This window comes from Rhodococcus sp. B7740 (assembly GCF_000954115.1).
Lineage (GTDB): Bacteria > Actinomycetota > Actinomycetes > Mycobacteriales > Mycobacteriaceae > Rhodococcoides.
Window position 1 is genome coordinate 4537679 of sequence record NZ_CP010797.1, and the last position, 56080, is coordinate 4593758.

At 65.7% G+C, this 56080-nt stretch carries 60 protein-coding genes (2 of these 60 cut by a window edge); 35 read left to right on the forward strand and 25 right to left on the reverse strand.

Going from position 1 to position 56080, the window contains the following annotated elements; all coding sequences use genetic code 11:
• Together NY08_RS21110 and NY08_RS21115 are read left to right on the forward strand one after the other, a co-directional pair.
• Positions 1-130: the 3' portion of a hypothetical protein gene (locus NY08_RS21110; protein ID WP_032397197.1), read on the forward strand. 626 nt of this gene lie to the left of the window's left edge; 130 of the gene's 756 nt are visible here — the last part of the coding sequence; its start codon lies off the left edge, out of view; it ends in the stop codon at positions 128-130.
• Between the two features lie 15 nt (positions 131-145).
• A complete protein-coding gene (locus NY08_RS21115; RefSeq protein ID WP_032397196.1) occupies positions 146-1021 on the forward strand; it encodes an SCO6745 family protein in 876 nt (291 codons plus the stop codon).
• Here the strand turns inward: NY08_RS21115 and disA are convergent.
• The 3 genes from disA to NY08_RS21130 all read right to left on the reverse strand — a co-directional run bounded on the left by disA (position 1018) and on the right by NY08_RS21130 (position 4278).
• Positions 1018-2103, reverse strand: coding sequence for a DNA integrity scanning diadenylate cyclase DisA (gene disA, locus NY08_RS21120; protein WP_032397195.1), 1086 nt, complete (start codon positions 2101-2103; stop codon positions 1018-1020). The two genes, NY08_RS21115 and disA, sit on opposite strands and share 4 nt — an antisense overlap.
• Positions 2104-2228: 125 nt before the next feature.
• On the reverse strand, positions 2229-3626 hold the full coding sequence (gene radA, locus NY08_RS21125) for a DNA repair protein RadA (protein ID WP_032397194.1): 1398 nt from the start codon (positions 3624-3626) through the stop codon (positions 2229-2231).
• Positions 3627-3669: 43 nt separating this feature from the next.
• Positions 3670-4278, reverse strand: coding sequence for a hypothetical protein (locus NY08_RS21130; protein WP_032397193.1), 609 nt, complete (start codon positions 4276-4278; stop codon positions 3670-3672).
• Between the two features lie 288 nt (positions 4279-4566).
• Here NY08_RS21130 and NY08_RS21135 point away from each other — a divergent pair, with 288 nt between their 5' ends.
• From NY08_RS21135 to rlmB, 5 genes are read left to right on the forward strand one after another with little or no spacing between them, the layout of a single operon-like run.
• Complete coding sequence (locus NY08_RS21135; protein WP_027494344.1) at positions 4567-5055, forward strand: CarD family transcriptional regulator; 489 nt, start codon at positions 4567-4569, stop codon at positions 5053-5055.
• Position 5056: 1 nt separating this feature from the next.
• Positions 5057-5722: a 2-C-methyl-D-erythritol 4-phosphate cytidylyltransferase gene (gene ispD / locus NY08_RS21140; RefSeq protein WP_045198607.1), complete on the forward strand. Its 666-nt coding sequence runs from the start codon at positions 5057-5059 to the stop codon at positions 5720-5722.
• 10 nt (positions 5723-5732) lie between these two features.
• Positions 5733-6197 carry a 2-C-methyl-D-erythritol 2,4-cyclodiphosphate synthase gene (gene ispF, locus NY08_RS21145; RefSeq protein WP_032397191.1) on the forward strand — a complete coding sequence of 155 codons (465 nt, stop codon included), beginning with the start codon at positions 5733-5735 and terminating at the stop codon, positions 6195-6197.
• Positions 6198-6220: 23 nt separating this feature from the next.
• A complete protein-coding gene (cysS, locus tag NY08_RS21150; RefSeq protein WP_045200901.1) occupies positions 6221-7636 on the forward strand; it encodes a cysteine--tRNA ligase in 1416 nt (471 codons plus the stop codon).
• A complete protein-coding gene (rlmB, locus tag NY08_RS21155) occupies positions 7636-8619 on the forward strand; it encodes a 23S rRNA (guanosine(2251)-2'-O)-methyltransferase RlmB (protein WP_032397190.1) in 984 nt (327 codons plus the stop codon). The genes cysS and rlmB overlap by 1 nt, the downstream gene beginning before the upstream one ends.
• A 2-nt stretch (positions 8620-8621) precedes the next feature.
• Here rlmB and NY08_RS21160 read toward each other — a convergent pair whose 3' ends face one another.
• The gene (locus NY08_RS21160) at positions 8622-9395 is read right to left on the reverse strand and encodes an IclR family transcriptional regulator domain-containing protein (protein WP_045198609.1); all 774 of its coding nucleotides are present in this window, start codon (positions 9393-9395) and stop codon (positions 8622-8624) included.
• Positions 9396-9539: 144 nt separating this feature from the next.
• Between NY08_RS21160 and shiA the strand changes: the two genes are divergently transcribed.
• Together shiA and NY08_RS21170 are read left to right on the forward strand one after the other, a co-directional pair.
• Positions 9540-10904 (forward strand): shikimate transporter, encoded by a 1365-nt coding sequence (shiA, locus tag NY08_RS21165; protein WP_230596973.1) that lies wholly within the window; start codon positions 9540-9542, stop codon positions 10902-10904.
• Positions 10901-11737: a shikimate dehydrogenase family protein gene (locus NY08_RS21170; RefSeq protein WP_045198613.1), complete on the forward strand. Its 837-nt coding sequence runs from the start codon at positions 10901-10903 to the stop codon at positions 11735-11737. The genes shiA and NY08_RS21170 overlap by 4 nt, the downstream gene beginning before the upstream one ends.
• Here NY08_RS21170 and NY08_RS21175 read toward each other — a convergent pair.
• From NY08_RS21175 to NY08_RS21200, 6 genes are read right to left on the reverse strand one after another with little or no spacing between them, the layout of a single operon-like run.
• Positions 11727-12581, reverse strand: coding sequence for a biotin-dependent carboxyltransferase family protein (locus NY08_RS21175; protein WP_045198615.1), 855 nt, complete (start codon positions 12579-12581; stop codon positions 11727-11729). The two genes, NY08_RS21170 and NY08_RS21175, sit on opposite strands and share 11 nt — an antisense overlap.
• Positions 12578-13180 carry a 5-oxoprolinase subunit PxpB gene (gene pxpB / locus NY08_RS21180; protein ID WP_045198617.1) on the reverse strand — a complete coding sequence of 201 codons (603 nt, stop codon included), beginning with the start codon at positions 13178-13180 and terminating at the stop codon, positions 12578-12580. The genes NY08_RS21175 and pxpB overlap by 4 nt, the downstream gene beginning before the upstream one ends.
• Complete coding sequence (locus NY08_RS21185) at positions 13177-13944, reverse strand: LamB/YcsF family protein (RefSeq protein ID WP_045198619.1); 768 nt, start codon at positions 13942-13944, stop codon at positions 13177-13179. Before NY08_RS21185 ends, pxpB begins: the two co-directional genes overlap by 4 nt.
• 1 nt (position 13945) lies before the next feature.
• Entirely contained in the window at positions 13946-14824 is an 879-nt protein-coding gene (locus NY08_RS21190; RefSeq protein ID WP_032397186.1) for a metal ABC transporter permease, read from the reverse strand.
• The gene (locus tag NY08_RS21195; protein WP_032397185.1) at positions 14821-15654 is read right to left on the reverse strand and encodes a metal ABC transporter ATP-binding protein; all 834 of its coding nucleotides are present in this window, start codon (positions 15652-15654) and stop codon (positions 14821-14823) included. The genes NY08_RS21190 and NY08_RS21195 overlap by 4 nt, the downstream gene beginning before the upstream one ends.
• A 48-nt stretch (positions 15655-15702) precedes the next feature.
• A complete protein-coding gene (locus NY08_RS21200; RefSeq protein WP_045198621.1) occupies positions 15703-16722 on the reverse strand; it encodes a metal ABC transporter solute-binding protein, Zn/Mn family in 1020 nt (339 codons plus the stop codon).
• A 141-nt stretch (positions 16723-16863) separates the two neighbouring features.
• On the opposite strand from NY08_RS21200, the gene NY08_RS21205 reads away from it, so the two are divergent.
• Positions 16864-17970 (forward strand): LacI family DNA-binding transcriptional regulator, encoded by a 1107-nt coding sequence (locus NY08_RS21205; protein ID WP_045198623.1) that lies wholly within the window; start codon positions 16864-16866, stop codon positions 17968-17970.
• 168 nt (positions 17971-18138) lie between these two features.
• Here NY08_RS21205 and otsB read toward each other — a convergent pair whose 3' ends face one another.
• The gene (gene otsB / locus NY08_RS21210) at positions 18139-20691 is read right to left on the reverse strand and encodes a trehalose-phosphatase (RefSeq protein ID WP_045198625.1); all 2553 of its coding nucleotides are present in this window, start codon (positions 20689-20691) and stop codon (positions 18139-18141) included.
• 59 nt (positions 20692-20750) lie between these two features.
• Complete coding sequence (locus NY08_RS21215) at positions 20751-21494, reverse strand: FadR/GntR family transcriptional regulator (protein WP_045198627.1); 744 nt, start codon at positions 21492-21494, stop codon at positions 20751-20753.
• Positions 21495-21574: 80 nt separating this feature from the next.
• Here NY08_RS21215 and NY08_RS21220 point away from each other — a divergent pair, with 80 nt between their 5' ends.
• The 4 genes from NY08_RS21220 (at position 21575) to NY08_RS21235 (ending at position 24012) form a co-directional block, all read left to right on the forward strand.
• Positions 21575-22135 carry a gluconokinase gene (locus NY08_RS21220; RefSeq protein WP_032397181.1) on the forward strand — a complete coding sequence of 187 codons (561 nt, stop codon included), beginning with the start codon at positions 21575-21577 and terminating at the stop codon, positions 22133-22135.
• A gap of 119 nt (positions 22136-22254) precedes the next feature.
• On the forward strand, positions 22255-22557 hold the full coding sequence (locus NY08_RS21225; protein WP_032397411.1) for a WhiB family transcriptional regulator: 303 nt from the start codon (positions 22255-22257) through the stop codon (positions 22555-22557).
• A gap of 200 nt (positions 22558-22757) precedes the next feature.
• Positions 22758-23477, forward strand: a complete 720-nt coding sequence (locus tag NY08_RS21230; protein ID WP_045198629.1) for a DUF2637 domain-containing protein — start codon at positions 22758-22760, stop codon at positions 23475-23477.
• Positions 23478-23499: 22 nt separating this feature from the next.
• Positions 23500-24012, forward strand: coding sequence for a DUF427 domain-containing protein (locus NY08_RS21235; protein WP_144407409.1), 513 nt, complete (start codon positions 23500-23502; stop codon positions 24010-24012).
• A gap of 3 nt (positions 24013-24015) precedes the next feature.
• On the opposite strand, the gene NY08_RS21240 is transcribed toward NY08_RS21235, so the two are convergent.
• Genes NY08_RS21240 through NY08_RS21250 form a run of 3 tightly spaced genes read right to left on the reverse strand, consistent with a single transcriptional unit; the run spans position 24016 to position 27961 of the window.
• Positions 24016-25059 carry a hypothetical protein gene (locus tag NY08_RS21240; protein ID WP_235386985.1) on the reverse strand — a complete coding sequence of 348 codons (1044 nt, stop codon included), beginning with the start codon at positions 25057-25059 and terminating at the stop codon, positions 24016-24018.
• Positions 25056-25676, reverse strand: a complete 621-nt coding sequence (bluB, locus tag NY08_RS21245; protein WP_179273151.1) for a 5,6-dimethylbenzimidazole synthase — start codon at positions 25674-25676, stop codon at positions 25056-25058. The genes NY08_RS21240 and bluB overlap by 4 nt, the downstream gene beginning before the upstream one ends.
• Positions 25677-25687: 11 nt before the next feature.
• Positions 25688-27961 (reverse strand): putative bifunctional diguanylate cyclase/phosphodiesterase, encoded by a 2274-nt coding sequence (locus NY08_RS21250; RefSeq protein ID WP_045198633.1) that lies wholly within the window; start codon positions 27959-27961, stop codon positions 25688-25690.
• Between the two features lie 156 nt (positions 27962-28117).
• Here NY08_RS21250 and NY08_RS21255 point away from each other — a divergent pair, with 156 nt between their 5' ends.
• The 3 genes from NY08_RS21255 (at position 28118) to NY08_RS21265 (ending at position 31390) form a co-directional block, all read left to right on the forward strand.
• Entirely contained in the window at positions 28118-28711 is a 594-nt protein-coding gene (locus tag NY08_RS21255; RefSeq protein ID WP_045198634.1) for a TetR/AcrR family transcriptional regulator, read from the forward strand.
• A gap of 322 nt (positions 28712-29033) precedes the next feature.
• On the forward strand, positions 29034-29711 hold the full coding sequence (locus NY08_RS21260) for a DUF4956 domain-containing protein (protein WP_032397174.1): 678 nt from the start codon (positions 29034-29036) through the stop codon (positions 29709-29711).
• A gap of 2 nt (positions 29712-29713) precedes the next feature.
• Complete coding sequence (locus tag NY08_RS21265; RefSeq protein WP_327205177.1) at positions 29714-31390, forward strand: CotH kinase family protein; 1677 nt, start codon at positions 29714-29716, stop codon at positions 31388-31390.
• An 11-nt stretch (positions 31391-31401) separates the two neighbouring features.
• On the opposite strand, the gene NY08_RS26140 is transcribed toward NY08_RS21265, so the two are convergent.
• Positions 31402-31569 (reverse strand): RNA-binding S4 domain-containing protein, encoded by a 168-nt coding sequence (locus NY08_RS26140; protein WP_155290818.1) that lies wholly within the window; start codon positions 31567-31569, stop codon positions 31402-31404.
• 87 nt (positions 31570-31656) lie between these two features.
• Here NY08_RS26140 and NY08_RS21270 point away from each other — a divergent pair, with 87 nt between their 5' ends.
• From NY08_RS21270 to dinB, 6 genes are all read left to right on the forward strand, one after another.
• Entirely contained in the window at positions 31657-32505 is an 849-nt protein-coding gene (locus tag NY08_RS21270; RefSeq protein ID WP_144407410.1) for a hypothetical protein, read from the forward strand.
• A gap of 15 nt (positions 32506-32520) precedes the next feature.
• Positions 32521-33438, forward strand: coding sequence for a polyphosphate polymerase domain-containing protein (locus NY08_RS21275; protein ID WP_045198636.1), 918 nt, complete (start codon positions 32521-32523; stop codon positions 33436-33438).
• Positions 33439-33463: 25 nt separating this feature from the next.
• Complete coding sequence (locus NY08_RS21280; protein ID WP_032397172.1) at positions 33464-34081, forward strand: DUF47 domain-containing protein; 618 nt, start codon at positions 33464-33466, stop codon at positions 34079-34081.
• Positions 34082-34088: 7 nt separating this feature from the next.
• On the forward strand, positions 34089-35075 hold the full coding sequence (locus NY08_RS21285) for an inorganic phosphate transporter (RefSeq protein ID WP_032397171.1): 987 nt from the start codon (positions 34089-34091) through the stop codon (positions 35073-35075).
• Between the two features lie 23 nt (positions 35076-35098).
• The gene (locus NY08_RS21290; protein ID WP_045198638.1) at positions 35099-35464 is read left to right on the forward strand and encodes a hypothetical protein; all 366 of its coding nucleotides are present in this window, start codon (positions 35099-35101) and stop codon (positions 35462-35464) included.
• 72 nt (positions 35465-35536) lie between these two features.
• Complete coding sequence (gene dinB / locus NY08_RS21295) at positions 35537-36724, forward strand: DNA polymerase IV (RefSeq protein ID WP_045200908.1); 1188 nt, start codon at positions 35537-35539, stop codon at positions 36722-36724.
• On the opposite strand, the gene NY08_RS21300 is transcribed toward dinB, so the two are convergent.
• Entirely contained in the window at positions 36725-38122 is a 1398-nt protein-coding gene (locus NY08_RS21300) for a cytochrome P450 (protein ID WP_045198640.1), read from the reverse strand. It abuts the gene before it with no gap.
• Between the two features lie 94 nt (positions 38123-38216).
• Here NY08_RS21300 and NY08_RS21305 point away from each other — a divergent pair, with 94 nt between their 5' ends.
• Complete coding sequence (locus NY08_RS21305; RefSeq protein WP_045198642.1) at positions 38217-38792, forward strand: TetR/AcrR family transcriptional regulator; 576 nt, start codon at positions 38217-38219, stop codon at positions 38790-38792.
• Positions 38793-38814: 22 nt separating this feature from the next.
• The gene (locus tag NY08_RS21310) at positions 38815-39129 is read left to right on the forward strand and encodes a DUF2277 domain-containing protein (protein ID WP_045198644.1); all 315 of its coding nucleotides are present in this window, start codon (positions 38815-38817) and stop codon (positions 39127-39129) included.
• On the opposite strand, the gene NY08_RS21315 is transcribed toward NY08_RS21310, so the two are convergent.
• Positions 39126-39545 (reverse strand): helix-turn-helix domain-containing protein, encoded by a 420-nt coding sequence (locus tag NY08_RS21315; protein WP_032397406.1) that lies wholly within the window; start codon positions 39543-39545, stop codon positions 39126-39128. The two genes, NY08_RS21310 and NY08_RS21315, sit on opposite strands and share 4 nt — an antisense overlap.
• A gap of 293 nt (positions 39546-39838) precedes the next feature.
• On the opposite strand from NY08_RS21315, the gene NY08_RS21320 reads away from it, so the two are divergent.
• Positions 39839-40510 (forward strand): hypothetical protein, encoded by a 672-nt coding sequence (locus NY08_RS21320; RefSeq protein WP_144407411.1) that lies wholly within the window; start codon positions 39839-39841, stop codon positions 40508-40510.
• Between the two features lie 22 nt (positions 40511-40532).
• Here NY08_RS21320 and NY08_RS21325 read toward each other — a convergent pair whose 3' ends face one another.
• Positions 40533-41696 carry a globin domain-containing protein gene (locus NY08_RS21325; RefSeq protein WP_045198647.1) on the reverse strand — a complete coding sequence of 388 codons (1164 nt, stop codon included), beginning with the start codon at positions 41694-41696 and terminating at the stop codon, positions 40533-40535.
• 203 nt (positions 41697-41899) lie between these two features.
• Between NY08_RS21325 and clpB the strand changes: the two genes are divergently transcribed.
• The 5 genes from clpB (at position 41900) to pyrE (ending at position 48028) form a co-directional block, all read left to right on the forward strand.
• On the forward strand, positions 41900-44446 hold the full coding sequence (gene clpB, locus NY08_RS21330; protein WP_032397165.1) for an ATP-dependent chaperone ClpB: 2547 nt from the start codon (positions 41900-41902) through the stop codon (positions 44444-44446).
• Positions 44447-44542: 96 nt separating this feature from the next.
• Positions 44543-45598, forward strand: a complete 1056-nt coding sequence (locus tag NY08_RS25315; protein ID WP_052683900.1) for a DUF5666 domain-containing protein — start codon at positions 44543-44545, stop codon at positions 45596-45598.
• 85 nt (positions 45599-45683) lie between these two features.
• Positions 45684-46739, forward strand: a complete 1056-nt coding sequence (locus tag NY08_RS21340) for a hypothetical protein (RefSeq protein WP_052683901.1) — start codon at positions 45684-45686, stop codon at positions 46737-46739.
• Between the two features lie 58 nt (positions 46740-46797).
• On the forward strand, positions 46798-47376 hold the full coding sequence (locus NY08_RS21345; protein WP_032397164.1) for a LemA family protein: 579 nt from the start codon (positions 46798-46800) through the stop codon (positions 47374-47376).
• Positions 47377-47479: 103 nt separating this feature from the next.
• Positions 47480-48028, forward strand: a complete 549-nt coding sequence (gene pyrE, locus NY08_RS21350; protein WP_045198649.1) for an orotate phosphoribosyltransferase — start codon at positions 47480-47482, stop codon at positions 48026-48028.
• A 22-nt stretch (positions 48029-48050) separates the two neighbouring features.
• On the opposite strand, the gene NY08_RS21355 is transcribed toward pyrE, so the two are convergent.
• The 5 genes from NY08_RS21355 to NY08_RS21375 form a co-directional block, all read right to left on the reverse strand.
• The gene (locus NY08_RS21355; RefSeq protein WP_235386986.1) at positions 48051-48548 is read right to left on the reverse strand and encodes a class F sortase; all 498 of its coding nucleotides are present in this window, start codon (positions 48546-48548) and stop codon (positions 48051-48053) included.
• Between the two features lie 97 nt (positions 48549-48645).
• Positions 48646-50478 carry a hypothetical protein gene (locus NY08_RS21360; protein WP_045198653.1) on the reverse strand — a complete coding sequence of 611 codons (1833 nt, stop codon included), beginning with the start codon at positions 50476-50478 and terminating at the stop codon, positions 48646-48648.
• Positions 50479-50753: 275 nt separating this feature from the next.
• Positions 50754-51980, reverse strand: coding sequence for an MFS transporter (locus tag NY08_RS21365; RefSeq protein WP_032397160.1), 1227 nt, complete (start codon positions 51978-51980; stop codon positions 50754-50756).
• On the reverse strand, positions 51977-52438 hold the full coding sequence (locus NY08_RS21370; protein WP_032397159.1) for a MarR family winged helix-turn-helix transcriptional regulator: 462 nt from the start codon (positions 52436-52438) through the stop codon (positions 51977-51979). Before NY08_RS21370 ends, NY08_RS21365 begins: the two co-directional genes overlap by 4 nt.
• Before the next feature lie 74 nt (positions 52439-52512).
• Positions 52513-53109, reverse strand: a complete 597-nt coding sequence (locus NY08_RS21375; RefSeq protein WP_045198656.1) for an Rv1733c family protein — start codon at positions 53107-53109, stop codon at positions 52513-52515.
• 133 nt (positions 53110-53242) lie between these two features.
• On the opposite strand from NY08_RS21375, the gene NY08_RS21380 reads away from it, so the two are divergent.
• Positions 53243-53878: a lysoplasmalogenase family protein gene (locus NY08_RS21380; protein ID WP_045198660.1), complete on the forward strand. Its 636-nt coding sequence runs from the start codon at positions 53243-53245 to the stop codon at positions 53876-53878.
• Here the strand turns inward: NY08_RS21380 and NY08_RS21385 are convergent.
• Positions 53849-54301 (reverse strand): hypothetical protein, encoded by a 453-nt coding sequence (locus NY08_RS21385; protein ID WP_032397157.1) that lies wholly within the window; start codon positions 54299-54301, stop codon positions 53849-53851. The genes NY08_RS21380 and NY08_RS21385 overlap by 30 nt on opposite strands.
• A gap of 89 nt (positions 54302-54390) precedes the next feature.
• Here NY08_RS21385 and NY08_RS21390 point away from each other — a divergent pair, with 89 nt between their 5' ends.
• The 3 genes from NY08_RS21390 to NY08_RS21400 all read left to right on the forward strand — a co-directional run.
• The gene (locus NY08_RS21390) at positions 54391-55179 is read left to right on the forward strand and encodes an SDR family oxidoreductase (protein WP_045200914.1); all 789 of its coding nucleotides are present in this window, start codon (positions 54391-54393) and stop codon (positions 55177-55179) included.
• A gap of 137 nt (positions 55180-55316) precedes the next feature.
• Positions 55317-55925: a DUF6636 domain-containing protein gene (locus NY08_RS21395; protein ID WP_045198661.1), complete on the forward strand. Its 609-nt coding sequence runs from the start codon at positions 55317-55319 to the stop codon at positions 55923-55925.
• A protein-coding gene (locus tag NY08_RS21400) for a TrmH family RNA methyltransferase (protein ID WP_176459340.1) crosses the window boundary here: on the forward strand, positions 55922-56080 show its beginning. It continues 531 nt past the right edge of the window; only the first 159 of its 690 coding nucleotides appear in the window; its start codon is at positions 55922-55924; its stop codon lies beyond the right edge, outside the window. Before NY08_RS21395 ends, NY08_RS21400 begins: the two co-directional genes overlap by 4 nt.

Below are 56080 nucleotides of genomic sequence, written 5' to 3' on the forward strand. Positions count from 1 at the left end.
GTGGTCGGGTACCAACTCGGTTCCCGGCTGCGGCGAAGAGCGCATCCCGGTCGGCGTGGGTGCCTACCAGGCAATCGCTCAGCTCGGCGAGCTCAAGAGCGCGCCGGAGCCGTTCAACATCACGGGCTGAGTACGGTCGACTCTCATGACCACCTCGACAGCACTCGCCCGAGCGGCCTACAAGACGCTCGAACCCTTCCACGTCACCGCGTACTTCAATCCCGAACTGGGATCGGCGTACGAGGACACCGGCCTCGACGGGCACGCCTGGTACGTCGGAGCTCGGGCTGCTCCGATGGGTCCGTGCGCGCCGAGTGTCGTCGCTGCTGCGTTCTACAACTTCAATCCGGTACTGATCGAGCGTGCGTGGCCTGCCGCCGTGGCCGTCGGGCTGGAGACGGTGTCCGATCGTCGGTGGGCCCTGCTCGACTCCGTTCTCGGCACGGCTCTCGGCTCCCTGGCGGACGACCCTGCGCTCACCGAGTTGGCGGGGCGTCTGGGCGATATCGGCGACACCGCCTCGTTCGCGGGCCGACCTCTCGCCGCCGCGTGGCACTCCGCCGCTCGACCCGAGGTACCGCATTTGGCCCTCTGGCACTCGATCACCGTCCTCCGTGAGTGGCGCGGTGACGGCCACCTCGCCGCGCTGATCGACGCAGAACTCGATCCAACGGAAGCGGCCGTGTTCCACGAGGCCGACCGGCCGAACCCGCAGCCCGGCCGTCGGGCGCTCGGCAAGCGCATCACGCAGCTCACCCGGGAATGGTCCGAGAGCGAATGGGGTTCTGCCGCAGAACGACTCGCTGCCCGTGGACTGCTCACCGTCTCCGCCGAGGGCGAGACGTTGACCGATGACGGCGTCGCGCTCGATCAGCACATCGAGGATCGCACCGACATCATGGCGTCGGCCGTGTGGAGAGACGTCCCCGATGCCGAGGAGTTGATCACGAGCGCACGACCGTACGTGAAGGCCGTGATCGATGCAGGCTTCCTGCCGGGGACGAAGAAGAAGGCGTCCTAGTCGTACGGTCCCGAGATCGAGGCCTCGGCCAGTCTGGAGAGGCCTTCGCGGATGTGACGGGCCCACAGTCCACCGATGCCGTCGACGGACTGCAGGTCGGCCGAGGTGGCCGCGAGTAGCCCCTGCAGGGTGCCGAACGCGCCGACGAGTCGGTGAATCTGGCTGAACTGCAACCGCGGAACTCGGGTGAGCACCCGGTACCCGCGGGGGCTCATCGGGGTGTCGAGGGCCTCGATGGTCGCGGGATATCCGAAGGCTCGGGCCAGCGTCGTCAGATCCAGCAGATCGACGTCGGTCAGCTTGTCCAGTGCGGCGAGTGCCTTCTCGACTCCGGTGGTGCTCGACGGTTCGTTCCCGGCGAGGTAGTCACGGACGATCAGTTGGCGATCGACGTCGTTGTCGCCCAACAACTCTTCGAGCTGGAGCGCGAGTTGCCTGCCGTCGGTGCCGAGTTCCAGGACGTTCTGTTCGATCTCCACCGACACTCGCCGCACCATCTCGAGACGCTGCGCGACGGTCAGGGCATCCCGCAGGGTCACGAAGTCCTCGATCTCGACGACCGAGAGTTGACGAGTGTTGTCGTCGAGCCTGGCTTTGTAGCGCTCGAGGGTCGCGACGGCCTGATTGGCGCGCGAGAGGATGGTGGCCGAGCCCTCCACGACGTGCCTGACGCCGCCGATGTAGACGCTGACGATGCTCATCGACTGGCTCACCGAGACGACGGGATAGCCGGTTTGCATGGCGGTTCGCTCGGCGGCGCGGTGCCGGGTGCCGGATTCGACGGTGGGGATCTTGTGGTCCGGTACGAGCTGCACATTGGCCCGGACGATTCGTTTGCCGTCGGTCGAAAGTACTACTGCGCCATCCATTTTCGACAGCTCGCGAAGTCTGGTCGGCGCGAACTCGACATCGAGCTCGAATCCGCCGTCACAGATGGCCTCGACCTCGTCGTCGTATCCGAGGACGATCAGGCCGCCGGTGCGGCCGCGCAGAATTCGCTCGAGACCGTCGCGCAGGGCGGTTCCCGGTGCGAGCCGGGCGATGGTCTCGCGCAACGCTGGGGACGGCGTGGTGCCCTCCATGGCCAACCCCCTCGTGTCGTCTCGGCGTGCGGCGTGGTTGCTGCCCGTGCGGGCGATGCATGTCTGCGGATAAAGAGTACTGCGCAACTACGTGCAGGCAGCCCGACAAAGAATACTGCCCGGTGTCATACGGGCCGCATACGCGTGTAGGTCAACGCCTCGCCGACGTTGGTGACGGTCTTGACCTTGATGCCGTCCGGTATGGGGCCTGCATCCTCGGGGACGATGGCGTAGTTGAAGCCCAACCGCGCGGCCTCGGCGAGGCGGCGACCCAGTCCGGCGACGCGGCGCACCTCGCCTGCCAGCCCCACCTCGCCCAGAATCACCATGCCCGGGGGCAGCGGCTGATCGCGGACCGCCGACGCCACGGCCGCAGCCAGCGCGAGATCGGCGGACGGTTCGCTGGTGCGCATGCCGCCGACCGTCGCCGCATAGACCTCCGCCTTGGACACCTTGACCCCGCAGCGGCGTTCCAACACGGCCAGGATCATCGCCACGCGGGCGTGATCGAGCCCGCTGACCGCGCGCCGGGGCGACGGCATCGCGGTGTCCACGATCAGTGCTTGCAGCTCGGCCAACAGCGGCCGTTTGCCGTCCATCGTGACGGTGACGGCAGTGCCGGGCACGGCGTCGCCCCGATGATGCAGGAACAGCCCGGACGGATCACTGATGCCGACGATCCCGGTTTCGCGCAGCTCGAAGCAGCCGACCTCGTCGGATGCGCCGAACCGATTCTTGACGCCGCGGATCATCCGCAGAGTCGAGTGCTTGTCGCCCTCGAAGTTGAGGACCACGTCGACAAGGTGCTCGAGCGAGCGCGGACCTGCCACCGCGCCCTCCTTCGTGACATGCCCGACGAGCAGCACCGCAACCCCGGTCGTCTTGGCCAGCGTGGTCAGCGCGCTCGTGATGGCGCGAACCTGCGTGACACCGCCGATGACGCCGTCGACGTCCGCGGCGAGCATCGTCTGCACGGAATCGACGATCAGCAGGCTCGGCTCGACCTGCTCGACGTGGCCGAAGACGGTGGCGAGGTCGGACTCGGCGGCGAGGAAGACGCGCTCGTGTACCGCGCCGGTCCGATCGGCACGCAACCTCACCTGACCCGCCGACTCCTCGCCCGTGACGTAGAGCGCTCGGCGATCGGGCGCCGATCGGGCCCACCGATGCACCACCTCCAGCAGCAGCGTCGACTTGCCGACTCCGGGCTCGCCGGCGAGGAGCACGACCGAACCGGGGACGAGGCCGCCACCCAGAACACGATCGAACTCGTCGATTCCGGTGGTGTTGGCCTGCGAGGTGGCACTGCTGATGGTCGTCAGAGCTGCAGCGGGCGTGGTGGGAATCATGGCCCCACCGCCCGAACGAAGGGCCGATGCGCCTGCGCGTGTGGCGAGCGGAGCAGCGGTGGCCTGGACTTCGTCCATCGAGCCCCAGTCACCGCACTCGGGGCAGCGACCGACCCATTTGGAGACCGAGTGACGGCACGCGGAGCAGCGGTAGCTCGACTTCAGTTTGACCACGCCGCGAGCCTAACGATGGGCACCGACAGTGTCGGGGCGGCGGCTACTCGCCTTCGCTGTGCTCGGTCACCGCGGACTCGTCGCGCTCGAGCTCGTGGCCGGCATCGACGGGAACGTTGACGACGACCTCGCCCGCGTTGGCGAACTCGAACGTGACCGGCAGGGTCAGGCCCGGCCGAACGTTCTCGGAGATGTCTGCCATCTCGACCTTGATCAGCTGGATCGGCAGCAGCGGATCGTCGAGCTGAACGTCCGCGGGCGTACCTGCGCCGAGCGCGGTCAGCGGAGCGATCTCGGTGCTGCCCGATTCCGCCTCGTCGACGATGGTGACCTCGGCCTCGGGGGAGGAGATGCCGGTCAGCTCGTCGGCCACACCCGGGTTGGAGTTGATGGCCGTGAAACCGAGCTCGACGGTGCCGCCGGGCTCGATGCTGTACTCCTGCGAATCGGGGTACACCACGTGCACGTTGCGCAGCTGGATGTCGCCGACGTCGACGGAGTTGCCGTTGACCGCGGCGACCTGAGTGGCCGTCTGGGAGATCTGACCTGCGCCGCACGCGGTGAGGGCGAGCGCGCCACCGGCGAGAAGAGCGAGGGCAGCGGCCGTCCTGCGATGGCGGCCAAGCGGTGTCGCAGCGTCGATTGCAGTCACTTCGGTCGTCCTCCATGTGGTGCCGGGCCGGCTCGGTCCATCTCGTCCACTAGGGAGAGTAGTAGTTCTCGTCCACCGGCCGCTCGTGGGGTCTGCCGGTGGCCCGATGACGCCAGGTGAGGGTGCCTGCCGAGTGTGAGGACGGCGCAGTGACGCACGTGAAAATGTGGCCCCGGATACACGTCGATCGGTCTGTGTCAACCCCTGATTCGGCACCACTATGCCCCTGACCTGCACCGTTGATATGAGCCGTGGTATTCTGGGTAAATCGAAAGGGGCACTTGTCACATGATTTTCAAGGTCGGAGACACCGTCGTTTACCCCCATCACGGAGCGGCGCTGATCGAAGCGATAGAGACACGCACCATCAAGGGTGAACCGAGAGAGTATCTGGTTCTCAAGGTCGCGCAAGGCGACCTCACCGTTCGAGTTCCCGCGGACAACGCAGAATACGTAGGCGTTCGCGACGTCGTCGGGCAAGAAGGTCTCGACAAAGTCTTCCAGGTGCTTCGCGCGCCGCACACCGAAGAGCCCACCAACTGGTCGCGCCGCTACAAGGCCAACTTGGAGAAGCTCGCGTCCGGTGACGTGAACAAGGTTGCCGAGGTCGTCCGTGATCTCTGGCGACGTGAGCAGGACCGCGGCCTGTCGGCAGGCGAGAAGCGGATGCTCGCCAAGGCGCGTCAGATCCTGGTCGGCGAGCTCGCACTCGCCGAGGGAACGGATCAGGCCAAGGCCGACACCATGCTCGACGAAGTTCTCGCTACAGCTTCCTAGAGTGAACGGTACTTCCGGCGACGTGGTCGCCCTGGTACCCGCAGCAGGCAAAGGCCTTCGGCTCGGACACGACGAGCCGAAGGCATTCGTCTGTCTGGGCACCGATTCTCTCCTGACACGGTCCGTGGACGGTCTTCGGGCCTCGGGGGCCGTCGATCGCATCGTCGTCATCGTGCCGGCCGAGCTGCTCGACGCGGCCCGTCGTCATGTCGGCGACGACGTCGACGTCGTGGCCGGAGGGCTCGAGCGCACCGATTCGGTGCGCGCCGGTCTGGCCGCTGTCGGCGATGCGGCCGTCGTACTCGTCCACGACGCAGCCCGTGCCCTCACCCCACCGACGCTGATCGCCCGCGTCGTGGCCGAGGTGCGGGCCGGACGCTCCGCCGTCATCCCCGTCCTCCCGGTCGTCGACACCATCAAGGAAGTCGACATCATGGGCGCGGTGGTCGGTACCCCGGACCGCGCGAGTCTGCGCTCGGTGCAGACTCCGCAGGGATTCGACGCCGACGTCCTGCGCCGGGCGTACGACGCCGCATCCGACATCTCCACCGACGACGCGGGCCTCGTCGAGCGCATCGGCGAGACGGTGCACTCCATCGTCGGCGACGCACTCGCGTTCAAGATCACCACTCCACACGACCTACTACTGGCACAGGCCCTGCTGTGAGAGGCGCGCTATGAGAGTCGGCATCGGAACCGACGTCCATCCCATCGCTCCCGGTCGGCCCTGTTGGCTGGCGGGTTTGCTGTTCACCGACGCGGACGGACTCGACGGGCATTCCGACGGCGACGTGGCCTCGCATGCCCTGTGCGACGCATTGCTGTCCGCGGCGGGACTGGGTGATCTCGGATCGGTGTTCGGGACCGGGCGTCCGGAATGGGACGGGGTCAGTGGAGCCGCCATGTTGACCGAGGTCAAGCGGCTGCTCGACGAGGACGGTTTCGCGATCGGCAACGCTGCGGTGCAGATCATCGGCAATCGGCCCAAGATCGGACCGCGCCGTGTCGAGGCTCAGGAAGTTCTTTCGCGGGTGCTCGGTGCGCCGGTATCGGTGTCTGCGACCACCACCGACGGGCTGGGGTTGACCGGTCGTGGTGAAGGAATCGCGGCCATCGCGACCGCACTTGTCATGACGAGGTAAAACCACCGGTAGCATTGCTGGTCGTGACCCTTCGCCTGCATGACACCGAGACGAGGGCCCTGCGGGAATTCACCCCCTTGGTCCCTGGCCATGTATCGGTGTACCTGTGTGGGGCGACGGTGCAGGGCGAACCGCATATCGGCCACGTGCGCAGCGGCGTCGCCTTCGACGTACTGCGCCGCTGGTTGCTGGCGCACGATTACGACGTGGCGTTCGTACGCAACGTCACCGACATCGACGACAAGATCCTCAACAAGGCACGCGATGCCGGCCGTCCGTGGTGGGAGTGGGCTGCTACCTACGAGCGATCCTTCACGTGGGCGTACGACCGGCTCGGGGTGCTGCCGCCGTCGGCGGAGCCGCGCGCGACCGGGCACATCACCCAGATGGTGCAGATGATCGAGCGCCTGATCGAACGCGGCCACGCCTACGCCGATTCGTGCGGTGACGTGTACTTCGACGTGCAGAGCTTCCCGAGCTACGGCGCACTGTCCGGGCACAAGCTCGACGACGTGCACCAGGGCGAGAGCGTCGCCGAGGGCAAGCGTGATCCCCGCGACTTCACGCTGTGGAAGGGCGCGAAGCCCGGCGAGCCGTCGTGGCCGACGCCGTGGGGTCCCGGCCGCCCGGGCTGGCATCTCGAATGCTCGGCGATGGCAGAGAACTACCTCGGCTCGGAGTTCGACATCCATTGCGGCGGCCTCGATCTGGTGTTCCCGCACCACGAGAACGAGCGGGCGCAGTCCATGGCGGCCGGTGACGGCTTCTCGCAGTACTGGCTGCACAACGGGTGGGTGACGATGGGTGGGGAGAAGATGTCGAAGTCACTCGGCAACGTTCTCTCGGTACCGAACGTACTCGAGAGGGTTCGGCCGCAAGAGCTTCGGTTCTACCTCGGTGGTGCGCACTATCGGTCGATGCTCGAGTACTCCGACACCGCTCTCGAGACCGCCGCCGTGACGTACCGGGGAATCGAAGGGTTCGTCCGTCGAGCCGTCGAACGTGCCGGTGAGGTACCGATGGGCAAGTGGACCGCCGGGTTCGCCGAGGCCCTCGACGACGACCTCGGAGTTCCCAAGGCGTTGGCCGAGATTCACGCCACCGTCACACTCGGCAACACCGCACTCGAGTCCGGCGATCTAACGGCTGCGGCGGAGTACGCGGGCAGCGTGCGAGCGATGCTCGACATCCTGGGTGTCGATCCGCTCGATCCGCATTGGAGCCGCGACAGCGGTTCCGACTCGGCCGCCCTCGGCGCTCTCGGCGTGTTGGTCGAGGCCGAGCTGGAGCGTCGAGCATCGGCGAAGGCGGCCAAGGACTGGGCCACTGCCGACGACATACGGACACGACTGGCGAAGGCCGGAGTCGACGTGACAGATACACCCAACGGGCCCGAATGGTCGCTGGGTACGAGCAAGACCGACGAAGCAGGTTTGTGATGGCAGGCAATTCGAGTAGGCGCGGCGCGATCCGCAAGGACGGCACCAAGAAGGGGCAGGTCGCCGGTTCCGGCGGCAAGCGTCGTAAGGGCCTCGAGGGTCGTGGGGCGACGCCTCCCGCCTCCGAGCGCACCAAGCATCCCGCCGCGCGTCGGGCCAAGCTCGCCGAGAAGTCCGCGCAGAATCGTGGCGGCAGCACCGGTGGCCGCGCGGGTGGCAGGCCGGCCGGACGCAAGGCCGAAGACGGTCCCGAGGTGGTACTGGGCCGCAACCCGGTCGTCGAGTGCCTGCGGGCAGGCGTGCCCGCCACCGCACTGTGGGTTGCCGTCGGCACCGACAGCGACGATCGCCTCAAGGAAGCCGTGCAGCGCGCAGGCGATGCGCGGATCTCCATCCTCGAAGTTCCTCGCTCGGATCTGGACAAGCTCAGCGCCAACGGATTGCACCAGGGCCTGGCCCTGCAGGTGCCGCCGTACCGCTACGCGCACCCCGACGATCTGATCTCGAACGCGCGCACGCACCAGGAGCCGGCTCTGCTCGTGGCTCTCGACAACATCACCGACCCGCGCAACCTCGGTGCCGTCGTGCGTTCGGTGGCTGCCTTCGGCGGTCACGGCGTGGTGATTCCGCAGCGGCGCAGCGCGAGCGTGTCGGCAGTGGCATGGCGAACCAGTGCCGGTGCCGCAGCTCGCCTGCCCATCGCGCGAGCAGTGAATCTGACTCGCACACTGAAGGATTGGCAGTCCAAGGGTGTCACCGTCGTCGGTCTCGACGCGGGCGGCGACACCGAACTCGACACCTTCGACGGTAAGGGGCCGGTAGTCATCGTCGTCGGTTCCGAGGGCAAGGGCCTGTCGCGTCTGGTCAGCGAGACCTGCGATCACATTCTGTCGATCCCGATGGCGGGGCCGGTGGAATCGCTCAACGCGTCCGTCGCCGCAGGCGTCGTGCTGGCCGACATCGCTCGGCAACGCCGCGGGTAGACCTAGGTTCTGATGCGGGCGGCGGTGTCGTGCATCGCCGGGATCACGGTCTGGACCATGTCGGTGTCGGTGTAATTCTTCGCGTGCAGTGACGTGTTCAGTGCGGCCACGACGGTGCCGTTGCTGTTCCGCAAAGGCACTGCAGCAGCACGCATTCCGACGTCCAGTTCGTCGACCACCTCGGACCACCCGGCTGCGCGCACTCGGTCGATCTCGGCACGTAGTGCGTCTCGATCGACGAGCGTGCGCGGGGTGAGGGCTTCGATGGGCGCGTCGGCGAAGTAACGCTCCAGCTCGCTCTCGGGCAGCGCTGCGAGCAGCACTCGACCCGAAGACGTTGCGTGCGCGGGGAATCGAGTGCCCAATGTTATGACGACCCGCAGCATGCGCGACGACGGAACGCGCGCGACGTAGACGATGTCGAATCCGTCGAGGATCGCCACCGAAGTCGTTTCGCCCAATTGTCGTGCGAGCGTTTCGATGTGGGGTTCGGCCAGACGCGGCAGGTCCATTCCGGACAGGAACGTGAAGCCCAGGTTCATCACTCGTGGGGTGAGGGTGAACCGACGGCCGTCCTGGCGGACGAATCCCAGTTCGGCCAGCGTCAGCAGCAGTCGGCGGGCCGTAGCTCGTGTGACTCCGACGGCCCCGGCGACCTCGGTCAGAGTGCGGGCGGGATGTGCGTCGTCGAAGCACTGCAGCACGCTCAGGCCTCGTTCGAGTGACTGCACGAACCAGGCGGGGCGTTGGTCGTCGGGGGCGATCTCGGCCGTCATGGTTCGAGTCTGCCTCATCGCCCTGATCGCGATGCATCACACCGCTCCGTGCTTGTGGTCTTGACCACAAGAGCTGCCTCTGGTTACAGTTGTGCGAATAACAAACAACTGTGCGCGATGCGCACAAAATCGAAGGGCCGACAAGTGAACGTTGACGTCGCAGTCGCGGACGGATCCAGAGCACGGAAAGCTGCCATCGGCAGCTTCGTCGGTGCCGTGGTCGAGTGGTACGACTTCCTGCTGTACGGCATCATCGCCGCGCTGGTGTTCAACTCCCAGTTCTTTCCGAGCGTCTCGCCCGCAGTGGGCGTGATGGCCGCGTTCGCGACCTTCGGTGTCGGCTTCCTCTTCCGGCCCCTCGGCGGAATCTTCTTCGGCCACTTCGGTGACCGCCTCGGACGCAAGCGGATGCTGATCTGGACCATGTTGCTGATGGGCGTCGCAACGGCCCTGATCGGTCTGGTTCCCAACTTCGAGTCCATCGGCTGGTTCGCACCGCTGCTGCTGGTGCTGCTGCGCGCGATCCAGGGCTTCGCCGTCGGCGGCGAATGGGGCGGAGCATCGCTGATGGCCGTCGAGAGTGCGCCGGCGAAGAAGAAGGCGTTCTACAGCAGTGGCGTCCAGGTCGGCTACTCCGTCGGCCTCATCCTCGCCACCGGCGCGGTCACCATCATGAGCAACCTGCTCAGCGACGACGCATTCACCAGCTGGGGCTGGCGCGTACCGTTCCTGGCCAGCGCGGTGCTCGTACTGTTCGGCCTGTGGATCCGATCCGGTGTCGAGGAATCGCCCGTGTTCGAGCAGGCAGTCGAGGAGAGCGGTGAGAAGAAGAAGCTACCGGTCATCCAGGCGATCACCGAGCACCCCGGTTCGTTCCTCAAGATCATCGCGCTGCGCATGGCCGAGCTGTTCACCATGTACATCGTCACCACCTTCGCGCTCAGCTACACCGTCAACGAACTGGGCTACGAGCGCCAGTTCATGCTCAACGTCGCGCTGCTGGTCGGTGCCATCGGCATCCTGAGCATCCCGGCCTACGCGGCGGTCGCCGACCGCTTCGGCCGCAAGCCGATCTTCGTCACCGGTGCCGTCGTGGGCGCACTGGCTGCCGTGCCGTTCTTCCTCTCCCTGCAAGCGGCCTCGGTGGTCGCCATCGTGATCCTCGCCGTCATCCTGGTCAACGTCTCGCACGACATGGTGGTCTCGGTGCAACAGCCGCTGTTCACCGAGATGTTCGGCCCGGAACTGCGCTACAGCGGTGCCGGTGTGGGCTATCAGGTCGCCAGCGCGATCGCCGGTGGCTTCACCCCGTTCATCGCGGCCGCTCTGGTGAGCTGGAACGACGGCTCCTGGCACTACGTCGCGGCGTACCTGGCCCTGGGATGCATCATCTCGGCCGTGGTCGCAGCGCTGATGAAGAACATGGGTTCCTCCGACGTCACGTCCGTCTCCGTACAGGCTCCTGCAGCAGAAGGTGTTGTTGCAGAGCGTGTCTCGAAGTCGGTATGAGCTCGCTGACCCTGGTCGGTTCGCACGCGTCCACCGCGATGTCACCCGCGCTGTGGACGCGTGCGTTCGAGATCGCCGAGGTCTCGTCCAGTTACGACGCCTGGGAGGTCGTCGACGCCGCCGGCCTACCCGACGTCGAGAAGGCTCTCCGGGGCGGCCGCACCGATGCTGCGAACGTGACGATGCCTTGGAAGCACTGGGCCGCAACGGTTGCCGACGAGGCCGATCCGGATGTGACGGTCTCGGGGGTGGCGAATCTGCTGTTCCTGCGTTCGGGTGCGCTGTTCGCCATGAACACCGACATCGCGGCGGTCCGAGCCGCGACCGCAGGACGTACCTTCGGATCGGTACTTCTGCTCGGAGCCGGTGGTGCCGCGCATGCTGCGGCATTCGCCTTGCACGCCCGCATCGGCAGGCTGGTGGTCTCGGATGTCGACCGTCGTGCAGCGGCGGCTCTCGTTGCCGAACTCGACGGGTACGACGGTTCCGTCGCGGTCGTCGACTGGTCGGATCGAGCAGTGGATCTGGGCTCCTACGACCTGGTGATCAATGCGACGCCCATCGGACGAGACGGCTCGGAGGATCAGCTCGCCTGGGGCGCAGGTGAACTGGCACCGACGGCAACGGTGTACGACTTCGTCTACGCCGACATGCGCAACGCCGCCGAGTCCTATGCCGCCGATCGTGGAATCGAACTGATCGACGGCTGGACCCACCTGTTCCACCAGGCCGATGCCATGGTTCGGCCGCTCGGACTGCCCGACCGGATGTCCGATGCGTTGCGACGAAGCATTCGTGAAATCTGTCCCGCCGCTGCCGGGATCAACCGATAGCGCGGAAGCGCACCCGAGTGCCGGGGGTCAACTGCGCGGCCACGGACACGTCTGCTGCGGTGACGACGGCGATCACCGGATACCCGCCTGTGACGGGATGGTCGGCGAGAAACAGTACGGGCTTCCCTGACGGGGGAACCTGCAGAGACCCGAGAACCATTCCCTCACTGGACAACTCACCGTCGATTGCGCGGGCCAGGGGCTCGGATCCGTCGAGCCTGATCCCGACGCGATCGGTGTCCGGTGTGACCGTCCACAGCTGCTGCACCAGCGTCTTCGAGGCGTTCTCGGTGAACCAGCCGTCACGCGGCCCGAACTTCACGTGCAAGGTCTCGTGGAGCGATGGCGGCGGCACGAAATCTGCAGCAGGCCATTCGGCACTGTCGTTGCCGACGTTCAGAACATCGCCGGGAGAGAGTGGGGCCGGGCCGATGCCCGACATCGTGTCCGTCGACCGACTGCCCAGGACTGCCGGAACGTCGATCCCACCCCGTACGGCAACGTAGCTGCGCAGACCCCATGTGGGCGCGGACAATTCCAGCGTCTGTCCGGCTCTGAGGGTGATGGTCGAGAACAGTCCCTGCTCTGTGCCGTCCACGCGGCAGTTCACCTGCGCCCCGGTGACGGCCACGAGAGCGTCGAACTCGGCGCGTAGTTTCAGGCCACCGAAAGTCACTTCCAGTGTGGCGGCGTCGGAGTCGTTGCCCACCAAACGGTTCGCGGCATCGTGCGAGAGTCGGTCTGCGGCACCCGAGCGGCCGACGCCGATCGACGCGAATCCGGGGCGTCCGCGATCCTGGACGGTGCACAGTGGTCCCGTCTGCAGAACGGTCAGGGCTCTCATGCCTGCTCGAATCGGACGATGGTGCCGGGCCGCAGCAGCGCGGGTGGATCGCGGTCGAGATCCCACAACCGAGCGTCGGTGCGTCCGATCAGTTGCCACCCGCCGGGGGAGGAGCGCGGATAGATGCCCGAGAACTCACCCGCCAGGCCCACCGAACCGGCCGGAACGCTGGTGCGCGGCGACGTGCGCCGCGGAACATGCAGTCGTGCATCGGTGCCTACGAGGTAGCCGAAGCCGGGTGCGAAACCGCCGAACGCGACGGTCCACGTCTGATCGACATGGGCGGCAACGACGTCGGCGGTGGACAGGCCGGTCAGTCGGGCAACCTCGTCCAGGTCCTCGCCGTCGTAGACCACCGAGATCGTCACGGTGTCGGACCGGTCGTCGGTGGTCGTGACTGCGGGTTCGGTGGCCGCGATCCAGTCCAGAACCGGCTGCTTCGGCCCGTCGAACATCACCAGGACCGTGCGTGCGGCTGGTACCAGATCCACGACCGCCGCGGGTGGGTCGGCCGTCAGAGAGCGGTAGTACGCCATCGTCTCGTCCAGCCCGTCCAATTCGACCAGCAGTGCGTCCTCACCGGCCGGGTGAATCCTCATCGGACGAATGCAGAGATGTCGATACCGTTGGCGCGCAACAGGTTCGATACGGCCGCGGCCATCGCGACCGCGCCGGGGGAGTCGCCGTGCAGACAGATCGACTCCGCCCGGACGTCGATGGTCGAGCCGTCGACAGCCAGGGTCGTGCCGTCGGTGATCATGGTCAACACGCGCTGGGCGACGGCGTCGGGATCGGACAGCACGGCACCGGGTTCCGAGCGGGACACCAGCGTTCCCTGCGGGGTGTACGCGCGGTCGGCGAAAGCCTCTGCGACAGTGCGCAGTCCGGCTCGTTCGGCTTCCTCGAGGAACACCGAGCCGGGCAGGCCGAGCACCGGCAGCGTGGGGTCGTAGGCGAGAACGGCGTCGACCACGGCCTTGGCCTGGCCGCGGTGGTGCACGATCGCGTTGTACAGCGCACCGTGCGGTTTGACGTAGGCGACGGCCGAACCGGCAACCTGGGCAAGCGCGTCGAGGGCACCGATCTGATAAACCACGTCGGCGGTGAGATCGGCGGGGGAGACGTCGAGAAAGCGCCTGCCGAACCCGGCGAGGTCGTGGTAGCCCACCTGCGCTCCGATTCGTACCGCCGCTGTCGCGGCCGAGCGGCACGTCCGCAGCAGAGTGGTGGGATCACCGGCATGAAAGCCGCACGCAACGTTGGCACTCGAGACCAGGGCGAGCATCGCGTCGTCGTCGCCGAGAGTCCACGCACCGTAGCTCTCGCCGAGATCGGCGTTGAGGTCGATGGACACCCTCGACATCCTAGGCGGCGACCAGTCGTCCGGAATTGGCCTTGCGGGTTCCGCCGATCGCGCGGCACACGAGGTAGATCACGAAGGAGATGGTGGTGACGAACGTCGAGACCGGCAGGCCGGGAGCAAGGGAGAGCAGGATGCCGCCGACGGCGGCGATCTCGGCGAAGACGATGGACAGCAGCGTCGCCTTCAGCGGGCTTGCCGTCACCCGTGCGGCGGCCGCGGCCGGGGTGATGAGCAGCGAGAGCACCAGCAGCGCGCCGACGATCTGCACGCCCAGCGCACAGGCGACACCGACGAGCACGGCGAACACCACCGAGAGTGCGCGGACGGGGACGCCGCGGGCCAGCGCCACCTCGGGGTCGGTGCTGGCGAACAGCAGCGGACGGTAGACCACGGTGAGGACGATCAACACCAGGACCGCGCACACCAGCAGAAGCTGAATACCGCTCTGTCCGACGCCGACGATCTGGCCGATGAGCAGCGAGAAGCTGGTGCCGGTTCGGCCCGGGTAGAGCCAGATGAACAGCACCGACAGGCCGAGACCGAAGGACATGATCACGCCGATGACCGAGTCGCGGTCGCGGGCCTTGCTGCCGAGCAGGGCGAACATGACCGCCGCGACCACGGACCCGACGATGGCTCCGAGGCCGACGGTGATGCCCACGAGCAGTGCCGCGGAGGCACCGGTGAGCGAGAGCTCACTCGATCCGTGCACCGCGAACGCCCACTGGCGGCTGACGATCAGCGGACCGAGTGCGCCTGCGAGCAATCCGAGGATCGCGGCGGCGAGCAGTGCCTGCTGGACGAAGTCGTAGGTCAGCAGATTTGCGGTGGTATCGAAGTCGAGCATCTTCGAGAATGCGTCGAGAACCTTCTCGTTCATGCCTTGTCTTCTCTGTCGTGCGGCACGGGTGGATGGTGGGCTCCTGCCGAGCCGAGCGCGTCGATCGAGTCGCCGGTGCCGACGACGATGAGCCGGCCGCGAACTTTCAGTACCTCGACTTCGGTGCCGTACAGCTCGGAGAGCACCTCGGTGGTCATGACTTCCTCCGGCGTTCCGATACGGAACCGGCCGTCGACGATGTAGACGATGCGATCGACGAGCGGCAGGATCGGGTTGATCTCGTGGGTCACGAACAGCACTGCGGTGTCGTGCTCCCGTCGTCGACGATCGATGAGGCTCGAGACCAGAGATTGGTTGGCGAGGTCGAGGCTGAGCAGGGGTTCGTCGCACAGCAGGACCGACGGATCGCCGACGAGTGCCTGGGCGATACGCAGCCGCTGCTGTTCACCGCCGGACATCGAGCCGACCGGCGCTCCGGCGAAGGAGTTGGCGTCGACCTGATCGATCGCGCGCTGCACCGTCTCCTTGCGCTGCCGCATGCCGCGCAGGCCCATTCCCCACCGATGACCGTCCCAGCCGAGCCCGACGAGATCGCGTCCGCGCAGGGGGAGATCGTCGTCGATGTTTCGTTGCTGGGGCACGTAGCCGACGCCCGACTGGCCGCGACGGACGGGATTGCCGTCGATCGCGGCCGTGCCGGATGTGAGGTGATTCTGACCGAGCAGCACCTTCAGCAGAGACGTCTTGCCCGATCCGTTGGGGCCGAGAACGGCGACGAACTCGCCCTTCTCGACCGTCAGGTCCAGGTTCTGCCACAGCGTGCGCTCGCCGAACGCCAGTCCGGCATCGCGCAGTTCTACAGCAGGCATGTACTACAGCTTTCCATCAGCCGGTCCGAGATCAGGAGTCGGATCGGCTCAAGGGGCCGTTGCGAGGGCGGCCTGCAGATCCGTCGCTGCCTTGGTCTGCCACTCGATGTACGTCATCCCGGCGGGCAGAGTCTCGGTGACCTCGACGACGGGGATGCCCGCGGCCTCGCTCGTGGAGCGAATATCCTGCGTCACAGCATCTTCGGTCTGGATGTTGTAGATCAGAGCGCGGACGGACTTCGAGGTGAACAGATCACGCGTCGCGGCGATCGAAGCGGGCGACGGGTCGTTGCCCTCCTCGATGGAGTCCTTGAAGTCCTCGGGAGTGCGATCGTCGAGTTCGGATTCCTCGATGAGGTAGTGCGCGATCGGCTCGGTCTGCGCCACCGGTGCACCCGGGTGATCGGCAGCGATCTTCGCCGTCACGTCGGTGATGCCGTGTACCTGCTCGTGGAACGTTTCGGCGTTGGCGGTGTACTGGGCAGCGTTGTCGGGGTCGAGCTGACCGAGCTTGTCGGCGATCTCCTCGGCGGTGTGCGCTGCGACCTCGGCGTTGTACCAGACGTGTTCGTTGACCTCGCCGTGCGAATGGCCGTGATCGTCCGCTGCCTCTGCCTCGGCCGTCGCGTCGCCGGAGGTGGGCTCGGACTCGTGATCGTGGCTCTCGTCGAGCAGGGTGTACGCATCGACCGACGGCACGTCCTTGCCCTCGGATCCGAGGATGTCCTCGATGAACTGGTCGTAGCCGCCGCCGTTGTAGACCACGAGCGACGCCTCGGCGACGGCAGCGGCGTCGGCCGGGCTGGCCTCGTAGGAGTGCGGATCGGCAGAGGGATCGGAGATGAGCGAGGTCACTGTGGCCAGGTTGCCGGCCACTGCCTCGGCAACGCTTCCCCAGACGTTCGTCGACGCGACGATCGTGATCGGTCCGTCGACGGGGGTGGCCGGGGCAGACTCGGTGCTCGCGGAGTCGGTTGAGCTGCATGCGCTGAGCGTGAGGGCTGCGGCGCAGGTCAGGCCGAGTGCGGCCGTGAGTTTGGTCCGGGACGCGCGACGGATGGACGACATCGATGTACTCCTGAAGGGCAAGGCTTGACGCTAATGGAAACCGTTACCGTTGTACTCTAGCGTTCGATTGGCCTTTGTTCGAATCGGACGAAGGCGACCTCGAGTTTCTCTGCGGTGCGTTGTGGGACTAACGTCCCGGTTATGGCCAGGTCGAGCGAACCGCGACGTCAAGCGACGTTGGCGTCGATCGCAGCCGAGCTGAAGGTGTCGCGCACCACCGTCTCGAACGCCTACAACCGACCCGATCAGCTCTCCCCCGAACTTCGCGAACGCGTCCTCCAGGCCGCCAAGCGTCGCGGCTACGCGGGCCCCGACCCGGTCGCGCGATCACTGCGCACCCGCAAGGCCGGCGCCATCGGACTGCTCCTCACCGAGGCGCTGAGCTACTCCTTCCGCGACCCCGCCGCGATGAGCTTCCTCGCCGGACTCGCCGAATCCTGCGAGGCCGCCGGACAGGGACTACTGCTCATCCCCGCCGGTGCCGAACGCGACGACGTGCAGGCCGCCGCCGTCGTGCAACAGGCCGGAGTCGACGGGTTCGTCGTCTACTCCGTCGCCGACGACGACCCGTACCTCGCTGCGGTTCGCGAACGTCATCTGCCGATCGTCGTCTGCGACCAACCCCGCAACATCCCCGAAGCCGCCCTCGTCGCCATCGACGACCGGGGCGCAATGAAAATGCTTGCCGCACATCTCATCTCGCTCGGACACGAGCACCTCGCGGTCCTGTGCATGCGGCTCGGACGCGACCGTCGCGACGGCGTCGTACCCCCGGGGCGGCTGGCGGACAGTCACTTCCACGTCCAACGAGAACGGATCGCCGGAGTCCAAGCCGCGATGATCGACGCCGGACTCGATCCCGACATCCTCACCGTCGTCGAACGCTTCGACCACACCGTGCGCTCCGGCCACTCCGCCGCCGCCCAAGCCCTCCAGGCAAACCGCGAGACCACCGCGCTGCTCTGCACCACCGACGTCATCGCCCTCGGCGCACTCAACTTCGCCAGAGTCTCCGGAATCGATGTGCCGAGCCAACTCTCGGTCACCGGATTCGACGGCATCTCCGACGCCATCCGCGAGAACCTCACCACCGTGCGCCAGGACGCCGAGGAAAAAGGCCGTCGAGCGGGCAAACTGGTGCTCTCGTCCTCGCACTCGGGCATCGTCGCCGCCGAAACCCTGCCGACCGAACTCTTCCGCGGCCGAACCGCTGGACCGCCGCCGGAACAACCGCCCGCAATCGCCTGACCTTCGCCGCCGCCGCTCGCTCCGCTCGCCTTCGCGTCAATGGACCATTGCACGGCTCAGACGTATGCAATGTGCCATTCACGCAGCGGACCCCCGTGGGTGAATGGACCATTGCACGGCTCAGACGTATGCAATGGTCCATTGACGCGGAGCGGAGCGGTGCGGGGGTCAAGCAGGCTGGGCGCTGAGCAATCTCGCGCAGCGCAGCAGACCGAGGTGACTGTAGGCCTGCGGATGGTTGCCGAGGGAGCGTTCGGCGATGGGGTCGTATTCCTCACTGAGCAGTCCGGTGGGGCCTGCGGCACTGACGAGTTGGGCGAACAGGGCTTCGGCTTCGGCGCGCTGTCCCACCAGAAGGTATGCCTCCACCAGCCAGGCCGCGCACAGGTGGAAGCCGCCTTCGCCGCCGGGGAGTCCGTCGTCGTGGCGGTAGCGGTAGACGGTCGAGCCGCTGCGCAGTTCGGCTTCGGTGGCGGTGACGGTGGCTGCGAAGCGCGGGTCGGCCGGGTCGATCAGTCCGGACAGCCCGATGAACAGGGTCGCGGCGTCGAGGTCGGTGCCGTCGTACGCGGCGGTGAAGGACTGCACCTCCTCGTTCCAGCCGTTGGCGAGTACTTCCTCTCGGATGGTCTCGCGCAGGGGTGCCCAGCCGGGTTCCGTCGTACGGCCGAATGTTTCGGCGAGTCGGATGGCGCGATCGACGGTGATCCAGCCCATCACCTTGGAGTAGACGTGGTGGCGGGGGTTGTCGCGGATCTCCCAGATACCGTGGTCGGGTTCGAACCAGCGACGTTCGACGGCTTCGACCATGGCGCGGACGAGTTCCCAGTCATCTTCGGAGAGAACGTGTTCCGATCCTGCGGCCTTGCGTGCGTGGGCGAGGGCAGACACCAGTTCGACGATGGGGCCGAACACGTCGAGCTGAACCTGTTGGTTGGCAGCATTTCCCACCCGTACCGGACGCGAACCGGCGTAACCGGGCAGCTCGTCGATGACGGCCTCGGGTGGCAGGCCGAGGCCCCAGATGGTGTACAGCGGGTGCAGGCGTTCGGGACCCGACACCGACTCGAGTACTCCGTGGATCCAAGATAGGTAGTTCTCGGCCTCGGCCGTCGAGCCGACGTCGACCAGTGCTGCCGCCGTCAGCGCCGCGTCGCGCAGCCAGCAGTAGCGGTAGTCCCAGTTGCGCACTCCGCCGATGTCTTCGGGTAGCGAAGTGGTGGCGGCCGCCATGATCGAACCGGACTCGGCGTGCACCAGACCGCGCAGAGTCAGTGCCGATCGCTTCATCAGATCGCGCTTGAGCGGCGGCAGATCCAGGCCGTCGGCCCAGTCCTTCCAGTACGCCTCCGATGCCCGACGACGCTCCACCTCGGCCCACGGGTGCTCGCTCAGATCATCCGTTCCGAGCCGCAATTCGAGAACGATGGGTCCGTTGGAGGGATCGACCTCGGCGTGCGCGGTTTGCTGGGATCCATCGGAGACGATGTTCCAGACGACGCCGGGGCTACGCAGCACCATCGGATCCGCGGTACCGAGGACGCGTAGGCCGTCGGCGTCGGGTTCCAGTGACGCCCATGCCTTTCCGAACTCCGGACGTGGCGCGAAGGTGACCACGGCGGTGGCCTTGCCGGTGATGACTCGCGTCAGCGCGGTCTGGCCCTGGCCGATGTCGTGCGGCAGGTAGTCGGTGACCTGCAGGCTGGCCCACTTGGTCTGCACTGTCATCGTGCCGTCCACGTACTGCTGACTCAGCGGGAGCGACGCGCGGGTGGGTCCGACGCTGAAGTGGCCGGCCTGATCGCCGCCGAGCAGGTGCGCGAACACCGCTGCCGAATCGGGTTCGGGGTGACACAGCCAGGTGACGTCGGCGTCGGGGGTCAGCAGTGCAACGGCATTGGGGCTGGCCAACATCGTCAGTCGCTCGATACGCGGGGCGTCGGCTCCCGAGAGCCACTGGCGTCGCTCTTCGAGCAGAAATGCCAGGGCGAGCGCGACCTGCTCGGTGCTGTCGATGCGGAACTCCGCCAGGGTGTCTCCCGGTCCGATCTTGACGCCGATGTCCGGCCCGTGCAGGTGTCCGAACGCCTTCTCGTCGGTGACGTCGTCGCCGAAAAAGACTGCGGCAGTAGCGGCTTCCTGGTGGCGAAGAATGTCGAGCGCGACGCCCTTGTCGGTGACGATGACCGCCAACTCGATGACGGACTTGCCCTCGGTGACCTGCACCCCGTCCCGCGCAGCCGCGCCGGATCGCACGGCCGCGAGGGCTTCGTCGCCTGCGGCGGTCTCGGCGTTGCGGACGTGCAACGCGACGCTGGCCGGCTTGGTCTCGATACTCACGCCTGGATGGGCGTCGGCGATGGCCTGCAGTTCGCCGGTGATGACGGTGAGGAGCTTCTTGGCGTTGTCGTCGATGGCGTTGACGAACCCGGCGTCGAACTCGCTGCCGTGGCTGCCCACCAGCTGCACCTCGGACGGCAGCCGCGAGAGGATCGCGAGATCACGCAGGGCGCGTCCGGAGATGACGGCGGCGTTGGTTCCGGCCAGGGAAGCGAGCCCGCGCATGGCGCTGACCGACTCGGGGTGTGGGAACGCCTTCTGCGGGTCGGAGACGATCGGCGCCATGGTGCCGTCGTAATCGGACGCGACGAGCAGACGCGGAGTCCGAGCTACTCCAACGAGTGCGCGGCGAAGTTCGAGCGGCAATTCGAGAGCAGTCACCCGTCGAATCTAGGCGATGAACCCCGCCTCGGCGTACCTGGCTTTGTGCGCTCGGTGTATCACTGCTGGTCGGGCACCAGACCGGGCGACGGCGTCACACCCGAGGCCGCCGACATCGATGCAGCTGACTTGGTGACGATGGCCAACATGGCTCGCTGTGCGGCGTCGGCGTCACCGGACTGGATCGACGAGGCGACCACCCCGTGCAGTCGAATTGCCTCCGGGTCGGCCTGCCTCGACATCAGGGCATGGCGGGTACGTCCGGCGAGTACCTCGACCACGATGTCGGACATCGATCGCAACATCGGATTGCCCGACGCCGCGAGCAACGTGCGATGAAAATTGCAGTCGTGTTCGAGGTAGGCCTCGGAGTCGGCTGCTCTCGACGTCGACGACATTCCGATGACGGCGGCGGTCAACGCCCCGCATTGCTCGGGTGTCGCTCGGTGGGCGGCCAGCTTGGCTGCCAAAGGTTCGATCCCCGAACGTAATTCGCTGAGCAGTAGCAACTGTTCGGCGCGAGCCGGCCCGGCCAGTTGCCAGCGGATCACCTCCGGGTCGAGTGAATTCCAGTTCTCCGAGCCCTGCACGGTGATTCCGACGCGACGACGCACCGTGAGCAACCCCAGCGACTCGAGAACGCGCACGACTTCCCGTACGACGGTCCGCGACACGGTGAACCGCACGGCGACGTCGTCTGCCGAGATTCGGGTCCCGCTCGGGATCGCACCGCTGACGATGTCGCGCCCGAGCTCGTCGAGCACCGAATCGTGCAGTTGGCGGAAGTCGTTGGTCTCGCTCATGTCCGGTCGATCGTCCCACGGGTTGCCCGGTTTCTCGCGTCTGTCCGATCCAGGCGGGCGCGATGGAGCAGTATCGAGGGATGGCATCGCAGACGACAGGTAGAGCACATCATCCGGTACTCGTGGTGATGGGAGTGTCCGGATCGGGCAAGTCCACGGTGGCGGGCATCCTCGCAGGTGCACTGAAATGGGACCTGCAGGAGGGCGACGACCTGCACCCGGACGCCAACGTGGCCAAGATGGCGTCGGGTCAGCCGCTGACCGACGAGGACAGATGGCCGTGGCTGGACGTGATCGCGGAATGGATCACCGACCACACCACCACGGGGCGATCGGGGATCGTGACGTGCTCGGCGCTCAAGCGGACGTATCGGGACGTGCTGGCTGCCGGGTCGAGGGAGGGGGCGGAAGTGATCTTCGTGCACCTGGCCGGAACGAAGGATCGGATCAGCGGTCGCCTCAACGCACGGATGGACCACTTCATGCCGTCGTCGCTGCTCGACACCCAGATCTCGACCCTCGAGCCGCTGGGCGACGACGAGAACGCCATCGTCGTCGACATCGGTCCGCCCCCGACCAAGATCGCCGAGCGCATCCTCGTCGAACTCGAGACGCGGGCCGGGATGTCGGAGAGTCACTGACCGCCGGTTTTCAAGCAAGCGCGCTTGCTTTTAAGTACTACGAATGGACAAAAGAACTTGTAAAAGTACGACGAATGCGAGATAGTGAGCTTGTTCACTTTTCAGTGAGGAGACAGCTCATGGTGCGAGGCGCACCCGCCAGGCCGGTCCAACTTCCCGTTCCCAACGCCGATGTCTGGGACTGGCAACTCGACGGTCTGTGTCGTGGACTGGACTCGTCCGTGTTCTTCCACCCCGAAGGCGAGCGAGGTCGCGCCCGCACCTCGCGCGAGAAGTCCGCGAAGCAGGTCTGCGGCCGCTGCCCGGTACTCGAACAATGTCGCCAGCACGCACTGGAGGCCAACGAGCCCTACGGCGTGTGGGGCGGAATGTCCGCGCACGATCGCGCCGACTTCTACCGCGGAGCCATCCGGACCGCTTGATCCCGCCGGGGCATACGGGTGCGCTGCAGACGCGCGCGCATGTGCCGAACGCGGTCGTAATTGTCAACGCGCACATGGCAATTACGCGTGCTGCTGGCAAACGCGCTCGCGTTTGCGGGGACTGGTTCGCAGTGCCTTCGAGCCCTGACCGTCGCGGGCTCGACCGAACTTGTCGGTGGTCTCGTGTTCCATGACGACCCATGAACAAGGTCCTGCGTGCGACGCTCGTCAGTGCGGTCGTCATCACCACCGTCATCGGAATCGCGTCGTTCGTGCTCAGTTTCGCCGCACTGTGGGATCTCGCCACGATGGCAGGCGTTCCGCGCTCACTGTCCTGGCTGTGGCCGGTGATCGTCGACGGCACCATCCTGCAGGCCACCATCTCCGTCATCGCCTTGGCTCAATTCGAGGAGCAACGCAGTGGTCGACGCTTCTTCTGGGGCGTGCTGATCACGGCCGCTCTGGTCAGTATCGGCGCAAATGCCATGCACGCCTTCATCTCCGACGCCGGCACGCTGCATCCGGCCCTGTCGGCGGCCATTGCGACCGTCGCCCCAGTGAGCCTGTTGGCCGCGACCCACGGACTCGGCATCCTCGTTCGGGTACCGGCGGAACTGCCGAAGACCGCAGGCATCGCCGACGAACAACCCGTCGTGGACGAGGTGGCCTTCGCACCGAGCGCCGAACCGGCGACGCGTGCGCCCGAACTCACCACCCTCGAGACGCCGGCACCCGCGCCGACGAAGCGCGTCGAGCCGGTCCACACCGAGCCGGAGTACATCCAGCCGGTCCGCGTCGAGCAATCCGTGCCCGAATCTCCCGTCACCTCGGTGCGCACGGTCGAGCCGCTCGACGAGGTGGATCGATGGATTCTCGACGAAGAACGAGTGGACGATCTCTATCCCGTCGACGCTCCGTGACATCCGGTGGCACCATCGAAGGATGAGTCAGAACTTGCCGAGATCCGTCGTTCCCGAGAAGCCGAAGCCGGGCCAGGAGTCGGTGTGGGATTACCCCCGCCCACCGCGGCTCGAGTCCTCCAACCGATCGCTGGTCGTCCGTCTAGGCGGTCAGGTGATCGCCCGCACCACCGCCGCGTACCGAGCGCTCGAGACAAGCCACCCACCGACCTGGTACATCTCATGTTCGGACGTGGTCCCGGGTGCGCTGACGCCCTCGGACGCCCGCTCGACGCACTGCGAGTGGAAGGGTGCGGCGACGTACTGGGATGTGCACGGAGGCGACGCAGTGGCACCGGCGGCGGCGTGGAGTTACGAGAACCCGACGCCACGGTTCGTCGACATCGCCGGCTACCTGGCCTTCTCGCCGAGCCGCGTCGAATGCGAGATCGACGGTGAGGCCGTGCGACCACAGGAAGGCGGGTTCTACGAGGGCTGGATCACCGACGATGTCGTCGGGCCGTTCAAGGGAATCCCCGGCTCCTACGGGTGGTGAGGGCTAACCGCCGGGCAACTCTGCGCGGGTGATGATCTGAATCGAACTCGCCGCACCGGGGTCGCTACCGGTCACCAGCACGTCCCCGGTGCGCGGATCGACGGCGACGGAATTGGCCTGCGTCACCGTCGGAACGTCGCCCAGAGTCCGAGGAGCGGCTGGATCGGACACGTCGACCACCCGCAGGAGATTCGACGCTGTCAGCGTCACGAACAGCAGCCGGCGTTCGGGATCGACGGCGAGCCCGTAGGGGTTGCCGGGCGCATCGATCGACGCGATCTGGCGAATGCCTCCGGCGGTGTCGACCAAGGCGAGAAGGACCGTGCCGCCGTCGGTGTCGGCGAACCCGGCCACCGTCTGATTCACCGTCACCGCGTGCGTGAGCTTGACCCCGATCGGAGCCTGCGCCACCTCCTGGCGCGTCGCACCGTCGTAGACCCACACACCGTTGCCCTGCACGTCCGCGACGGCAGCGTAGGGACCGAGAGCGGCGACTCCACCGGGTTGGACGGGCCCGGGCGGAAGCTCCGACACCACCGACCCGTCGCGGAGGAAGATCACTCCGCCACCCATTTCGTTGGTGGCCACGATGGTGCCGTCGGAGGTCTGCACGGCGTCGTGTGGTTGACGGCCCACCCCCGTGGCGGTCGACAGGATCGCGCCGTCGTCGAGTGAGATCTCGAGCAGTTCGTCACTGCCTTCGAGCGGAACCAACACCGGGCCGTCGGGACCTGCGAGCGAGAGATGGCGCGGTGCACCCGTCGTCGCGACCATCTGGCGCACGACACCGGTGGCCGCATCGAACAGCACCACCCCGTCGGGCTCACGTACCCCGGCAGCTGCGATGCCGGACGAGCCGACCACGACACCCTCGGGAGCACCAGGAAGGGCGACGACGGTTCCGATCGGGTCGGCCGAGTCCGGGGCCTGTGCCGGCTCGGCCGCCGGAGTCGTTGCGGGAGGCGCGGTTTCGTCGACAGTGTCGGCAGAGCAGCCGGTCACCAACAGGAGCGCGGCCGCAACCGTCACCAGGCGTGCCCGCATCATCGGCGGTACTGCTCGAAGTGCAGGGCGTCGTCGAGAGGACGGCGGGTGCGCCACCCGAAGCGCTCCAGATCGGGAACCTCCTGGAACGATTCGACCGGACCCACACACAGCCACGCGATGGGGCGAACCGGTGCGGGGATGTCGAGCAGTTCGGTGAGATAAGCCTCGTCGTAGAAAGAGACCCAGCCGACGCCGACATTCTCGGCTATCGCTGCGAGCCAGAGATTTTCGATGGCCAGTACGGCGGAGAACAATCCGGTGTCGTCGACGGTGTCGCGGCCGAGGACGTGCCGCCCTCCACGGCCCGGATCGTAGGTGACCACCACCCCGGTTCCGCTCGTCTCGATTCCCTCGATACGGATGGGGTCGAACGTCTTTCGGCGTTCGGCATCGAGCTTGTCCGCGAAGTCCTGTCGGCAGCCGGCCACGTGGGCGGCGAAGGCGCTCAGGGTATCGGGCTTGCGGACGATCACGAAGTCCCAGGGTTGGGTGTTGCCGACGCTCGGGGCCTGATGCGCGGCACCGAGGATGCGGCGCAGCGTCTCGTCGTCGACGACGGTTCCGTCGAACTCGGCGCGAACGTCGCGGCGAGATCGAATGGCTGCATACACCGACAGGGCTGCCTCGGTCATGATATCCGTTCTCCTGTAACACTTCTCAGACGTTCGTCGAGCTCGGCGACGAGGGCGGGCAGTCGATCTGCCGAGGTGGGCCGGCCGAGGTGGAAACCTTGTGCCCGACCGCACCGGAGCTCACGCAACGCCGTCATCGTCATCTCGTCCTCCACGCCCTCGGCCGTCACCGACAATCCCAGAGTACGGGCCAGTTCGACGGTCGAGCGCACGATGGCGGCGTGCGCGGGATTGTGGGCCATGCCGGCGATGAAGGCGCGATCGATCTTCAACTCCTGGACCGGCAACCGCTCGATGTAGGCAAGTGAGCTGTAGCCCGTGCCGTAGTCGTCGATGGCGACCTGCACACCCATCGCGTGCAGAATCGACAGCTTCTCGGTCGCGCCCACCGGGTCGGTCATCGCCGAGGTCTCGGTGACTTCCACCGTCAATCGCCACGGAGGACAGTCGAATTCGGTCAGCGCCGTGCACACCTGCTCGATCAAGGTGTCGTCGAACAGATTTCGAGTCGAGATGTTGACAGCGATGCTCAGGTCGAGACCGTCGGCCAGCCATTGCCTGCGTTGGGCGAGGGCGTGCGTGAGAACGTAGTTCGTCAGCGGCCGGATCAGTCCGGTACGTTCGGCGGTGGGCAGAAATGCGCTGGGGGACAGGACGTTGCCGTTCGGGTGATGCCACCGCAGCAGTGCTTCCACGCCGACGACGCTCATCGTCCTGAGGTCGACCTGAGGCTGGTAGTGCAGCCGCAGCTGGTCCGATTCGAGTGCTGTGGTGAGCTCGCCGAGCATGATGAGTTGCTCGCTCTTGTCCCGGTCCATCGATCGGTCGTAGTACGCAATGCGCGACTGAGCGGCTTTCGCCGTCTGGACGGCGAGGTCGGCGCGCTGCACGAGGCGATCCGGTGTGGTCTCCTCGTCGCCCTCGGTAGCCGGCGAATTGGACGCGACACCGACGCTCGCCTCGATGAGCAGAGTCATGTTCTCCACCTCGAAAGGCGTGGCGAATTGCTGTTGAATCTCCTCGGCCAACGCGGCCGGGTCCATCGATTCCGCCGGCCCGCACAGCGCGAACTCGTCACCGGCCAAGCGCGCCAGCAGAATCGAGTCGTCGACGATACTTCGTAGGCGCTCGGCGACCACCACGAGAACCCGGTCGCCCAGGCCGCGCCCGAACGTGTCGTTGATCTCTTTGAAACGATCGATATCGACGGTCAGCAATGTCGATCCGCCGGCATTGCTCCAGACCTGATGTTCCAGCGCGCGCAAATTGGCCAACCCGGTGAGGTGATCGGTGTCGGCGACTGCACGCAACTGCACCGTTTGAGTGTGCAGCAACCGCAACAGATCGGTGATGCGAAACACCACCAGGATCACCAACGCCCCGGCACAGAGCAGAACTGCCCAACCCCACTGCTCGATCGGTTCGTCGCGAACGACTTCGATGAACATGACGATCGGTGCGGTCAATGTGGCCGCAGTGAGCACGACGACAGTGGGGGTGGTGAACGACGCCATCAGATGTGCGTCGGATTCGATGTTCGGGTTGGTGATGCGGCGCATCGACGGGTGCAGGGCGGCGACGCCGATCAGGACGTAGGACAGGGTCCATCCGACGTCGAACAGCGACCGCTGGGACGAGGACGCGGGCATGATCGCGAAGTTGTTGACGGTGTCGGTGACGACGAGCAACAACACGGCGCAGGTGAGCAGTCGGTAGGACAGGGCTCGCCATTGTCGTGATCCGACGAAGTGGGCCAACAGTCCGAGCAGGAAGATGTCCATCGCGGGGTACGCGACGTCGACGAGTCCGCCCAATCCGGAGATTCCTTCCGCGCCGAGCGTCGGCTGGACGGCGAAGACCCAGGTGAGCAGTCCGAAGGCCACCATGATGATGGCACTGTTGGCGACATGCCCACGCTCACTGGCCCGCCACTCGTGGCGGGCCAGCAGAAACAGGCCGAAACCGTAGATCGGATAGCCGACGAGGTACAGCGCATCGGCGATCGAGGGATACGGCACGCTGCCGCGAGTGACGTGGATCCACTCGAACACGATGTCGCCGAGCACCCACAGTGCGGTTCCGGTGGCGATGGCCAGCCAGGCTCTGCGGTTGGCGGGCCGGTGCATCCTGGTACCGATCACGGTGGCAGCGACGGCGGACGCTCCGACGAGTACGAAGACCGACTGAGCCCAGACGATCGTGGGGACGAGGAAGTAGACGACGCAGCCGACTGCGCCGAGCGCTGCGTACCACCGCCACCAGGCCGTCACGATTTTCTCCAGCCGTTCACGCCGATCCGACGGCTTCAACAATGTCACACTGACGTGATGTAGGTCACCTGCACTCGCGTCCCGTGACAGAAGTATGCCTCAGCGCTACGATCGATTATCGGTACGAAACTGTTTCGATTCGATAAGGGGGCACGGATGAACGGCGACGCCCCACGTCGGTCGAGGGTGAGTATGGAGCGCGAGGGCGAGTTTCTCGACGCTGCGCTGCTCTGCCTCGGGGAGGTCGGTTACGACTCGCTGTCGATGGACCTGGTTGCCGAACGAGCGCAGTGCAGCAAAGCCACCCTCTATCGGAGGTGGTCGAGCAAGGCCGAGCTGGTGGTCGCTGCCATCGAATCGGTGGGCCCCCCGCCGTTCGTGGGCATCGATACCGGCGACCTTCGTGGAGATCTGCTCGAGCTGATGCACCGGGTGTCCGAGGGGGCGGAGCACGATCAACGTTTCGCCGCGGCGATCCACCATGCGGTGATGGTCGACGAACAGTTGGCGGCAGCGGTGCGGAGAACGTTCCTCGAACCCGAGGCTCGATTCCTCGAGTCGGTCGTCATGCGTGCGGTGGAGCGGGGGGAATTGTCGACCAGACCGCCCGCTGCCGATTTTCTGCAATACATGGTTTTCAGCGCGATCATGACGGGGCCATTGACCGATGCCAAGCCTTTGGATTCGGAATACCGAACCCGAATCATCGACGAGGTCATTCTGCCGGCCCTGCGCTCGGAGACTCGCTGATCGCGAGCCTGTTCGGTCGGAGTTACGTTGCCTGCAGTGAACAATCGAAACTCTTGCACTGCAACATGATAAGAAAATATGACCCTCCCCGACGTCCGAAGTGGCTGTCGGGTATTCGTCGTGGATCGACTGTGTGCTGCCAGGCTTCTCACGGCTGAATTGGCAGGAAACTGCCAGCTTCCTGTATGGAATTTCCGGACCGAATGTCTCTATGGTTAACGGCATCCGAACAAACGGTAAACAGCGAGGATTTACGCCGGTGCGCGGGCCGAACCACCCCCGGTAACCAGTGCGAAATTCGATACAACTCGATCGGAATGCGATGAATTTCAACATTCAAGACCTGAGCGGAACGTTCTCGACGTTCGATATCGTGGTGTCTCTGACACTGTCGTTCGTCCTGTCGGCCATCATCGGCTGGGTCTATCGACTCACCCACAAGAACGTCTCGTACAGCCAGTCCTACGTCCAAACTCTCGTCACGGTGGGCATGGTCATCAGCCTGATCATGCTGGTCGTCGGATCGAACGTGGCACGGGCGTTCGCCCTCGTCGGTGCTTTGTCCGTCGTCCGATTCCGCAACGCCATCAAGGAAACTCGCGACGTCGGCTTCATCTTCCTCGTGATGGCAATCGGCATGGCCACGGGAACTCGCTTCTACGTGTTGGCGATCGCGGCAACGTTCGCGATCTGCCTGGTGATGGTGGTGATGAGCAAGTTCGACTGGTTCAAGCTCGATGTGCAGCGTCAGGTCGTCAAGGTTCAGGTGCCACCCGACGCCGATTACACCGATCTGGTCGAGGACGTACTGATCAAGTACTGCAAGGAGTTCGAGCTTGTCAGTACCGAATCGGTGAGATCGGGTGCACTGACCGAGCTGTATTTCACCGCACAACTGCGGTCCGGCAAGAAGCCCGGTGAGTTGATCGCTGCCCTCAGTGAGGTCAACACCGGACAACGGGTTTCGGTACTCACCGGATACGACCAGACGGATATCTGATCGTGGCCGACCCGAACACGAACTTTCCCTCCGCTCCGACGACCCTGCGAAGGAGGTTGATCCATCGAATTCCTCGGAGGGTCCGGCAGCACTGGAAGATCGCTGCCACGCTCCTGGTGTTCGTCGTGGTGATGGCGACCGTGTTCGGGTCGACCCGGATCCGCCCGTACATCACCGGCGATGCAACCGTCATCGCGTCGGAGATCACCGAGAACGTCCAGGGCACGGTCGGCCTCTTCGATCCCACTGTGTCGCATTCGATTTCGCTCGACATCGATGCCGGTGACTACCAGACCCTGAAGGACTCGTTCCAGAACGAGGGTGTCAAGGAATCGGTACCCGCCGACATCACCATCGACGGGACTCTGATCTCGGACGTCGGTATTCGACTGAAGGGCAACTCGACGCTGAGTTCGCTGAGCAACGATGACGGCACGATGCCGGGACGCGGTGCCGGCAATGCCGGCGCGGAGCGCGCAGCACCCCCTGTGAACGGCGCAACCATGCCCGAGGGCGCGGCGATGCCCGATGGCGCGGCCATGCCTGACGGCGCAGCCATGCCCGAGGGTGCGGCGATGCCCGAGGGTGCGGCGACGCCGGAGGGCGGGGGAATGCCCGGGGGAGCCGGGTTGGCTGTGTTCGGTGAACCGCTCAGTTTCGATGCGCCCGAGGATCTTCCGTTTCTGATCGACTTCGCCGAGTACTCCGAGGGGCGGGCGTATCAGGGTCACACCACGCTCTCGCTGCGGCCGTACACTCCGGCGTTGAACGAGTCGGTCTCTCTTGCGATCACCGACGCTTCGGACCAGCCGACCCAGGACTTCACCTACACCACGTACTCGGTGAACGACTCGGCCGAGACGACGCGACTGGTGGTCGTCGCTCCCGATGACGACTACGCCAATTCTCTGGAGGACGGCGACGGGGTGTTGTACAAGACCGGAGCGAATGCGACCTTCACGTATCAGGGTGACGATCAGACCACCTATGCAGAGCAGTTCACCCAGATCAATGCCCGCGGGACAGCGGACCTGCAACCGATCATCACGCTGTTGAAGTGGCTCGACGGTGCAGACCAGGCCGAGTTCGATGCGCATCTGGCCGACTACGTCGACGTCGACTCGCTGGCGAATTATCTTGCACTGCAGAACTTGCTGGGCAACGGCGACGACATGGGCGGACCGGGAAAGAACTTCTACCTCTACTACGACCTGGACACGAAAAAGTTCTCCGTCGTGTCGTGGGATCTCAATCTGGCTCTGAATTCCGATTCCACCGCCGGGGCCCACGACGAAGTCTCGATGATTCCCGGTGGCGGAGGGGCAGGCGGTGGCATGCCGCAGCTGCCCGAGGGCTTCACCCCACCGGAGGGAGTGGAGCTCCCGGAAGGCGGGGGCATGCCCGAAGGTGGCCCGATGCTGGGTAATTCGCTCAAGGACATGTTCTTGGATTCGACGGAGTTCACCGACGAGTACGACACTGCGTTCCGCACGATCTACGACGAGTTGTGGGCCAGTGGCCGGGTGCTCGACATCGTCGACGAGGTCGCCGCGTCCGTTCCCACGTCGGCCGGTCTCTCCCAGGAGGACATCGATGCGGATGCTGCGGAATTGAAGTCACGGCTGCAGATCCGAATCGACGCACTCGCCGACGATCCTGTTGTCACGGGATCGTCGTGATGTCCCGGCGGTCAGCGCAGGGTCAGGGTGTCCGCCGGGGAAACCTCGCGGCGGGGGTCGCGCAGCGGCAGTCCGTTGAGCAGGACCATGCCCTCCATCACGAAGGAGGCGGCCTGCGCGAGCGTGCGCGCCGTACCCGTGGCCACCAGCAACTCCGGAACAGAGGTTCGACCGTTCATGAGCCGATGTTGCTCCCGGGTGGTGACGATCGCCGCTCGTTCGCGTGGCGGTCAGCCGACGCGTGGGTGAACAACAGGAATCGACGCGTGGGTCGGACTGTCGCCGCATGTGGGATCGGTGTGTCGGTTCTCGCGTCGTGCGGGGTGACCCAACCGGAATCGGCGGCGGCATTCGAGACCTGGTGTACTCCGACCGATCCGGGACTGTCCGAGCTCTCGGGCCTGGCGTGGACGGGCGATACCGGATACGCGATAGGAGATCGCGGCAGCGACGACCGGCTGGCGGTGCTCGACCGTGCCTGCGAGGTCACGAGGTGGGTCGAGGTCGGGGTCGAGACGGTCGACGTCGAGGACATGGCCGTCGATCGTGCGGGGATCGTGTGGCTCGCCGACACCGGTGACAACGACAGCGACCGCGACAGCGTCACGCTGATCGGTGTCGATGTTCGGTCCGATCGGCGGACCTCCGTCTCTCTGCGCTACCCGGACGGCGCACACGACGTCGAGGCGTTCGCTCTGACGCCCAGCGGGCAACCGGTGTTGATCACCAAGGTCTCGGGCGGTGCGTCCGCCACGATATACAGCAGCGCCGAATCCGTCACCACCTCTCCGCAATTGATCGATCTTGCTCGCAATGGAACGGTGTCGGCGACGGCACCGGACGGATCGAGCAGGCCGATCACCGGGGCGGCCGTCGATGCCGATGCCACTGTGGGGGCACTGCGAACGAAGAAGGATCTGCTCGTCTTCGATATCGCCGACGGCGATGTGGCCGCGGCATTCTCGGGCGCTCCCACCGGTGTTGTCGAGGGCCCCGATCAACCACAGGGCGAGGCCGTCGCCTTCACCGACGCGGGTGAACTGCTGCTCGCGTCCGAGGCCGACGGAGCTGCCGAACTGCCCGCCGTAGTGCTCGCTCCGTTCCACCGTTCGTAGGAAGAAGGAACTCTCATGAGTCTGTTCGACAAATTTCGACCCAAGGCCGCACTGGAGAAGCAGGGTGCGTCGCCGGAGGACCTGACCACCGAGCCCACCGGTTACCAGCAGACCGCCAGCAAGCTGCACTCGTTCAACCGGTACGAGATCAAGTACTTCGTCGCCGAGGCAGACGTCGCGCAGGTCCGTGAAGAGCTGACGGCGCGGATGGACACCGATCCGTTCTCGCCGAAGGGCGGTTACCCGGTCACCTCGCTGTACTACGACACCACCGACCTGCGGTTCTACTGGGAGAAGATCGAGGGCCTGAAGTTCCGACGCAAGGTGCGGGTGCGCCTGTACGGGGCACCGTCGGAGTGCACGGACGACACACCGGTGCAGATCGAGATCAAGCAGCGCGTCAACAGGGTCACGCAGAAGCGTCGAATCTCGTTGCCCTACGACGTTTCTCAGCGGTGGTTGAACGGACGTGAGGAGATCGACTGCGACCCGAGTCAACGCCCGTTCGTCAACGAGGTCAGTACGTTGATCGCCAATCTCGACCTGCGTCCGATGGTGACGACCGGCTATCTACGCGAGGCGTACGTCGGACGCGAGGCCGATCTGGGGCTTCGGGTCACCATCGATCACAAGGTGCACGGACGCGACCGCGACTTCCGCTTCGACTCCGGCGCCGAGAATCGGTTCATCATTCCGCCCAAGCTCGCCATCCTGGAGATCAAGGCCAACGAGCGGGTTCCGTACTGGGTGACCGATATGACGGCTCGCATGAACATGTCCGTCATTCGCGTCTCGAAGTACTGCCAGTCCATCGAGGCATTCGGAATGGCACCCCGATCACGCGCCGGTGCACCCGAACTCGTGCTTCCCGCCGATTCCGACCATCGCGTGCCGTCGGATCTACTCGAGCCATACGCCGGCGCTCGCCGGTAGCCGACTCACCTCTAGGAGCCGCACGATGTTCGCACGCTTCAAGCCCAAGTCCGTTCTGTTCTACGACCTGTTCAACTCCTCGGCTCAACTGCTGGCCACCGGAGCCAAGACGTTGACCGAACTGCTCGAATCCGCACCGGAGATCGATGCTGTTGCACGGCGCATGGTCGATCTCGAGCACGAAGCAGACAGCATCACTCACGACCTGTTCCGCACCCTGAATTCGAGTTTCATCACCCCGTTCGATCGCACCGACATCTACGTCCTGGGTTCGAGTCTCGACGACGTGATGGACCACATGGAAGCGGCGACTCATCTGCTCTCGCTCTACCGGATCGACCGACTCACCCCGCACATGCACGACATGATCGACATCCTCGACCGGTCGGCGAAAGTCACTGCGGAAGCCATGCCGAGGCTGGCGTCGATGAAGGATCTCGAGCGCTACTGGATCGAGATCAACGAGCTCGAGAACCGGGCCGACCATGCCTATCGGACATTCCTTGCGGATCTGTTCGATGGCCGTTTCGACGCGTTGACCGTGATGAAACTCAAGGGAGTGGGCGACGAACTCGAAGATGCCGCAGACGCTTTCGAAAAAGTCGCGCACGTCATCGAATCCATCGTGTTGAAAGAGACGTGAGTGCGCGGTGGTAGCACTCGTTCTTGTCATCACTCTGGCGATGGCGTTCACCTTCACCAACGGCTTTCACGATTCGGCCAATGCCATCGCGACGTCCGTGTCCACGCGTGCACTCACACTGCGTTCGGCTCTGCTCATGGCCGCGGTGGGAAACCTGCTCGGCTCCTTCTTCGGTGCGAAGGTAGCCTCGACGGTCGGCGAGGGAATCATCGCCCTCGATGTCGGATCCGACGCATTGCTCGTGGTCGGGTGCGCCCTGGTCGGTGCCATCGCCTGGAATCTGATCACGTGGTGGTTCGGGTTGCCGTCCTCGTCCTCGCACGCATTGGTCGGCGGCATGGTGGGAGCTGCACTCGCAGGCGGAATGACAGTGCTGTGGGGAGGCGTCGCGACCAAGGTGATCCTGCCGATGATCGTTTCTCCTGCAGTCGGTTTCGCGCTCGGAAGTGCCGCGATGGTGGCCATTCTGTGGATGTTCCGCCGCTCGTCTCCCAGTGCCACCAGCCGCGGATTCCGGCGAGCTCAGACATGCTCGGCCGCAGCCATGGCCTTCGGGCACGGTATGCAGGATGCGGCCAAGACGATGGGCATCGTGGTTCTGGCACTGGTGGTGTCGGGTCATCAGGCCGATTACACGATTCCTCTGTGGTGCTATTTCCTCACCGCGACGGTGCTGGCGGTCGGAACAGCGACCGGAGGAATGCGGATCATGCGCACCCTCGGCCGCAAGATCATCGAACTCGACCCACCCCAGGGCTTCGCGGCCGAGGCGACCGCATCCGCGGTTCTCTACGTGGCCTCGATCGGACTGGGAGCGCCGGTATCGACGACGCATGTCATTTCGTCGGCGATCATGGGCGTCGGGGCGACCAAGCGCACGACGGCCGTGCGTTGGGGAACGGCGGGAAACATGCTCGCGGCGTGGGTCACCACGCTGCCCGCGGCGGCAGCTGTCGCCGCGCTGACCTACGTGGTTGCCGGGGTGGTCCTGTGAAGTCGCGAGCAGGTCGGACAGCGGTGAGTGCTGCACTGTGTGTGGTGGCGTTGACCGCCGGCTGCAGCTACGAGCTGACGTCCTCCGGCGCAGGGAGCGATGTGTCGCGTGATGTTCAGGAGGCGCGGGACGGATTTCTCGAGACCCCGGGAATGGCCGCACTGTTCGACGACCTCTACGGGCAGGGCATCGGAACGACCGTCAACGAGGTGTTCGCGCTCGGTATCTACATCCCCGGCTTCTGCGAGACCCGCGCCCAACAGGGACTCACGGAGGAGGAAGCCGTCGCAGAGGTGACCGATTCTCTGGGAGCAACCTACGAGAAGGGGACCGGCGAACCCTGGGCCGAGCCGATAGTGCAGGCCGCGGAGGAGCACGTCTGCCGCTGAGTCGGGTGCGGTGTCGGTGGGCCGTGCGAGCATGGACTCGTGGAGTCCAGCGGCCGACCCGTGGCGAGCATCATGCACGCCGATCTGGACTCCTTCTATGCCTCGGTGGAGCAGCGTGACGACCCGCGGTTGCGCGGCAGGCCGGTGATCGTCGGCGGGGGAGTGGTGCTCGCCGCCAGCTACGAGGCCAAGGCCTTCGGGGTACGCACGGCGATGAGCGGTGGGCAGGCCCGCGCCGTGTGCCCGCAGGCGATCGTCGTCCCGCCACGCATGGACGCCTATTCGCAGGCGAGCAAGGACGTGTTCGACGTCTTCCACGACACCACCCCGCTGGTGGAGGGCATCTCCATCGACGAGGCATTTCTCGACGTCGGCGGCTTGCAGAAGATTGCGGGCAGTGCGACCGAGATCGGTCGGCAACTGCGCCGGGACGTCGCCGAGCAGGTCGGGCTGCCCATCACCGTCGGGATCGCCACCACCAAGTTTCTGGCCAAGGTGGCCAGTGCCTTCGCCAAGCCCGACGGCCTTCTTCTCGTGCCGCCCGGCGGCGAACTCGAGTTCCTGCATCCGCTGAACATCGAAAGGCTCTGGGGCGTAGGCAAAGTGACCGCCGAGAAGCTGCACGTCCTCGACATCAGGACCGTCGGGGATATCGCAGCCTACGGCGAGCGGTCGTTGGCATCGGTGCTCGGCAAGGGAGCGGGCGCCCATCTGTACGCGCTCGCCATGGGCCGGGATCCGCGACGCGTCCAACCCGGGAAGTCACGCAGTTCCATCGGCGCGCAGCGGGCACTCGGACGCGGCAGGCACGACGCGGCCGAGGTGGAGGCCTCGTTGATCGGGCTCGTCGATCGCGTCACGCACCGTATGCGCGCAGCACAGCGTACCGGTCGAACGGTCATGTTGCGCTTGCGGTTTGCCGACTTCACTCGCGCTACCAGATCGCACACGCTCGATCGCGCCACCGCCGACACCCGAGACATCCTGGACGCCGCGCTCGAACTGCTCCGTGATGCCGCACCGCTGATCGCCGAGAAGGGCATCACCCTCGTCGGTGTCACCGTCTCGAGTATCGACAAGGGTGGAGCCGAACAGCTCGAGTTGCAGTTCGACGCACCGCAGGTGCGGACGCCGCCGGAGGCATCGGCTCTCGACCGTGCGCTCGACGGGGTGCACAAGAAGTTCGGATCGACATCGCTCACTCGTGGGGTGCTTCTCGGCCGCGATCCGGGAATCTCGGTTCCGCTGTTGCCCGACTGACTAGAGCCGAGTCGACGGTTGCACCCGAAAGCCCGTGGGCATCATGGTCAGTCGCTCCACGACCTCAAGCCGGTACGACGGGTCGGCGTGCAGATCGAAACGCTGGAGAATGGTTCCGAGTACCAGGACCGCCTCGTGAATGGCGAATTGCCTTCCGATGCAGGCACGTTCACCGGTACCGAAGGGCTTGTAGACATGAGCCGGTCTGGCCCTGATGCGGTCGGGTAGAAAGTTGTCCGGGTCGAACTCGCCGGGACGCTCGCCCCACACCGGATCGCGATGCAGGGCCGTCACCAGCACGATCGCCCAGTCCCCGGCCGCCATTCGGTAGCCGTCACCGACGGTGGTCTCGGCCCGTGCTCCTCGGCCGAACGCGGGAACCGTCGGCCACAGGCGCAACGATTCGTCGAGGACTCGGCGGACGTACCGTAGCTTGGGGACCTGCCCGAACTCGGGCTTGCCCGCACCCCAGACCTCGTCGACCTCGGCGCGAGCCCGTTCGAAGACCTCCGGATGTGTCGCCAGGTAGTACAGCGCGAACGACAGCGCACCGGAGGTGGTCTCGTGCCCGGCGATCAAGAACGTCAAAATCTGGTACCCGATGTTGGCTTCGCTCAACGCATTCGGATTGTCGACGTCGCGTGCCGCGTTCATCATGATCTGCAGCAGATCGTCGAAGTTCTCGGTGGACCGGCGTCGAGTTCGGACGACGTCTGCGAGGACATCGGCCAAATACTGTTTGTTCTGCGCGTACGCGCGATCCGATCGGGCGAACAAGGGTTTGGCGAACGCGGGAACCCTGAGCATCGCCCGCCGCTGGTTGTAGGTCAGTGCGCCGACCATCGCGGAGACGAACGGATGCGGCTCGGTTCGCGCGAACGAGCCGAAGCTGTAACTGAACCCGGTACGACCGATCGTCTCGAGCGTCAGCTTCGTCATGTCCGAGGACACGTCGGTCGTCGCCCCGGTGCGTGCGCAACCTTCCCAGTGCCGAACCAGATCGTCGGCGACGTCGACCATGATCTCGTGATAGCCGCGCATGGCACCGGCGGTGAACGCCGGACGCAACAGATCGTGGGCGCGTTGCCAATTCGGTTCGTGGTTGTAGGCGGTGAACAGACCGTCGGCTCCGATGTCGCGCAGATTCTCGACGCCGGGAGGGAGAAACTTCTCGAACCGCTTCTCGTCGCACAGTTCGCCCACCACATCGGCACCCGAGGCGAACACGAACCGTCGACCGAGGATGCTCCGCTCGAACATGGTGCCCAGGCGGCCGGCCATGGCGGTCGAGTCCTGAACCGGTGTGCGCGGGTTGATTCCGAGAATGTCGCCGAGCACGGGGACTCGGTACGGGGGATGCGGCAGAGGGCCGTTTCGTACCGCGAACTCAGTCGACATCGCCACTCCATCGTTTCGAGACAAGCCTGTTGAACCGGTGTCCAATAGTGACCGTACTCACTGTTGAACTCGTGTCAAGTAAAGTTCGAGGCCCATGACCACACCCCGTAAGCGGATGACGCCGACGCAACGGCGTGCGCAGCTACTCGAGATCGGCTCGGCGCTGTTCGCCGAGCGGCCCTACGAGGACGTGTGGATCGAGGAGGTCGCCGATCTCGCAGGCGTCTCCCGCGGGTTGATGTACCACTACTTCCCGTCCAAGCGTGAATTCTTCGTCGAGGTCGTGCGCACCGAATCCGAGCGAAACCTCGACCTCACCGCACCGGACACCTCCCTTCCGGTCCTCGAGCAGATCGCCGCCGGTCTCGACGCGTACATCTCCTACACCGACGAGCACGCGCACGGCGTCCGCGCCGTCAACCGCGGGTCTCTGCTGGGAGACCGACGGATCGACGACATCCTCAGGCGCGAGTTCGAGATCCAGCAGGAGCGGATCCTGGCTGCTCTGCCCGAAGGATTTCGCGACGACGAGATTGTCCGCACCGCACTGCGCGGGTGGGTGGCCTTCGTGCGAGCGGTGTGCCTGGACTGGGTGGAGCGCAGAACTCTGAGCCGAGAACAGGTTCGTGCGGTGTGTCTACGTGCCGTGGCAGGTCTTCTCGAGGTGTGAGCTGCGGGGTTATCGTCGATGCATGTGCCGAAACATCACCACCCTGCGAGGGCTGGAACCACACGCAACCGACGAGGAGATCGAAGCGGCCGCGCGTCAGTACGTCCGCAAGATCAGTGGTGTGCAGAAGACCTCGGACGCCACCCGTGACGCCTTCGAGGTTGCCGTCGCCGAGGTGACGGCGACGACGCACCGGCTCCTCGACGCGCTCCCGGAGCGGCGTCAGCCACCGCCGACGGTGCCGCCACTGAGGCGTCCCGAAGTGCAGGCGCGAATTGCGGCCGCGGGAGTGCAGCCTGCGGAACGACCCGTATCGGCCTCGAAAGCCGGATCCTAGACGGTGCTGTCCGGCGGCACCGCTGGAAGTCCTTCGCTCACGCGCAGCTTCTCGGCCATCGAGCTGAGCAGGTTCTGAGATTCCTCGGACAGGTCGAATGCCCTGGCGGACAGGCGACGTAGGCCGTATCCCTGCAGCTGGGTGAGCAGTTCGAGGTCGTGATCGACCTTGGCCGCATAGATGTTGTCGAAGAAGTAGTCGGCCTTGACCTTGAAGAACGCGGCGAGTGCCGCCACGGTGTCGGCGGACGGATTGACGCGCTGCCCCGACCGCAGTTGCGAGATGTACGGCTTGGAGATCTGGTGCCCGCGCAGGGCGAGTGCGTCGGCGACCTCGGCATTGGTGTGAGGCTTGCGTCCGGGCGGGTGGATCGTGGCGAACAGATGGTTCAGACGTGCGGCGAAATCAGCGGACATCGGGGATGTGTGTGCCTTCCTGATACAGCCGCTGCCCACCCGGGCAGATCGGTCCGCCACGGACCGAACCGGCTCATAGTAGCCGCTGTCGTGATCCCGTCGAATCATGGCTGACCTGCAGAAATCCCTCCCAGAATCGGACTGATCGGTTTCATGAGGTGGCTGACGTGCGGGGCCGAGTCCGCGCGGCCGGGTACCCGGGGAAACGGGATCGAACGAATGCTTTTCCGCAGAATCGGGCGCGTGATCGGAGCCTCGGTGGCAGACTGTCTTGCCAGGCGGAGGGGGTGGAGATGACCGGTCGTCAACGACGAACGTTCGATTCACGAGACGGTGACGCGGAGGTGGTCGAGCCTCTGCTTCGAGCAGTGCTGTCCTACGCACCGCGGGACGAATCGCCCATGCCGCACCCGTCCGAGGGAATCATGCTCCGCGCCGAGGACGGATCCGGATTCGTTCGGCTCGAACTCGCCATCGCAGACGATCTCGGCGCAGGCATCCCGGGTCCGTTCGGATCCAGGTTCTACGAATGTGGATCATTCGAAGTGATTGTCCCGCAACGAGATCCCTGGGACGGTGCACTGCTGATGATCCACCTGCTCGACACCCGAGCGCCCCACCGCTTCGAGTTCGTCACGTCCATGCCGCCTCGGTGGAGCCTGCGGCTCGAGCACGACGGCTCGGTGTCGGTACTCGACGATTCCGGTGATGCGGTGATCTTCATCGGCCGCCCATGGGCTTTCGACTCGGATCTGCATCCGGTTCGCGTGCACTACACCATCGAGAACGACCTTCTGGTGCAGAACGTCCTGGCCGACGCGGACGCGGGCTATCCCATTCTGATCGACCCCGATCCCGACGCGATCATCACCGGAGACGGCAGGCTCATCACCGAGACCTGGACTCCTCGCCTGGTGGCGGGCGGAATCGTCGAGGATCTGCCGCCGAAGTCTTTGTCGAGCTGAAACCCGAGCAGCGCAACGTGATTCAGAACGGATCGTGCTGAATGTGCTTCATCGGTGTGCCGACCTTGCGGAGGGCGTAGATCGTCGTCCGAACCATCGACGGCGACCCACAGATCTGAATCTGCCGATCGGCCCACGAGCCGAACTGGGTCACCACCTTGCCCACCGCGCCGTGCAGACGGTGGTGCATTCCCCACGGCAGTTCGCGAGGTGTGCCCGAGTACCACCACGGATTCTCGAGCTCCTCGGTCACCGGAACGACCGTCAGCCACGGATTGGACAGCGACAGCTGCCACAGCGTGTCCAGATCGTAGAGATCGCACGGATACGTCCCGCTGACGAACAGATGCACCCGCGGATTGTTGCTGCGCTGCGCCATCTCCATGACCTGCGCGCGCAGCGGAGCCAGGCCGGTACCTCCCGCGATCATCAGCACGTCCTCGCGGATCGCGCGATCGACGTGCATCCCGCCCAGTGGCGGGCTGATGGACCAGCGATCACCGACCGCGGTCTCGGTGACCATCGCCGGCGACACCCAGCCGCCGGATACGCGTCGGACGTGGAACTCGATCTCGCCGTACGGATTGCTGGGGATGGCCGGGGACAGATACCGCCACAGCTTGGGCCGCTGCGGAATCTGCACACTGACGTACTGCCCGGGGAAGTACGGAATTTCGCCCTCGGTCTTGAGCCGCACGACCGCGAGGTCGTCGAGAAGCCGATGATGTTCGACGACGGTGGCACTCCAGAACGGCGGCAGTTCGTCGTTGTCGGCGGCTTCGGCCATCGCATCGCTCACGACGGTGAGTGCGTCGTTCCAGGCCGTCTCGACCTCGTCGGTCCACACCTCGTTGCCGGCGAACGTGCGGAACGCGCTGATCAGGGCCGAGCTGCCCGCACGGAAGTGCGCGCCCGAGATTCCGTGCTTGCGGTGGTCCCGGCCGAGTTGCTCGAGGAACGGTTCGACGCGGTCGGGGTCGTCGAGATGCTCGAAGACGTACCCGAGGGCCATGACGAAGTGTTCACGCAACGCATCCATCGACGCGGGGAACAGGGCGCGGAAGTGGGGGTGCTCGGCGAACAGGTGGCCGTAGAAGGACCGAGACAGCCGCGCCGGTCCGTCCTGGGCGGCCACGACGGACTTGAATCCGGTGCGAACCAGGGAGATCGTGCGTGCGTCGAGCATCGATCTACCTCCACCCCACCGATTGCCCCACCGGTCACTGCCGTCGACCGTCTCCAAAGTAGACCGATCGAGGGTATCGCGCACGGTACGGAATGTGCAGAGTCGCGCACGAAGAAAATCAGGGTTGAGCGGAACAGACTCAACTTGTCTATGGTTGTACCCAGCGACAGTCACGAAACCCGATCCGAGAAAGAAGGTGACCGGTGGACAGTTTCACTCCCACCACGAAGTCGCAGGCAGCGCTTTCTGCTGCCCTGCAGGCCGCATCCGCGGCCGGTAACCCGGACATTCGTCCGGCACATTTGTTGGTGGCGTTGCTCGATCAGACCGACGGCATCGCCACACCCTTGTTGAAGGCCGTCGGCGTCGACCCTGCAACGGTGCGTCGAGAAGCGCAGAACCTCGTCGATCGCATGCCCTCGGCATCCGGCTCGACCACAACTCCGCAACTCGGCCGTGAAACCCTCGCCGCGATCACCGCAGCGCAGCACCTGGCCACCGAACTCGACGACGAGTTCGTCTCCACCGAGCACCTCATGGTGGGCCTGGCGACCGGCAACGACGACGTAGCCAAGCTTCTGAGCGGCCACGGAGCCGGACCCAACGAATTGCGCGACGCCTTCCAGGCCGTTCGTGGCAGCGCTCGGGTCACCAGTGCAGATCCCGAGAACACCTATCAGGCGTTGGAGAAGTACAGCACCGACCTGACCGCGCTGGCCCGCGAAGGCAAGCTCGATCCCGTCATCGGGCGCGATACCGAGATCAGGCGCGTCGTGCAGGTCCTGTCGCGACGCACCAAGAACAACCCGGTGCTCATCGGCGAGCCCGGCGTCGGCAAGACGGCCATCGTCGAGGGACTCGCCCAACGGGTCGTGGCAGGCGATGTTCCGGAGAGCCTGCGCGGCAAGACCGTCGTCTCCCTCGACCTCGGTTCCATGGTCGCGGGGGCGAAGTTCCGCGGTGAGTTCGAGGAGCGGCTCAAGGCCGTGCTCGACGACATCAAGAACTCCGCGGGCCAGGTCATCACATTCATCGACGAGCTGCACACCATCGTCGGTGCCGGCGCGACCGGCGAGTCCGCGATGGACGCGGGCAACATGATCAAGCCGATGCTGGCCCGCGGCGAACTGCGTCTGGTCGGTGCGACGACCCTTGAGGAGTACCGCAAGTACATCGAGAAGGACGCTGCCCTCGAACGACGCTTCCAACAGGTCTACGTCGGAGAGCCCTCGGTCGAGGACACCGTCGGAATCCTGCGCGGACTCAAGGAACGCTACGAGGTGCACCACGGCGTCCGGATCACGGACTCCGCCCTGGTCGCTGCGGCAACGCTCAGTGATCGGTACATCACCGCCCGCTTCCTGCCGGACAAGGCCATCGACCTCGTCGACGAGGCCGCGTCGCGGCTGCGCATGGAGATCGACTCGCGCCCCGTCGAGATCGACGAGGTGGAGCGGGCCGTCCGTCGCCTCGAAATCGAGGAGATGGCCCTGGCGAAGGAGACCGACGACGCGTCGAAGGCTCGCCTCGACAAGCTCCGCCAGGAACTGGCCGATCTGCAGGAGAAGCTCGCCGGGCTCAGCACCCGCTGGCAGAACGAGAAGAACGCCATCGACTCGGTGCGAGTCCTGAAGGAGGAGCTCGAGAACCTGCGCGGGGAGTCCGACCGCGCCGAACGCGACGGCGATCTGGGCAAGGCCGCCGAGCTGCGTTACGGACGCATCCCGACGCTCGAGAAGGAGCTCGCCGCCAAGACCGAGGACTCTCCTGCTCAGGGCGAGGTGATGCTCAAGGAGGAAGTGGGACCGGACGACGTCGCCGACGTCGTCGCGGCCTGGACCGGAATCCCGGCCGGCCGGATGCTCGAAGGCGAGACCGCCAAGCTGCTCCGCATGGAGGACGAACTCGGCAAGCGAGTCGTCGGACAGAAGGACGCCGTACAAGCGGTGTCCGACGCGGTCCGGCGCTCCCGTGCCGGGGTGGCCGATCCCAACCGTCCGACGGGATCGTTCCTGTTCCTCGGCCCCACCGGCGTCGGCAAGACCGAGCTGGCGAAGGCGTTGGCGGAGTTCCTGTTCGACGACGAACGGGCGATGGTGCGCATCGACATGAGTGAGTACAGCGAGAAGCATGCCGTCGCTCGGCTCGTCGGTGCACCTCCGGGTTACGTGGGCTACGAGGCCGGCGGACAGTTGACCGAAGCCGTGCGCAGGCGGCCGTACACGGTGGTGCTCTTCGACGAGGTCGAGAAGGCACACCCCGACGTGTTCGACATCCTGCTCGCAGTGCTCGACGAGGGTCGTCTCACCGACGGCCAGGGCCGGACCGTCGACTTCCGCAACACGATCCTGATCCTCACCTCCAACCTCGGTGCCGGCGGTACCAAGGAGCAGGTGATGGACGCGGTGCGGCGTTCGTTCAAGCCCGAGTTCGTCAACCGACTCGACGACGTGGTGGTGTTCGACGCGTTGTCCGAGGATCAGCTCGAGTCGATCGTCGACATCCAGCTCGGCTTCCTGGCCAAGCGTCTGTCGGCTCGTCGCCTGACGCTCGAGGTGTCGTCGCCGGCGAAGATGTGGCTCGCGGTGCGCGGTTACGACCCGCTGTACGGTGCGCGTCCGCTGCGTCGACTGATCCAGCAGGCCATCGGGGATCAACTGGCGAAGTTGCTCCTCGCCGGTGAGGTCCACGACGGCGATGTGGTGTCGGTCAACGTCAGCCCGGATGGCGAGCACCTGATCCTGGGCTAGCCGGGGTCGCCTGTCCGAACAGGCCCGCACGAGCGCTGCTCGTGCGGGCCTGTTTCGTGCTTCGACCGGGGTGCAGCGGGTGGGTACGCTCGTGGAATGACGAATCCGGACGACCCGCGGTCACCTCGAGAACGCGATCAGGACGCGGCGCGCCAGGCGGAGTCGTCCGAGCCGACCCAGGACGACGGTCGGCCGTACTCCGGAACCCAGCAAAACCCCGACGGCGCTCACCCGACCGAGGCATATCCGACGCAGGCGTATCAAAACCCGGGCTACGAGAACCCGGGCTACGAGAACCCGGGCTACGAGAACCCGGGCTACGAGAACGCGGCCTACCAGAATCCGGCCCAGCCGAATCCGGACCCGCAGGCGTTTCCGTCGGGGTATCAGCCGACGCAGGCGTTTCCGCCGTACGACCCCGAGCAGCAGGCTGCGGCGAATCAGGCCTACGGCCAGACCCAGCAGTACGGTCAGGCCCCGGGTTACGGCCAGGCCCCGGGGTACAACACTGCTCAGTACGGGCAACCCCAGCAGTACGGGCAGGCTCCGGGCTACGACACTGCGCAGTACGGCCACACTGCGCAGTACGGCCACACTCAGCAGTTCGGACAGCCGCCGGAGTACGGTGCCCCGCCTCCCACCGAAGGACCGAACGACGCCGATTCCGGCAGCAAGGGGCCCCGACCGTGGGTTCTGGCGCTCATCGGACTCGTCGTTCTCGCCATCGTCGTGGTGTTCGGCATTTCCTTCCTGAGCGGGGGATCGGACGAGCCCGAGACCACGGCGACTGCGCCGTCGACCTCGATCCGGCCGCCCACCTCGACTGCGCCCACGACCACGCCGCAGCCCACCGAATCGGGCACGGCCACCACACCCGAGCTGATCCCGGGGGGAATTCCCGAGATTCTCGGCCAGCTCGGCTCGTCGGTGGGAACGATCACCGCCAACGACGGCTCGACTCTCACGCTCGACGGTCTCGACGGCGCCCCGGTCACGGTGCAGACCACACCCCAGACCCAGATAATCTCGTTGTCCGGTAGCGATCTGGCGTCGCTGACCGTCGGTGCATTCGTCGTGGTGCAGGGCGAGGCCGTCGAGGACGGAACGATTCGCGCGAACGTCATCATCGAAACGCCGAGTCTGGGTGGTTAGGCAACCCGCGTCGCAGTAGGGACGGTTCACAGGCCCCGGCGGTGGTGGGCGGCGAAGGTGTCGATGTCGATTAAGGTGGTTCGCGATGACGGCAATGTGGTTCGGCCTTGCGGCAATTGCACTGATGGGTGCAGTGGCCCTGCTCTACATCGACAGGTCCAAGCGAGATCGGTCCGGACGTGTACGGCAGATGTGGGCCAAGGCTCAGGGGTACGAGTATCGACCGCACGATCGAGAACTGGTCACGCGGTTCTCGCGCGCTGCCCTGTCCAAGCCGGAGTTCGACGTGGCTCTCGGAGTGGTGACCGGCGTTCGACGCGGTGAGGAGTTCGTTCTCTTCGACGTCGAGGAGACAGGCACGATCGTGGCCGTGCAACGCTCGGTCGGTTCGGATGTCGACATCGATCTTCGGCCGCGCTCGACGCCACCGCCGCGCGACGAGGACATGGAACTGCTCGGTTCCATCGGTCCACGCGTGGTGTTCGCAACCGACGTCGACATCGCTCGGCGTGTCTGCGACCAGCGGATGGCAGCGTTCACCGAGTCCATCCCGGAGAATCTGCAGCTGCTGTGGAGCGAGAAGGACTGGACGCTCGGGTCACTGCCGCTCGGCAGTGTCGGTCGCGATTGGGATGCCGCGATCGACGCGGTCGCGAGACTGTCGGGCATGTTGCACGTGCTGCCGCCGGTTCGCGGAAGCGCGGTCTACGGCGCTCGCCCCAATGATGATCGGAGTGATCCCGGTAGGCCGTCGGTGCACGAGGCACCCACGCAGCAAGCACCCGTGGCACACAATCCTCGGCCTCGCGTGGCCGAACCCCGTATTCAGGCGGTTCGACGCCCGGAGCCGCCCGTCGCCGAGCCCAGAACCCCTGCACCCAACACGCCTGAGCCGAGGGTTCGGCCTCCTCGCGCCGCCGAGCCCCGTGTCCAGGAACCGCGTGTCCAGGAACCCCGTGTTCAGGAACCTCGTGTTCAGGAACCGCGTCCGCAGGAGCCGGGGCGCAGGCCGCGTCCGCCGAGGCCCGATGCTGCCGGTCCGCAGGCCGCAAGTAGGGCCAATCCGTCGCGTCCGGTGCCGCGTCCGCCCGTCTCGCGGCCGATTCCGTTCGACTCGGACCGCCGACGCAATCAGCCGTGATCGAAGTTCGGGCGTGTTTACGGGCGCAGACGCGCTTACGCGGCTAAATTCGTACCTCGTGACGGTTTCTTCGGGTGTTGTCGTGGCAGTCCTGGTCCTCATTGTTGTGGTCGGTTACGTGGTGGTCGCGGTGCGTCGACTCGGTCGATACAGCGATCAGACGGAGCAGAGTCTGCGGCTGGTCGATGTCGAGCTCGATCGGCGTCACGAGCAGTTGGGCCCGTTCCTCGCCGCCGCGGAGGCCACCGGGCTGTCCGCCGATCTGCTGCGTCAGCTCGGCGGTGCACGTTCGTGGTCCAAGGCCGTGCGCGATCGCAGCCTGGGTCTGCAGGCGCAGGCCGCCGCCGAGAACGCCCTGTCCGCCGCGTTTCACGCCGTGCTCGCCGATGCCGATGCGCGTCGGAACGCGTTGGGCAATTGGTCGTTTCAAGGCCCGGCCGGTGAACTGAACGTCACCGAGCGCCGTATCGCAGGCGCGGTGCGGGTGTACAACGACAACGCGTATCGGTTGTCGCAGGCGATCGGCACGTTCCCGTCCTCGCTCGTCGCCAGGGCTCGTTCGTTGACCGCACCGGAACCGTTCGTGGAGACCAAGGAACTGCTCGACGAGCAGCAGTCGGCCGAGATCGCTGCCTAGTGGCAGAACGATCAGCGGAGCCGGCGGGAGCGCCTGCGCGGGTCGGTAGGTAAGTTCGTACCGACCTATCGAAGATCCGTGGTGCGACGAGAGGAATCCGAACATGGCCGACAGTGCCGCGAATTCGGACCGGCAGGAACTGGCCGATTTGGTGAAAGAGCTTGCCGTCGTGCACGGGAAGGTCACGTTGTCGTCGGGCAAGGAAGCCGACTACTACGTCGATCTTCGTCGCGCGACTCTGCATCATCGGGCAGGCGCGCTGATCGGTTCGTTGATGCGTGATCTGGTTGCCGACTGGGATTTCGTGTCGGTCGGCGGTCTGACGATGGGTGCAGATCCGGTGGCGATGTCGATCATGCATGCGCAGGGGCGTCCGATCGATGCGTTCGTGGTGCGCAAGGCCGCGAAGGCGCACGGCATGCAGCGTCAAATCGAGGGTCCGGACATCGTCGGCAAACGTGTTCTGGTGGTGGAGGATACGACGACCACCGGAAATTCTCCGCTCACTGCCGTGCAGGCTCTGCGGGACGCGGGAGCGACGGTCGTCGGCGTGGCCACGGTGGTCGATCGGGCGACCGGGGCGGACGAGGTCATCGCCGCAGAGGGGCTCGAATATCGATCCCTCCTCGGCCTGGCGGACCTCGGCCTGTAGCCCCTGGCTCCGAAAGAGCTTGTCAGCGAACGAGTTGCGCGACGACGACGAAGTTGTCGTCGGTGGGTTCGCCGCCCTGGACGTCGCAGTTGGCGAGGATCAATCGTCCCGGTACCGAGCGTCGGAGTTCGTTGTCCGCGAGCAGAGATCCCTTAGGTAGAGGGCCGACCGATTCGACCGCGTATTGCAAGGTGCCGCTCGGGGTGCGCAACACGACGGTGTCGCCCGGCGTGACTACCCGCAACGCCTTGAACGGGGCGTCACGCTTCGAATAGTTATGTCCGGCAACCACTACCGTTTGTTCGGTCGAGGTTCCCGGCATTCCGCTCTCGGCCCACCATGCGGGCAGTTCGTCGACCGGGTTCAGCACCTGGCCACTGTCGCCGCCGCGGTAGAGCGGGTCGGGATGGATCGGGCTGCTCAGGTAGGTCGTGCCGTCCGAGGATCGGAGTTCGATGTGGTCCGGCTGAGCGGGAGCGACGTCGCTCGCCGGTGCGGCCACCGAGATCTGTGACTGCACCGGCGAGCGATCGGGTGCGGCGATCCCGACTTCGTCACTCGCACAACCTGATACGAGTAGAACGAGGGTCAGGATCGCCGTCCACAGCCAGCGGGTTCTACGAGGTGGCATCGGTGGAGCTGCGGCGACGCAGGTAGAACGCTCCGCCTGCTGCCGCGACCACGACCACGCCGACTCCGGCCAGGATCACCGGGGTGTTGGACGAGCTGTCCGACCCGCCCGATGCCTCGTCGGAGGAATCGCCGAGAGCGAGATCGACCGGCGGCAGATCGCCGGCAACGCTGACGACACCGTTCTCGTCGGTGGTGAAGTAGTCCGCGACGGTGAACGATCCGTCCTCGTTCCTGACACCGACCAGGGACACTCCGGTCTCGTCGACGACGACGGTGTTCTCGTCGATCTCGGTGACCGGAACGTCCTCGCGGACAACATTTCCGAGGTTGATCGTCCACTCGAATTTCGGTCCGCTGGCGGCCAGTTCGGCTGCTGCGGCCTTCAGATCGGCCTCGGCCTTGGCCTTCGCGTCGGCATCGGCCTTGGCGGCATCGACGTCGGCCTGTACGGCTGCCAGTGCGTCCGCGGCCTCCGTCGCCTTGGCCTTGGCTGCCGCGGCTGCCTCGGTCTTGGCTGCCAGATCTGCATCGGCGGCGACAACCGCGGCGTCGGCGTCCAGAACTGCCTGCGCGGCGTCGTCGGCCGTCTTCTGCAGTGCCGCGATGTCGGCATCCGACGGGGCGGCGTCGAGGGCGGCCTGGGCTGCGGTTGCCGCCTCAGCCTTGGCGTCGGCGTCGGCCTTGGCCGCATCGGCTGCTGTTCGGGCGTCGGCTGCAGCCTTCTGCGATTCGGTCTCCTCGCCTGCGGCAGCCTCGGCTGCGGCTTCGAGGTTCTTGGCGTTCTGCTCGGCCATCGCGGCCACGGCAGCTGCGGTCTGAGCCTCGATGTGCAAGGCCAGCGACTTGGCCGCGGTGGCAGCTGCGGCCCTGGTGGCGGCAGCGACCTTGGCGAGGTTGAAGTTCTTGAACGAGTCCTGCAGTGCCTGGAGGGAGTCCTCGACGGCCTTGGTCGACGCATCGGCCTCGACCTTGGCGCTGGCGGCGAGCTCGGCCTTCGTGTTCGCGTCGGCGCGGGCGGCCGCAGCTGCGGCGGTGGCTTCGGGGTCGCCCGATACCGCTGCGGCTTCGAGCTCGACAGCCAGATCCTCCGCCGTCTTCGCGTCGGCTGCGGCCTGGTCCGCTGCTGCCTTGGCCTCGTCGGCCGCGGTCTCGAGCTCGGCAGCGTCCTTCTTGGCTGCGGTGACCGCAGCACTCGCGGCCTCGCTTTGGATCTTGGCCGATGCGGCGGCCGTGACGGCAGCCTTGGCCTTGACGTCGGCCTCGGCTGCAGCGACCTCGGCCTTGGTGGCGTCGTTACTCGCGGCGGTGTCGGCGGCCTTGGCGGTCTCGAGGCGCACCTGAGCGGCGGCTGATGCTTCGGCGGCAAGCTTGCTGGCCGCTTCGGCGTCGGCGATCGCCTGCCTTTCCGCGTCGGACAGCTGCGGGATGACGTCGAGGTTGACCGTCGCGGTGCCGTCGTCGTTGAAGACGACGCCGCCGGTGACCTGGGGCAGCGGGCGGATGGTCGACGGTAGCTCGGGGGCCGGGACGGCTGCGGCCGCTGCGGCTGCGGCGTCTTCCGGGGTGACGGCCGGAGCAGGTGCTTCGATCTGCGCGTCGACGGTGGCGGATCCTTCGACTGCTGCGCCCTCCTCGGTGGTGGGAGCTCCGGATTCGGTGCCGCCCTCGGTGGCCGGCTGCTCGACTGCGGAGCTTTCGGGTGTCTGATCCTGCGCACTGGCAATTCCCGGTGCAGCGATGGAGAGGGACAGTGCCATGGCGGCCCCGGCAGCGGCGAGGCGCGCCTTCTTGGACCTGGCGATCGACTTCTGCGACATGGAGATTGTGGCCCTTCGGTCAGTGGCAGCAGAGTGCTGCGCGCACCCGCCCTCCCACGCGGAACGGGTGTAGTTGGTGAGTCACACGAACAACCGTGTTGACGTGACCGTAAACCAACCGGCCGGTCTCGGGAACCGTTCAAGCCTTTACCTGAGAATTGGTTATGAAAGTGTTACTGATGGGACTCATGTGACGAGTGAGAATCGCGAAAGCGAACGGCGGTCGAGATCCGAAGATCTCGACCGCCGCGAAAACCTGTTCAGGTGAAGGTATTTCAGTCGCCGACCGTCACGGCCCGGGCCTCGTCGATGCTGTGAGGTGCGGGTTCGTGGTCGTCGACATGAGCGAGCACCTTCCGGCCGGTCGCCAGGACCACGATGGCGAGGGCGGTGCAGGCGGCACCCACCCAGAACGGGACGTGCATGTTCGACTCGCCCAATTTGCCGGCCAGGTAAGGAGCCGCGGCCCCGCCGGTGAAGCGAACAAAGCTGTAGGCCGCCGACGCCGTCGAGCGCTCGACCGGTGCCGAGATCATCACGGTCTCGGTGATCAGCGTGTTGTTGACGCCGAGGAACAGCCCGGCCACGACGGTTCCCACGATGAGGACGATCTTGTTCTCGGTGAACATCGCCATGACCGCCAGGTCGAGGGCGAACAGCAGCAGCGCGAGCATCATCATGTTCAGCGTTCCGAAGGCCCGCTGCAGTTTCGGTGCCACGAACACCGATGCGATCGCCAGGCACAGGCCCCAGCCGAAGAAGATGAAGCCGATGGAGTACGTGCCCATGTCCAACGGGAACGGGGTGTAGGCGAGGAGGGTGAAGAATCCATAGTTGTAGAGCAGCGCGGTGATGCCGACGGTGAGCAGGCCGCGGTGACGAAGCGCGCGGAACGGGTCGAGGATCGAGGTGGTGTGCGCGGGCTTCGGGGTGTCCGGCAGCATGACGATGAGCAGGATGAACGCGACGGCCATCAGTGCGGCAACGCCGAAGAACGGTCCGCGCCAGCTGAACCCGCCGAGAACGCCACCGACGAGGGGTCCGGTGGCGATACCGATACCCAGAGCGGCCTCGTAGAGGATGATCGCGCGAGCGACACCTCCCGATGCGGCACCGACGATGGTCGAGAGCGCCGTCGCGATGAACAGAGCATTGCCCAGTCCCCAGCCTGCGCGGAAACCGATGATCTCACCGACCGATCCGGACGTACCCGCCAGTGCCGCGAAGACGACGATGATCGCCAGTCCGGCCAGCAGGGTGCGCTTGGGTCCGAAGCGGCTCGACACGACCCCGGTGATCAGCATCGCGAATCCGGTCACGAGCATGTAGCTGGTGAACAGCAACGACACCTGAGACGGCGAGGCATCGAGTTGTTCACCGATGGGCTTGAGGATGGGATCGACGAGGCCGATGCCCATGAAGGCGATGACGCTGGCGAACGCGACGGCCCACACCGCTCGCGGTTGCTTCAGCAGGCTGTCGGGGGAGGTGCTGGTGGTCACGAAGAGGTTCCTCTCATTCCGCGATCGACGGGCTCGAGGATGCTGCGAAGCTCGCTCAGTCCGTCGGTCAGTTTCTGGATCTGTTCCGGGTCGCGGTCGGACAGGTACGGCACCAGTCCGTCGACGATGTGGCGTCGACTCGCGGCGAGCCATCGGTGGCCGTCGTCGGTCATCTCGATGAGGACGGCACGGGAATCGTCGGGATCGGCGGTTCGGGTGACGAGGCCGCTCTTGCTCAGCTTGGCGAGCAAGGCCGTCGCCGACGGTTGGGAGCAGCGGTCCAACTCGGCGAACGTGCTGATGCGCAGGGGCTGGTATTCCTCGAGCAACGACAGCGCCCGCATCCACGCTCTCGGCCATTCGTCGCTGCCGAACCGTGCGGCCAATCGGACGAAACGTGACGAGCTGGTGACCAATTGCGACAGGAGGTCCCGGATGTCTGCGTCGGAGTGACTCACCGATTTATTGTTACATACACTAACTATCTAATGCAACGGCGCAGGTGACCTGCGGAAGGGCGTCGGGGGTCGCGTCAGTACTGGCGGAGGAGAGCGGCGATGTCGCGGTCCCACTCGGCGTCCCGATGACCGTCGTAGCGAAAGCGCATCAGGTGATGGAAGCCGATGAGAATCGATGCCACGAGCACCCAGCTACCGATGGTGTTGAAGATCGACGCGGCCACGACGTCCGACGAGGTCAGTGGTCGCATGCTCGGGTTGCCGCTGTCGTCGACCCAGATCTGCGTGGTGGTACCGACGGGTGATCCGGTGTCCACGCTGACGCGTCCGGTGTGCTCGACGCCTCGGTAGACCCACCGTGAGTCGACGGCGGTCGCCGCTGCGCCGGACGCGCCGAATTCGGTCGATGCGACGGGTGCGGATTCGGCGGCGGCGGTGGTGGTCGCGGTGACCTGGTGAATCGAGGTCTTCTGGTCCTCGAGTCGCTGTTGTTGATCGGTGTGGGCGGCGGCACCGATCCACAGCGACACCGGAACCATGAGGATCAGCAGTGCGGTCACCCAGTGCTTGATGCGAGCCTGGCGAACGTCACAGTCGCGGAGCAACGGGTTGGGGTGGCCTGCGAACGCGGAGCGGCCCGAACTGTCCTGCCCGGTGAGTTTGCGGCGCATGCTGGTCCCCACTGCCTCGAAATGATCCGACCGACCTTTCCACGATGGCGACGCAACCTGCGAGTATCAAGCGATAGGGGTCAGCGTCACATGTGATGCTCACTGTGACGAGATGTTCGGGTGGAGGTCTGCGATGGTTGTCGGTCGGGTTCGGCGGGCTCGGGCGGCCGCGCTGATAGCAGGTGCGGTGACCGTGGTCGGTGCCTGGACGGGGTCGATACCGTTGCAGCGCATGGCCAAGCCTCTGATAGTCCCGGCCCTGGCGAGCGGCCTCGATCCGGGCCGAGATCGGGTGCTCACGGCTGGTCTCGCGGCCGCAACGATCGGCGACGTTCTGCTGATCGACCCGGACGACGACTCCGCTCTGGAATGGGGTGCGCGTGCGTTCGCCGTGATGCAGGGCAGTTATACGTATCTGCTGTACCGCAAGGGTGCGCGTCCGGCACTGATCGACGCCGTTCCGCGGTACGCCGGATGGGCGGCCGCGGCGACGCTACTGGCCAGGCGACAGCCCGCGGTGGCGTCGACCCTGATCGCGTACGGTGCGGTGCTCGCGACCACGTCGACCCTGTCTGCTCGTTCTGTCTCCCGCGGCGGCGATCGACGGCTGATGATCGGCGGTGCCTTGTTCACTGCATCCGACGCACTGATCGTCTTCCGCCGACTGTTCCTGACCGAGGATCGTCAGCGGCGGACCGCGGAGGCCATAGTCCTGTCGACCTACGTCGCGGCGCAGGTCCTACTCGTCGAAGCCCTCGCTTCGGGGTAGCAGCAGCACTCGCTCGCGGTGGGCGGGGTCGACGCGAACGGCGATGACGGTGCCCGGCTCGAACCGCGAGGTGTCCGAGCGGGGGACGTCGTAGACGATCTTGCCGAAGTAGCTGCTCGAGCCGGGCACGGTGAATTCGAGGTCCAGCTCGGCGGTGTTCTCGTCGATGCGGCGGATCGCATCGACCGTCGCCCATCCTTCGACGCCGTGTTCGATCAGTTCCTTCTGCTCACGCGTCGGTCGTCCCGCGAGCATCATGGCCAGGCCGAGGGCCGCGCCGAATCCGGCGACCAGGGCCGCCAGCTGGTACGGAAGCGTCCCGGGCGGGGTTCGCTTCATCAGCCAGCCGATCCAGATCGCCAGCACGATGGCGTATCCGATCGTCACCACGACGACTGCTCGCACGATTCTCGCGTTGTTCACTTCGGTGCTCCTGGGTCGCCGGAGGCGACTGTTCGATATTCGACGATAGGGGGTTACCGGTAAGTAGGGTTACATGTACGGTGATCGATGTGACTCGACCAACTGTCTTCATCTCAGGCGCAGCTGCCGGTATCGGCCGCGCGACGGCTCTCAAGTTCGCGGCCAACGGCTACCTCGTCGGTGCATACGACATCGACGAGACCGGCTTGGCATCGCTCGGCAAGGAAGCTGCCTCGCTCAGCGGCCGCGTCGTCACCGGCATCTTGGATGTAACCAACTCCGACCAGTGGGAAACCCGACTGAAGGAGTTCGTCACCGAGGGTGACGGTCGACTGGACATTCTGATCAACAACGCCGGAATTCTCGCCGCGGGTGCCTTCGAGGACATGCCGCTGTCGGTGCATCGCCGTCAGATCGACATCAACTTCAACGGGGTCATCTATGGCACGCTCGCGGCATTTCCGTACCTCAAGGACACCGCAGGCGCGCAGGTCGTCAACCTGTGTTCCGCGTCGGCCATCTACGGTCAGCCGGAGTTGGTGACCTACGGCGCGACCAAGTTCGCGGTGCGCGGCGTCACCGAGGCGTTGGATCTCGAGTGGAGCAAGTACGACATCTCGGTCAAGGCCATGTGGCCGCTGTTCGTCCAAACGGCGATGACGCAGGGCGTGTCGACGGGCACCACGAGCTCGTTGGGTATCAAGCTCACCGTCAAGGACGTGTCCGACGCGATCTTCGACGCGACTCGTCCGGTGAAGCGTCGGTTGCACAAGGTGCATTTCCCGGTCGGCCTGCCGTCCAAGGCACTCTCGCTCGGCTCGCGCTTCTCGCCCGCATGGCTCACTCGCGAGGTCAACCGGCGTCTGAGCCACACCTAGAACTCCTCGCCGGACGATGCCGGCACTGCGCCGGTATCGTCGGTCTTTCGAGCAGTCGATGTCGAAAGGTGGGTCGGGGTTTCTTCATGCCGATTACGTGGGGTGCGAGCGGGCAGCGATCGAGCAGGGCACGGCAAATGGGTTGGGCACGAGCCTGGTTGGTGGGAATCGGAGCCTGTACGGCGCTCGTTCTCGCCGGCTGCAGCAGTGAGTCCGCTGCCCAGCCTCCGCCGCCTGCGTCGACCACGACTCCGGTGCCGACGACGACGCAGACCACCACCACTCCTGCGCCCGTGACGACCACGGAAGCGCCACTGCCGCCGCCCCCGCCTCCGGTGGAGCCGCCGCCCACCGCGGAACCGCAGACGACGTACGCCGCCATCGGCGGTGCGTACTATTTCAGTTCCCCCGACGGTCTGTTCCAGTGCGGGATCGTGCCGCTCTCCAGTCGTGTCGAGGCCGGGTGTCAGGGCACCACCACCCCGGTGCCGCCGCGGCCCGACGACTGCATGATCAACTGGGGCAACGGTATTCGTGTCACCAACGATGGCCCGGCGGCGTTCATGTGTTCCGGCGGTGTGGTCTACACCTCGGGCGGCGAGACGATCGATCCACCGCTGGCTGTCGGAGCGAGCATCTCCGAGAACGGATTCACCTGCACGTCCGCCGAGAACGGCATCTCGTGCGTCGACGACGCAACCGGACACGGCTTCCGCATCGCACCGGACAGCAACGAAGTCTATTGAGCGAGAACACGATCGGCAACGAATCGTCGTCGGACGATGCCGGCCCCACCGAGTGGGGTGAGAACCCGAACGGCGTCGGACCGTGGTTCGACACGCACACCGAACCGCCACCCGACGATCCGCGATTGGACCCGGACCTGCTCGCGGGCGGAGAT

Excerpts from the sequence above, each read along its gene's own strand:
- NY08_RS21115 (WP_032397196.1), top strand. The coding sequence starts at position 146 with ATGACCACCTCGACAGCACTCGCCCGAGCGGCCTACAAGACGCTCGAA.
- disA (WP_032397195.1), bottom strand. The coding sequence starts at position 2,103 with ATGGAGGGCACCACGCCGTCCCCAGCGTTGCGCGAGACCATCGCCCGG.
- NY08_RS21135 (WP_027494344.1), top strand. The coding sequence starts at position 4,567 with ATGATTTTCAAGGTCGGAGACACCGTCGTTTACCCCCATCACGGAGCG.
- ispF (WP_032397191.1), top strand. The coding sequence starts at position 5,733 with ATGAGAGTCGGCATCGGAACCGACGTCCATCCCATCGCTCCCGGTCGG.
- rlmB (WP_032397190.1), top strand. The coding sequence starts at position 7,636 with ATGGCAGGCAATTCGAGTAGGCGCGGCGCGATCCGCAAGGACGGCACC.
- NY08_RS21160 (WP_045198609.1), bottom strand. The coding sequence starts at position 9,395 with ATGACGGCCGAGATCGCCCCCGACGACCAACGCCCCGCCTGGTTCGTG.
- NY08_RS21170 (WP_045198613.1), top strand. The coding sequence starts at position 10,901 with ATGAGCTCGCTGACCCTGGTCGGTTCGCACGCGTCCACCGCGATGTCA.
- NY08_RS21175 (WP_045198615.1), bottom strand. The coding sequence starts at position 12,581 with ATGAGAGCCCTGACCGTTCTGCAGACGGGACCACTGTGCACCGTCCAG.
- pxpB (WP_045198617.1), bottom strand. The coding sequence starts at position 13,180 with ATGAGGATTCACCCGGCCGGTGAGGACGCACTGCTGGTCGAATTGGAC.
- NY08_RS21185 (WP_045198619.1), bottom strand. The coding sequence starts at position 13,944 with ATGTCGAGGGTGTCCATCGACCTCAACGCCGATCTCGGCGAGAGCTAC.
- NY08_RS21190 (WP_032397186.1), bottom strand. The coding sequence starts at position 14,824 with ATGAACGAGAAGGTTCTCGACGCATTCTCGAAGATGCTCGACTTCGAT.
- NY08_RS21195 (WP_032397185.1), bottom strand. The coding sequence starts at position 15,654 with ATGCCTGCTGTAGAACTGCGCGATGCCGGACTGGCGTTCGGCGAGCGC.
- NY08_RS21200 (WP_045198621.1), bottom strand. The coding sequence starts at position 16,722 with ATGTCGTCCATCCGTCGCGCGTCCCGGACCAAACTCACGGCCGCACTC.
- NY08_RS21205 (WP_045198623.1), top strand. The coding sequence starts at position 16,864 with ATGGCCAGGTCGAGCGAACCGCGACGTCAAGCGACGTTGGCGTCGATC.
- NY08_RS21215 (WP_045198627.1), bottom strand. The coding sequence starts at position 21,494 with ATGAGCGAGACCAACGACTTCCGCCAACTGCACGATTCGGTGCTCGAC.
- NY08_RS21220 (WP_032397181.1), top strand. The coding sequence starts at position 21,575 with ATGGCATCGCAGACGACAGGTAGAGCACATCATCCGGTACTCGTGGTG.
- NY08_RS21225 (WP_032397411.1), top strand. The coding sequence starts at position 22,255 with ATGGTGCGAGGCGCACCCGCCAGGCCGGTCCAACTTCCCGTTCCCAAC.
- NY08_RS21230 (WP_045198629.1), top strand. The coding sequence starts at position 22,758 with ATGAACAAGGTCCTGCGTGCGACGCTCGTCAGTGCGGTCGTCATCACC.
- NY08_RS21235 (WP_144407409.1), top strand. The coding sequence starts at position 23,500 with ATGAGTCAGAACTTGCCGAGATCCGTCGTTCCCGAGAAGCCGAAGCCG.
- NY08_RS21240 (WP_235386985.1), bottom strand. The coding sequence starts at position 25,059 with ATGATGCGGGCACGCCTGGTGACGGTTGCGGCCGCGCTCCTGTTGGTG.
- NY08_RS21255 (WP_045198634.1), top strand. The coding sequence starts at position 28,118 with ATGAACGGCGACGCCCCACGTCGGTCGAGGGTGAGTATGGAGCGCGAG.
- NY08_RS21260 (WP_032397174.1), top strand. The coding sequence starts at position 29,034 with ATGAATTTCAACATTCAAGACCTGAGCGGAACGTTCTCGACGTTCGAT.
- NY08_RS26140 (WP_155290818.1), bottom strand. The coding sequence starts at position 31,569 with ATGAACGGTCGAACCTCTGTTCCGGAGTTGCTGGTGGCCACGGGTACG.
- NY08_RS21275 (WP_045198636.1), top strand. The coding sequence starts at position 32,521 with ATGAGTCTGTTCGACAAATTTCGACCCAAGGCCGCACTGGAGAAGCAG.
- NY08_RS21280 (WP_032397172.1), top strand. The coding sequence starts at position 33,464 with ATGTTCGCACGCTTCAAGCCCAAGTCCGTTCTGTTCTACGACCTGTTC.
- dinB (WP_045200908.1), top strand. The coding sequence starts at position 35,537 with ATGCACGCCGATCTGGACTCCTTCTATGCCTCGGTGGAGCAGCGTGAC.
- NY08_RS21300 (WP_045198640.1), bottom strand. The coding sequence starts at position 38,122 with ATGTCGACTGAGTTCGCGGTACGAAACGGCCCTCTGCCGCATCCCCCG.
- NY08_RS21305 (WP_045198642.1), top strand. The coding sequence starts at position 38,217 with ATGACCACACCCCGTAAGCGGATGACGCCGACGCAACGGCGTGCGCAG.
- NY08_RS21310 (WP_045198644.1), top strand. The coding sequence starts at position 38,815 with ATGTGCCGAAACATCACCACCCTGCGAGGGCTGGAACCACACGCAACC.
- NY08_RS21315 (WP_032397406.1), bottom strand. The coding sequence starts at position 39,545 with ATGTCCGCTGATTTCGCCGCACGTCTGAACCATCTGTTCGCCACGATC.
- NY08_RS21320 (WP_144407411.1), top strand. The coding sequence starts at position 39,839 with ATGACCGGTCGTCAACGACGAACGTTCGATTCACGAGACGGTGACGCG.
- NY08_RS21325 (WP_045198647.1), bottom strand. The coding sequence starts at position 41,696 with ATGCTCGACGCACGCACGATCTCCCTGGTTCGCACCGGATTCAAGTCC.
- NY08_RS25315 (WP_052683900.1), top strand. The coding sequence starts at position 44,543 with ATGACGAATCCGGACGACCCGCGGTCACCTCGAGAACGCGATCAGGAC.
- NY08_RS21340 (WP_052683901.1), top strand. The coding sequence starts at position 45,684 with ATGACGGCAATGTGGTTCGGCCTTGCGGCAATTGCACTGATGGGTGCA.
- pyrE (WP_045198649.1), top strand. The coding sequence starts at position 47,480 with ATGGCCGACAGTGCCGCGAATTCGGACCGGCAGGAACTGGCCGATTTG.
- NY08_RS21360 (WP_045198653.1), bottom strand. The coding sequence starts at position 50,478 with ATGTCGCAGAAGTCGATCGCCAGGTCCAAGAAGGCGCGCCTCGCCGCT.
- NY08_RS21375 (WP_045198656.1), bottom strand. The coding sequence starts at position 53,109 with ATGCGCCGCAAACTCACCGGGCAGGACAGTTCGGGCCGCTCCGCGTTC.
- NY08_RS21380 (WP_045198660.1), top strand. The coding sequence starts at position 53,243 with ATGGTTGTCGGTCGGGTTCGGCGGGCTCGGGCGGCCGCGCTGATAGCA.
- NY08_RS21395 (WP_045198661.1), top strand. The coding sequence starts at position 55,317 with ATGGGTTGGGCACGAGCCTGGTTGGTGGGAATCGGAGCCTGTACGGCG.